The following is a 57,671-nucleotide window of genomic DNA, read 5'->3' as shown; positions in this document are numbered from 1 at the left end:
ACCGTCATAAGCTGGTTCTGGTACGTTGTAGTATTTGGCGTATTGAAACAAGGAAGTATCAGGGGTGCCTGAGCAAAATTGATAACTGCTTGGTGCTCGGTTTTCTAGTAGCTCACCATTTGGCATTACCATGGTAGGGCAAAGGTATGTCGGGATGATCTCTTGCTGGAGCATCGCATTTGTCCAGCCATCGCCATCGGTATCGTTCGTGCTGTTTCGTTTTTCTTCTGGATCCCAGCGCTGCGCAACGGCATCTTGTTCCAGGAAGGGAAGGATTGACACCCAGCCACTTTCGTAGGTCGAAGTGCTATCGGCGTCAATTGCATCTCTCATCGCGTAGGGAAAGTGGTTGTAGGTATCGTGGAAGTTATGTATTGCCAATCCAACTTGTTTGACTTGATTCGAGCAACTCATCCGGCGAGCCGCTTCGCGGGCCTGTTGGACGGCAGGGAGGAGCAGGGCGATCAAAATTCCGATGATGGCGATCACCACCAACAGTTCAACCAATGTAAATGCAGCGCGAGACGACGGAGTCGACATCGTAGATAGCCTTTGAAATAACCAAACCAGGGGGAACAACAAGGAGCGAACAATTCGCCTCCTTGTACGTCACGAGCGTGGCTGGCATCGCAAAGGCGGGTGCTGGCTGCGGCCTCAAGATGAAACTGAGTCTCAGTTGCATCTTGTTTTAGGTGAGTTCCGGCGGAGTGTCAAGAGATTCCCGGCAGAAAAACGGGAAGGAATGTCAGGACGTTCCTAGGAAGCTGTTTGTCAGCAGCCGGGTATTTCTATTCGGTTTAAGTGTGCCAGCTTTAGACTGGGCTTTTTGGTTGAGGCCTTGGCTTCTTGGTCGCTGCCGAATGAAATCCTGTAGCAATTTAGCGATTCATGCTGTCGATTTGGCAAAGAGTGCCATTTTGGCAGGGGGAGCTGGGATGGCGATAAGTAGCTAACGACATGAGGTTGTTGTCGCAACTTGTTGAAAGATCGTGATTTGCGAAATCGAGCGAAAAGAAGAATGTGAATTGGTACGTCTCTTGCATTTTGGTGAAGTGCCCTCGCAAGAAGGCACTTTAAATCAAACATCAAGCCAGTTCGTTTAACGAACAATTTGGCGAGTTTTTGTTTCAACTTCTGTAGGAATTGTTATGGAAAGGTTGATCAAAATGGTACGTCCACAAACACAATCCGAATCGAAGTCGCATCCCCTGACCAACTGGCACAGCGAGATGGACAACCTTTTCGAGTCGTTCTTCCGCCCGGTGCGGCAAAGTGCTTCCGGTGCTTGGCTGCCGGCGATGAACATCTCGGAATCGGAAAATGCCTATCAGATCGATTTAGAGCTTCCCGGTCTGAACGCCGAAGATGTCAATGTCGAACTTCATGACGGCAAGCTGACGATCTCTGGCGAACGTAAGGCGGAAGAACAATCGGAAGATCGTCGTTATCATCGCGTTGAGCATGTCTACGGCAAGTTTGAACGCGTGTTGAAGCTGGGGACTCCGGTCGACGAAGAGAACGTCACTGCCAGCTTTAAGAATGGTGTCTTGATGGTTTCGATTCCGAAGTCTGAACACGCCAAGCCACGCAAGATTGAAGTCACTCCTAGCTGACACCCCCGCATGTGTTTGCTCGTCTTTTTGGGCAGCGAACTTATGGGATGAGCAAGACGCCGAGCCGCGAAACCTCTACGTGGCCGGCGTTTTTGTTTTCTTGGCCAGTGTGTTTTGGGGTGTTGCCGAATTCACGCCATGCGGCACTCTTTTCCTGCCCATGTTGAGTATTGAGCTTCCAGGCACCATACTACCAAGTCCCTACCATTCCTTTCATGCCTGGCAAGATTGAAGCTTCTCATGGACCGACCACTCAACTGGAATAGTCGTAACCTGACCCAAGGCTGGCAACGCGGTGTCACTGCGTTTTACTACGGTTTGCACTTCCAAGAGGAAGATTTTCACAAGCCGCAAGTTGGGATTGGGGTGCCTTTGCTGGAAGGCAATCTCTGTAACGTGCATGCTTATCGGCTGGCTTCTTTAATTAAAGAAGGTCTGGCGAAGGAAGGGCTGATTGGCTTTCCTTTCGGCACCCCCGCTGTCAGCGATAACATTACCCAGGGGCAAGAAGGGGGCAATGCCAGCTTGCCATCGCGGAATATGATTGCCAACGCCGCCGAATGTGTAACCAGCGCGCACGGCTACGATTTTCTGATTGGCATGCACAACTGCGATAAGAATGGTCCTGGTTTTGCCATGGCTTTAGCGCGGCTGAACTATCCTGGGCTGATCATCAATGGCGGTAGCATTAAGCCAGGTTGTCATCGCGGGCAAGATACTTCGATCTTGGATGTGTACGATTCGCAAGCCGCAGCTAGTGTGGGGGCGATGACGCATGAAGAGGCGAATGAAATCTTGCGAACCGCTTGCCCAGGGCCAGGCGGATGTGGCATCGCTGCTTCCTTCAACACTTGGGGCATTGCCTTGGAAGCGATGGGGCTAACGCCTCCTTATTCTAGTTCCAATCCGGCGGACGATCCCTCGAAGATTGCGGAATGCCAAAACATCGGATCGATGGTCAAACGACTTCTCGCCGAGGATATCCGGCCGCGAGATATCGTGACGCGTGCTTCGATGATCAATGCAACGCGAGCCGTCGCGGCGATGGGGGGATCGACCAACGGAGTGCTGCATTTATTAGCGTTGGCACGGGAAGCGGAAGTCGATTTCCATTTACAAGATATCCAAACGATCTGTCGCGAAACGCCTGTGCTGTGCAGCTTTGCACCACGCGGGAAACGAACAATGTTCGATTTGTTCAAGTTGGGTGGCACCCCGATATTCCTGAAGTATCTGTTGCAGCAAGGGATGCTCCAAGGAGATTGCATCACGGTAACCGGCAAGACAATGGCCGAAAATCTGGCAGACGTGCCGGATGTTTCTTGGGATCAAGATTTGATCGTGCCGGTTGAGAAACCCTTCAAGCCGTATGCCGATATGCAGATTTGTTTCGGCAACCTGGCTCCCGGCGGAATTGTGTTTAAAGTGTCGAGTATGAAGGAGCCGACCTTCCGCGGAAAAGCGATCTGCTTCGACGACGCGCGAAAGATTGCCGAAGCGGTAGAGCGAGACGAGATCCAGCCTGGCACGGTAATTGTTTTGCGCTATCTGGGGCCGGTCGCTTCTGGCATGCCGGAGGTATTGGTCGCAACCGCCGCTCTGGCAGTGCCAAAGCTTGACGGCAAAGTGGCTTTCATTTCTGACACACGTGTCTCAGGCGTTTCGCACGGAGCGATCGGTGTGCATTGTGCACCGGAAGCTGCCGTTGGTGGACCGATTGCCTTGGTGGAAGACGGCGACGAAATCTCTTTCGACTTGGTCAACGGCAACTTGTCCTTACACGTCGACGACGCCATCTTGGCTGAACGCCGCCGTAAGTGGACCGCGCCTGAGATCCCGCGCACGAGAGGCTATCTGGCTGACTTCTCGGCTACCGTATCGCAAGCCAACCATGGCTGCGTTAGTCGAGCTTTTCTGCCGGTCGAGGATTAACAGCCTGTTGAATTTCTCAGATCGGTTACGTTGTTGAGATTGGGCCGATTGCGGCGTTGTGAATCCCTCGACATATCGAGTGGATATGCCTGCGGATTCACGCCTTGCACGCGCTCGCGACGCAGAAAATGAACAGGCTGATAACGGCCTGTGATTATCGCCATCATCAGAATAATCCGATGATGGCATCGCTGGTACCAGAAAAAATTTCGATCCCGCCGTAATTCAATTGCCGTTATTGCCCGCCTAAGGCGGAATGGTTTTCCATTCGTATTTGCCGCAATGTGGTGACCCGTGACCAATACCTATTTGTGCGGTAGGATCTGTCGACGCAACGACCAATTTTTGATCCTTAGAATGCGGTGCGACCATGGACCTTCGAGAAGCACTTGGTATCCGCCAACCAGGCGAAGTTGTTGATCCGAAGACGGAACGACAGCACCTAATCCGGTACATCAATCTGCAACTCATCGCAAACGAGTTGCCCCCGGCGTTGGATGACAGCGAAGTCGAGTTCGTTGGCTTGGCCCGGGGATTGTTGGCCAATTATCACGAAAAGACGCGGAAGTTGTACGACCGCCCCGCGCCGGTCGATCAGCGGATTGAAGCCTTTTTGGCCCGCTACTTCGGCGACTTAAAGCCCGAAACGCCTTTGGAACTTCCCCGGCAAAGCTTAACGCTGGAGCGGCATGGCGTTGCCCGTGAGCTTTCTCTGCCGGTCAACCGATCTTCGTTTACCTGCGAACTTGTCGAGTCGTACCGGGTGGCTAACGGTGTATTGCATAATCCCCGCAACGACCGCCGCACGACAAAGGGAACATTCCACGTAACCGAGGGTGGCTTGCCCATCGCAGGCGACAAGCGGGCCGTGCCGCGGGAAGTCTTCATGAAGATGTTCCAGATCGCGGTTAATCCGCCTCAGGAAGACACGCTGTTGCCTTTCACGGCTGATTGCGATCATCCCGCGTACAGCACGGTCTCGCTATTGCTGCGACCGATTGTGTGCCCTGAAGTGCCGGGAGTAACGCCAGAGAAGACGATGGAAGTCCGCTTCTTTGCGCCTGGTTTGTTGGTGAGCAATCTCGACTTTGTCGAATCGATATTTGGGAATGCCGGCGACCCCTACATCAGCGATAACAACGCCGCGCTCGATGTCGAACATTGGACCGGGCACACCGGCTGTGTGATCCTTGCGCCGCACTTGGGGACTTACACCAAGAAAGAACTGGGTCTGCCTCACTACGACGACGCCACCCCACGCCAACGTCAAGATTCGATGTGCTGGAAAGAGGACGGCGAACTTTACAACGATGGCCAAGCGTTCAAATTGACTTGCCGCGACGCTAGTGGCGTTGTGGTCACGCTGATTGCCGACAACTACTTTGGCTACTGCAAGAAGGAAGTCAAAACGCAGATTAGCTATGCGGCCAATTTGTACGGCGACACCGAAGAAGAGCACGCTGGCGGCTGTATCGCCTATACCAGTTGGAACCTGGGGGACGACTTCAAGGTCAACAGCCAGCGTTACAACGGACGTACAATTGATGACGTGAAGCGAGACTATGGCGACCTGATTGATTTCAAACCGGAGGGTTACGGGATCGACAAGTTGCATCCGGAAGTTTTCTACATTCCAGAAGACGCCCGGGCGACCATGCTCGACCAGTGCATCAAGTGGACACGCGATGGTAAAGAACATCGCTTGCCACTGCTTCCGAATCAGTATTACATTGCTCCGTCTGGCTATAAAATTCGGATGGAAAAACACCCTGCCGCACCAAGTTGGCGTTTGGTAGGCTCGACCGCTGAAGGGGTTTTCTGTCATAAGCCATGTACGGTGAGTGGCGGGGGAAAAAGCGAAATCAGCAAATCGCTGACCGACTACACCCTGTACGGCCCGATTTTTGTGTCCGATATCTACAAAGATATGGACATGGTCGAGGCGATTTTCGAGAAGGACTACTCGAATCGCTGGAAGGCAGATTCCAACAAGAAGCCTGATTATTCCGTCCGCCCGTCACGGCCAGTGCTTTCCCCAAATCGAACGTTGGGCAGTGTGATCAAACTGCTGACGCCGTCGATCGATTACACCGAGGAGTACAACGAGTGGCTGCGGGACATCCCGCATCACATCACATCGATCGTCTTTATTATCAAGCGGCTTATGCTGCCAGAATGGGGCGAAAATTGGCGTGATTACTTCGGTGTCGATATCGTCAACGGCGTGCCTGGGCACGAACTGAAGGTGTTGGATCGCCGCTTAGTGGGAACGTACTTGCGGGTTGGTTTCAACGAGGAAGGACGCTGGCGAACCTACAAGCTGCGGCAAGACTTCATGGCCTCGGACAAAGTACAGACCGAAGACGATATTAGTGCTTCGGTGATCGTTCCTAATAGTATGTTGGAAGACATTGAAGGTGGGCCTGGAGTTGCGTCCAAGTTCACCATCAACTGCGAGAATCGCTTGTTCCAGCGGCCAGACGATGCCATTCATCGCGGGTTTGATAGGAAGACAGAAAGCGATCTCGCCAAGTCGGATAACTTCATCTCGAACTTCGAGGCACTGACGCACGAGTACGTCGACGAGATGGCGCGCCGAGCGGTCGACTTCGATCGATTCACCGAGCCGATGGAAGACTTTCTGTTTAAGTTCCTGGCCAGCGACGAAAGCTATGTGGTCTCTTCCGCTAATCCTCGCCTGGTTAACGGGGTGCCGACGAAGAACCCTCGCTATTTGCAAACACGCCCTGATTTGGAAAATCCCTTGCCGAAGTATGTCGGCGAAATGGGGGCCCGTTTGTATCGCAAGTTGAAGCCAAGTCAACCGCTTTACCAGCCAGTCTCGGCGGTGTTGTGTGGGCGGCGGAACAATCCGCCAGACAAGGAAGCAGGTATTCGAGGCTTGGCCGTATATGGGCCGATTCATTACCAGGAACTGCCTGAGCTGTTCATGGACTTCATTGCCTCGTTAACCGGCAAGAGTCCGTCGACAACCGGTGCTGGTAGCGAAGGGGCACTGACCAAAGGGCCGTTCAACTGCTTACGACCCACAGCCGATTTGAATCAGGCTTTGGTTGGCTACATCATGACTGGCTTGGCTGGTTTCTCGACGGCTGCTGGCCACATTGGGCCGAACGTTCGTGTCGATCACGATATCAGTCTTCTCATTCCCGAAGTTTGGTGCCGCTTGACGTCGGAAGAACGTGATCCTGAATTCCTCATTCGGCAACGAATGTTGGAAAAGATAGCCGACTTCGAGCACGAAGGAGAAATGATCCCAGGCAGCCGCTTAGGTTACCGCATTACGAAGACCTTCGTGCGGATGTTCTTCGGCCGCGTGTTCGACTATCCGCTAAGTGTGTTTGACGAGTCGATCCTCAAGCCGGAAACGCAAGATATGGATGCCTACGTCGATGGGATCAAACATATCGCCGAGGTGCAGCAGCGCGTCGCGCAGCGGTACTTGGACGATGGTTCGATCGATGAGGCTTGCCCGCCGCTAAAGGCGTTGCTGTACATCATGGCCGAAGGTTCCTACGAAGGAAAAACGGTCCACGATTCCGACTTCAGAGAGATGTTCACTTGTGATTCACTGTTGAAGAGCGACTGGTACTTGGAACGTCTCACTACGAAGCAGCAGCGAGATATCGAACTGTGGCAGCGGCACATGAAATCGCTCGACGACTTCCTGGCCGAATCGACGCATGCCCACGACGAAACCAAGCAGGAAATCCGTCGCCGCAAAGAGTACGTACAGCGTCAATTGGCTCGTCTGAATAGCCCCGATTACTTGAAAGCCCACATGGGCGGCATCGGTCTTCAGCCGATGAAGTAATTGCCTTGGCTGTATGAGCTGAACTTGTGAATAGCAAATCAAGCGATACGAAAATCTCGTATCGCTTTTTTTGTCGCGAAGTGCGGGTTTCTTTCAGCAGCCTCGAAGGCTACTTCTTCTTGGGCCGAAAGGCTTCGATCCGGGCGGGATCGGTGGTGAGATAAGGGCCTTCCATCAAGTCGATACAGTAAGGGATCGCCGGGAAGACAGCGTCCAGGCATTCGGCAATTGCCTTCGGTTGCCCCGGCAGATTGACGATCAGCGAACTGCCACGCAGGCCGGCCGTTTGACGCGAAAGGATCGCGGTGGGAACTTTCTCTAGGCTGACCTTCCGCATTAGCTCGCCGAAACCTGGCATCATCCGATCGCAAACTTGCTCGGTCACGTCGGGCGTCAGGTCCCGCTTGGCGGGGCCGGTGCCGCCGGTGGTGATGATCAAGCAGCAGCCCACATCATCGGCCAAGCTGATCAAGGTCTGCGTCAGCATGTCCCTTTCGTCGGGAATGACTTTAGCGATGCCATTCCAGGGAGACGTCAGCACTTCTTCCAGATATTGCCGAATCGCTGGGCCGCCGCGATCTTCGTACTCGCCACGCGAGGCTCGATCCGAAACGGTGACGATGCCAATCTTGGCTATGCTTTCAGGCATGGGGTTCTCGCTCTAACAAGTCGCCGCTATGGGCTTACGAAACCATCGGTTCCGACCATTCCTCTTGCTCTTGGACACGGCTAGGCGTATCGATGCTAGCTTCTGCGAAGCTGTCTTCCGTTTCCCAGATAGCCACCTTCACACAGGTCACACCGGTTCCCTTAAGCAGCTTCGGGCAGACCGATTCCAGCAAGTAGGTGGCCATCCCTTCGGCGGTTGGGTTGGCCGGCAGGATGTACATCTTGCAGGGAACCACCTGTTTCAACGCATGAATGCCGTTCTCGTCTGCTTCGTTCAGCAGAAACGCATGGTCCCAGTGTTCGTCGATCCACCCTTTGAACAGGCGTTTCAGCTCGGCGAAATCGATCACACGCCCCACGTCGTCGACATGGTCGCCGGTGACGTGGAAGTCGGCCACGTAGTTATGGCCATGGAAAAACTCGCATTTCCCGCCATGTTTATGTAGTCGGTGCCCGGCGCAAAACTTGATGCGCCGCATGATATTTAGGCTCATATCTCTCTCCCTGGATAGGCATTCCAGGTTAATGATCCCCCACAAAGGGGCTGAATAGATCGGTCTATCGGTTATTCTCTGGGATTGTCCCGGGTGAGGCAAGGAGTTGCAGATTGGGCGACTCGTTCCCAGGGACTTCTGAGGTTCTCCGGAACCGCTGCAGGTCGACCGAGGGGCGCCAGGTTATTTTGCGTAATACCAAGCCTAGGAAAAGGATTATCCCCAGCAGGATGCCCCAAGTTGCCAGGGGGTGGGGGGGAAAAAACGGATTCCAGAACTGCCAAGACAAAAGATGGATTAAGCTGGCCGTCAAAATCGACAGTTCTAAGCCCCCAGCCATGTCGTGGCGGCCACGCGCTTTGAGTAAGGGGGAAATGATAATCGCCAGCAGCAAAGCTCCTGCTGCAATGGTGGCGGCTGCTTGCCAGCCAAAAAACAAGCCGACAGCGAACATCATGGTGGGGACGCCCCAGCGCCCCGAGGAACCATCTGCATCTGTGGACGGTACAAAACAACGCATTGCCAGGCCGAGCAGGGCTCCTTCTGCCATCCCGATCAGCAGGGTGAGGAAGACAGAGAATCGCTCAGGGTCGTCAAAGTTGCCGATCGATTCAAATCCGGAGCGAACCGGCAAGAGGGCTGGCCAAATCAGTGGACCGACAAACCCGACTCCAAACCCCAGCAGGGCCAAGGTGAGGGGCATGCGCTGCCGATCCCAGGCAATCAAGCTCCAGCACAGCAGCAGGCAAAACAAAAAGCAGTGGAAAAGATAGAGCCCGATCAGCCCGAATTGAAGTTCCAGCATGGCTCGGGAGTAGTTCAAATGAACGGCCACGACCCCTGGAAGATTGCCGCCACCGGTTAACAGCTCGAACTGCAAGAGCAGCAGGAAAATGCCTCCCATGATCGCTTCGACAATGGGGTACCGAGGCGAAATCGGCAAACGGCAAGTCCGACAACGGCCACCCAGCATCAGCCAGCCAAGGACCGGAATGTTGTCGTTCCATTTCAAATTGGTGCTGCACCAAGGGCAACGAGATGGTCGAGTAACCACGGTTTCGCCCCGGGGCATTCGCCAGATTACCACATTCAGAAAACTGCCGACCGTCGCTCCAAAGAAGAAAAACCAAGTGTACAGAAAGCCTGCGATCAGGACCGTTTGAATCCACTGGATTTGATCGAGTCGGTTTTGGCGGCTGGCAAAATCGTCGTCCGCGCTGGCCGTCCAAATTGCCTCGAAAGCAGGCCAAGCCAGCAAAGTCCCAAAGCCAAGGCAAAATGCTGCAACGATCGCGTAGCGAAGCCAGATGAGTCGCGAGCTTTTCCGAGGCATCAACGATTTCTTACTTGGGCATAGGGAACAGAAAGCCAAACCTGCCATTTTAGGTTGGATGAGACAAGCGAACAACGCGCCCCCGGCTGGCAATCGCCGCGATTTTGGGGCTGGTGATCGGCGGGCTGAGTTATCTGGATGGCACTGAGGTTGCCGAGCCCTTGACCCCGAAGCAACATACGGAAGTGATAATCTGGTCCATTGTGGTTGGTATGGTGGCGTTTGTGGTGACCGTGATGGGGGGACTAGCCGGGGCGCCTCATCAGGTTTTAACAAGCCGCACGCTGCTGTGGCTGCGATCTTCATCCGGCGGGGGGACAATCTTGGCGCTGCGCGTCTTGTTGGGGGCGATTGGCTTGGCGCTGACGGTGATTATTTTGCTTCGCTTTACGATGTGATGTCGTTAACCAGGTGTTCAGGGTGACTTTCTTCTAAATCGGTTCCCCGCAGCCTGCAAAAATGGACTAACCTACCTTGCTATAAAATGACGTAGCTTTCTACAATTCCGAAAGCACATGCCCGAGGCATACCAGACCTGAATTTTCCCCCAGGGTCTGCCCCGGTGCGGCTACTTGGATTGCTATCCTTCGATGGGCCATCCGTTCGATTTCGAGATCTTGCCGCAGCCGGACGATACGACCTGTGGGCCGACCAGCCTGCATGCCGTTTATCAATATTTTGGGTTGAATCTCGACCTGCACCATCTCATCTCGGAAGTTCCCAGCCTGGAACAGGGAGGCACCCTGGGTGTCATGCTGGGGATCGATGCTCTGAAACGGGGCTTTTCCGCCACGATCTTCACGTACAACCTCGAGGTCTTCGATCCGATCTGGTTCAGCCGCAGCTACGACCTGATCGAGCGGTTAGAGGCTCAGATGGCGGTCAAGGACTCGCCTCGCTTGCATCTGGCCAGCAAGGCCTACGTCGAGTTTTTGAGTCTGGGCGGCAAGATCAAAATGCGCGATTTGAACGCGATGCTGATCAGCCGTTACTTACATCAATCGATCCCGATACTCACAGGGCTTAGCTCTACGTATTTGTACAGCGGCCCGCGCGAACATGGCATAAAGAACACCCCAGACGATGTGCGGGGGCTGCCTCAGGGGCACTTTGTTGTCTTGTATGGCATGAATGAAAACCAGGATCGGGTCTACGTGGCCGATCCCTATCTGCCCAACCCACTGGGCGAAATGCACCACTACCCGGTCAGCTTCGATCGCCTTGTGTGTTCGATTCTGTTGGGCATCCTGACCTACGATTCGAACCTGCTGGTGATCGAGCCGAAAAAGGACGGTTCGCCGACAGGGGCAAGGAAGGGGGCATGATGGCCCGGCCTTCCTATCTGAATTGACCCCCCTTTCAAACACCCCCAAGACCACGCTCGAACCGCGTGTGGATTTGCATCATGGCCATTTTGATTGTGACCGACCAAACCGACCGCTGGCCCAGCGATGACCCGGCCGTAACGGTAGTCGATCCGAAAGCGTATATTACCCAGCCGCAGTACAGCGAGATGCGGGGGGCCAAGGTGTTTAACCTTTGCCAGACGTACCGTTATCAAAGCGTGGGGTATTATGTCTCGTTATTGGCAGAAGCCCGCGGGCATCGACCGGTACCAAGTGTCGGGGCAATGCAAGATTGGAAAACCCGCAGTATTATTCGCCTCATTACGGAAGACCTCGACGACCTAATTCAGAAGTCGCTGGCCCCGATCAAGTCGAACAAGTTCACGCTCAGTATCTACTTCGGTAAGAACATGGCCAAGCGGTACGATACGCTCGCCTGGCGGTTGTTCAACCTGTTTCAGGCTCCCTTGTTGCGGGCCAAGTTTATGCTGGAAAAAGATCGCTGGCAGTTAACCGGTGTCGGTGGTATTTCTGCAGCGGATGTCCCTGAGGCTCACTGGCCCTTTATCGTCGAAACCGCTTTAGAGCACTTCTCGAAGCGACGGAGCGTGGCCAAGGTTAAGAAAACCCGCTTCGACATGGCCATCCTGCGCAATCCAGACGACCCAGAGCCACCTTCCGACGAGGTCGCTTTGCAGAAGTTTGCCAAGGCCGCTGCCCAGCAAGGGGTGTCGACCGAATACATCTCGCGTGACGATTACGGTCGCTTAGCCGAGTTCGATGCGTTGTTTATTCGCGATACAACGGCCGTCAATCACTATACCTATCGCTTCGCCCGGCGGGCTGCTGCCGAAGGGCTGGTGGTAATCGACGATCCGACGTCCATTTTGCTGTGTACCAACAAGGTCTACCTGGCCGAACTGCTTGCTCGCCATAAGATACCGGTGCCTCGTACGGTGGTCGTGCATCGTGAAAACGCGGATCAAATGGCCGAGACTCTCGGTTTTCCCTGCGTGCTGAAGCGCCCAGACAGTGCCTTCTCGCGCGGAGTGGTGAAGGTGAAAGATCGGGAAGAGCTTGATCTAAAGTTGAAAGAGTTCTTCGCCGATTCGGAATTGATCATCGCCCAAGAGTTTCTGCCAACCGATTTCGACTGGCGGATCGGTGTTTTCGACCGGACACCGATCTACGCGTGCAAGTATTACATGGCTCGCGGGCACTGGCAGATCATTCGCCACGATCAACCGAATCGAGGTCGCTATGGCAAACTGGAAACACTGCCGGTCGAATTGGCGCCAAGAAAAGCGGTTCAGGTTGCCCTTAAGGCGGCCAACCTTATTGGCGACGGCTTGTACGGCGTGGACGTGAAGGAATCGGATGGAAAGTTCTATGTCATCGAAGTCAACGACAATCCTAATATCAACGCCGGTTGCGAGGATGCGGTTTTGAAAGAGGAACTGTATCGCCGCATGGTTTCGATTTTCGTGAAACGAATCGAGCAAAAGAAGGCCGGCGTCGAATAACCTGCTTGCCTCGACTTGACCCTCTACGTAATCCCAAAGAAAAGAAATTCCTGAGGCTGCGAACGGTATGTTAGCCGACCCTGTCCATCCCGAAAGCAAGAAGATTCCTTTGTTCGAAGCATTTGGCGTCGAACTGGAATACATGATCGTTCACGAGAACTCGCTCGACGTCGCTCCGATCGCCGATCAGCTTCTTCGTGATGAAGAGGGAAACCCGAGCGAGGAAATCGAACGGGACGACATCGCTTGGTCGAATGAACTGGCCTTGCATGTGGTTGAGTTGAAGACCAATGGCCCCGTAGCTCAGCTAACCGGCTTGGCCAATCGCTTTCAAGCGAACGTTGCCGACATCAACCAGCAGTTGGGAAAGATTGGTGCCCGGCTAATGCCCAGCGCGATGCACCCTTGGATGTCGCCTGACCAGGAGATGAAGTTGTGGCCACACGGTTACAACGAAGTGTACGAAGCGTTCAATGCGATTTTCGACTGTCGTGGCCATGGTTGGGCGAATCTGCAAAGTTGTCATCTGAATCTTCCCTTCGCCAACGATGACGAGTTCGGGCGATTGCACGCCGCGATTCGTGTATTGCTGCCGATTTTGCCAGCGCTAACCGCTAGTAGCCCGGTCAGCGAACGACAGATGACGCCAGAGCTCGATCACCGCCTAGAGACTTATCGACACAATGCCGATCGTATTCCTCAGGTCGCCGGCAATGTGATCCCGGAAGCGGTTTTCACCCAGGCCGATTACGAACAAAAAATCCTGCAGCCGATTTACGACGCCATGTCGCCGTTCGACCAGGCAGGCGTGTTGCGGCATGAATGGGCCAACAGTCGCGGTGCGATTGCTCGCTTTCAACGTAATACCATCGAAATTCGTGTCATGGATGTGCAGGAGCAGCCAGCCGCTGACTTGGCGATTTGCCAGCTTGTGGTTTCTGTCTTAGAGGCACTAACGGAAGAGCGTTGGGCGTCGTTTCGACAGCTCAAAAAGGCGGACACGCTACGGCTTCGCGACATCTTGCTCAATGTGGTCGATGATGCAGACGAAACCGTAATCGTAGACCCTGGTTACCTGGAACTGTTTGGCTGGACCAAGGGGACCTGTACAGCCGGTAAGCTGTGGCGTCATCTGGCCGAACAATTTCCCTTGCAAGAAAAGCCAACGGCTGCAGCGTTAGAAGTGATTCTTGACGAAGGCCCCTTGGCTCGACGCATCGTCACGGCTTTAAGTGGCAACCTCAGTGGAAAACTACTGCCCGTTTATCGAGAGCTTTGCGACTGTTTGCAAGCCGGGCGTTCGTTTAAGCCTAGCGAAGTGAAGTCATAGATCACCATGCAGCCACAGCGATCGGCAATACTTCTCACGTGTGAGCATGCCGGGAACCAAGTTCCCCAGCAATATGCGACATTGTTTGCTGGGCATGAAGCTCTGCTGGACTCCCATCGCGGTTGGGACCCGGGAACGTTGAGGATGGGAAACCATTTTGCTAGTAAGCTGCATGCCACACTCGTTTTTCGTGAGGTAACCCGATTGCTGGTCGATCTGAATCGCTCGGAATCGAACCGGGTGATTTTTTCCTCAATCGTTCGTGAACTGCCTTTAGAGCAGCGGGAAGAGATCTTACAGCTCCACTATCGGCCGTTTCGACGCGAGGTGCTGCAGTGGATTAACGACAAGGTGGCAAAGGGGACGTTTGTCCGGCACCTTTCGTTGCACTCTTTCACCCCGCAGCTTGGCAATCAGGTACGTCAAGCAGAGATTGGATTGTTGTACGATCCCGCGAGAAAGCATGAGCAGGAAATATGTCAGCGCTGGGGCAGCGAACTCAGAAAAGAGTTTCCTGGCTTTCGTGTTCGCATGAATTATCCCTATCGCGGAATATCAGACGGCCATACCTCGGCGATGCGCAAAGTGTTCTCCGCTGAGCAATATGCAGGGATCGAGTTAGAGGTGAACCAGCAGCTTTTCGCCAAACCCAGTGAAGAGGTTGGCCAAATGATCGCTGGTCTATGCCGTAGTTATCAGAAGACATTGGAGAACGATCATGCAGGTAACTGACCGATACGTCCTGCCAGCACGTTTTTTGAGATTCCTGCAAGAAATGGTATTCTAGTAAACGTAGAAACCAGGAACTCTTTTCATCTTTGGGAGATAGCGATCGTGCCGCAGATCATTCGGGAGAAAAGGTGATAGGCACTTCTCGACTTTCAATTCGTGGACGTCGTTTTTCGCTTCGCTTTCTACTAATCGGTACCGCGTTGATCGCCGCTGGGCTTGGAATATGGCGGGTCTTTTCGTACCGGCATCCGGCGCATCAGTTTCTTTCTTACCAAAAGGCACCCTACACCTCGGGCCGGCAAATGAAAGTTGGCCCGAACACAATCGCGATTCGTAGCGTTGCTCGTAATCGGTACGACGGCAAGATCCACATACTTACCGGTGATGGTCTGAGCCAACAAGTGCCTGGCGTACCGCAGTTGAAAGATTGTGCCAAGTGGCTCGACGTTGTGCAGCTAGAGATCACGCCAGGCCCCGACTTGGCCGAGCTTATTCAAGTGCGAATCTTCGACCATCAAACCCGCTCGTTACTGTCGGAACTTGATCCCGCTTATGGTTGGCGAGTCGTTGAACCAAACCTCATTCAAATTTATGGCCTCGGCAAGGAGATCCCCCCTAAGCTTGATGTCTGGCTGCGGCTCAATAGTCATGCCGATGATACGGTCTATTCGTTGGCTCCTGTGGTAGGGGCCAACGTGAAGATCCCTGGCGGCACAATTACCGTGGAGGAGGTCCAAGATCGGTTCGCCGGGTGGAGTAGTGGCAAAGGGTTTTATCCCTCTCAGCCAGATAGCGGTCCTGATTCTGCCGTGATTTTGAACTGGAAAGGAAATTGGCTAGAGGAAACTAGGTATCAGTTTGTTACCGTTTCCAACGTTGGCGAAAGAGAGTATCGAGATCGGTTTATGAGGTTGAACTGGGATAGTAACTCGGTTGGACCCATTCGCTCGCCGTTTCCGCTCGGCGAGATCGACCACTTCGAGCTACGACCGTTCGGTGGACGGCATCGATTTTTTTTCGATGGGCTCGAAGTTCCGCCTGCTACGGGACGGAAGTTTGATCCTCCACCCACCGCAATCATCCCGGTCGATGGTACCCAGCAGCAAGGCTTCCTGACGCAGTTCGAGCCGCTACGTGTTCGTTACCGGGTAGAAAAAGGAACCAATGTTCACGGCAGCGGGGTTTACAATACGCTTGCTTGGATCAAGCAGTCCGGGCCCCATAAGAACGTCGATACAGAGTTTACCTTGTTGTTTACGGTACACGGGATCGCCGAGTTGCCGCTGGACATTCGTCTGCAGGATGCCAGTAGTGGCCAGTGGCTAGGGAAGAACGCACAGACCTCCGGCAATTACATGTCCCACGGATCAAATCGCAAAGCGACTGCCCAAGTGTTTCGGATGCCGCTAGAGGATGTAAAAGCGATTGAAGTGACGGCCCGAATGCCCTAGAAAGGGAGCGTTCACAATCGTTCTTCCAGGAACTTTACCATGACTGGCAATGCTTCCACGCAACCTCGCAGTCGAAAGTTCTCTCTGCGACTACTCATGGGAGTGATTGCTCTCTGCGCGGTGGTGCTGGGCGTGTGGCGGGCCTTCTTTATTCCGCATCCGGCTCACCAGTTTTCGGAGTATCAGAGGGCTCCGTATACGACTGCCTATCAATACCAGGCCGGTCCCAACACGATCACCATTCGCAGCATCGCCCGCAATCGGTACGACGGAACGGTCCACCTGATTTCAACCGGTGGGCTTAGTTCGCAGATACCAGACGCTGACCAATTGACCAAGTGTGCTGCGTGGCTGGATGTGGTTCAAATTGAGCTTACGCCAGGGCCGAAGCAGGTCGAGATTATCGAATCCCGCGTTTTCGATCATGAGTCACGCACTTTGCTCAGTGAGATAGACCGCGCCTACGGCTGGCGCGTTACCGATTCGAACGTGCTGCAGGTCTACGGAATGGGGAAAGAAGTTCCGGAGAAGCTCGATGTCTGGCTACGGCTGTATAGCTATGCCGACGATACGATCTACACAATCGGCGTCACGCCAGGTGACGAGGTTGAAATCCCGGGAGGTACGCTCCATGTGGCCGAGGTGAAAGAAGGGTACTCAGGCTGGAGCAAAGAACAAGGCTTTTTCCCGACCTCTTCCGGCGGAGGTTCCGGCTCGGCGGTTCTCTTCGATTGGCAAGGGGATTGGCGAGGTAAACCTTTGATATGTACAGCCGTTACCGACTTAGGAGAAAGGGATCAAGGAGGCGAACAACTGCTGAAACCAGAATGGAACGGACATTTGATCGGCCCAGCGACGTCTCGCTGCTCGTTGGAACTCATCGACCACTTGGAGATACGACAGGCTGGCAAGGATCTGAGGTTTTTCTTCGATGGCGTGAAAGTGCCTCCACCGGTCGGACGCACGTTCGATCCGCCACCATTCCTAGCAATCATCAAGACCGATCAAGGAGAGACGGCTGGGGTTTTACACGAATTGGCGCCGCTACTGGTTCACTACCGTGTCGAGAGCGAAGCGAACATTGATCGGATGAACGCTTACAGCTCGCAGCAATTCACTAGCTTTTCGATTCCGACATATGACCCACTCAGGAGGCTTGGACTGCAGTTGAGAATGTGGGGATTGAGTGAACTGCCACTTGCTTTGCGAGTTAAAGATGCACAGACACAGAACTGGAAATCCGTCGCTGACAAGGATGTCGGCACTTATAAATTAACGGGATCGCACGGCTTTATCTCGTTGATAAGGGTCGCCCACACTCTGGCCGAAATCGATGCTATCGAAGTGACCGTTAATGCCCCTTGATGCTGGGCGTAGGGAATAATAGCGACTGTATTACAAGGCTTCTTCTAGGGTTCTTTCCAGGTCTGTTTTTAGCGAACGCATGTAGGCTCGCCACTGGCCGTCGAGGGCTTGTTTGTCGCTACCGAAGACTTTGTCGAATACCTTCTGAAGCTCCTCTGGTTTGGCATGGCTGGCTTTGGGAAGCTTGCCGAGTTCTCGGTAGTACAGAACTAGCTTGTCGAAGTGTTTCTCCATCAGAAAATGAGTCAGGGCCCACGATTGGCCATAAGCGTGTAGCGTGGTGAAGTTGTTGGCCGAGCGGGTAAAGATTTGATCGGAAACGATGAAGTCGATGTTGGAGTATTTTCGAATCGGGGCGAGTTCTCGGTACCAGTTCAAGCGTTCGGCATTGACCGCACCGATGCCACTCCAAGCGGCTTGCTTGGGCGACTCAAAATAAGTGGCGAGTCCCTCCGCGACCCAAACGGGAATGGGAGAATCGGCTGGCATTAAACCGGTGTTGGCTGCCAGTTGATGCGTAGCTTCGTGGCTAACCACCTCGATATCGAGATTCTCTCGCTTCACCTCAATCAACAGGTTTAAGGTATCAGCGAAGCGTATGATATCGGCCAAGCCAGAAATCTTACGACGTACGATCTCGTCCCGCTCGTGTTGAATTTCTCGGTTTAACGCATTGAGAAGCTCGAACGACTGGTCGGTTCCTTGATCGTAGAAAACGGCCACGTTGTGAATGCGGTGGTAGAAACCAGCGGCGGAGGCCAAGTCGGGCCCCAGTAGATTAACGAATTGCAGGTACTCGCTATGCTCGGCGAACAAAACGACCATCAGCAGTTTGTCTGGCACCTCAAGTTCGACCCCTTCCAGGCAAAACTTCATTAGGAAGCTCGCATACACCGTTTCGAGAAGTTCTAACCGTTCCTCGGCACGCGTCTTCCTTGTGCGGCTATCTTTCTTATCGGAGGTATCGTGCAGCAAAAGGAAGTGTTTGCTCCGCATGAACTTCATATCGGCGCGGTTCTTGGTGAAGTCACGCATGATTTTTTCTTGAGCCGGATCGATGGGAACCGGCTTTTCGATTGCCCGTTTGAGTTCGACCAGCTTTTTGATTCGGTCGTCGTTCGGATCAATTTCCCAAGCCGCTTTACAGGCCTGGTAGAAGAGATCGAGCTTACCAATCTTCAACGCGTTGCGTGCCGCATCGAGGCAGCCGTTCAGGTCGCCATCGGACTTGGCCTTGCTAAGTTTGTTGACAGCCAACGACTCGACGGAAGGGACCTTATAAATCTTCACGTCCGAGGCACTCATATAGAGATTGCCGAACGTGGGATGCCGAAACGTTACCGTCGCGCCTGGGTTAACCTTCGCTCTGCCTTGCAGAATAAAGACCAGCGTTGTGCCAGGGACTTGATAAAGGACAAGATCAGCGTAGCTTTGCGAGACGCAAGCCAAGGCAAGAATCAAACCCAGGAGAGTACGTGCAATCATGACAACCTGTCGGAGCAACGAGTAGCGACGGGTGGATGTAAACCACCCGGATTATGCCTGGGTTTAGCTTAAATACCAAGCAATTCCTATGGTTATTGACGCAAACGTTGACTAGGGCATTCCGAATAATGCCGATTCTGGGGATAAAACGGGGAAATTAGCAGGGCTTCGGGGTGAGAATGTGCAAGATAGGTGGGCCAGTGAATTTGCTACAGGTAGACTTCTCTGGATATAAATTTACCGAGAAATCGAAATGGTTCGCTAGTCTGCCTACGAAGCGAGCGGATTAGGTGCTAAGAAAAATTAACAGCCCAGCGACGCTGGCTTCCCCTGCCGAGACTTGCTTGAATCACCAGAAAAGCAATGGCATAGTAGAACACGGTTTGCTTCTTCCTACCTTCGCGAAAGCTTCTGACATGCGACGTGGCCTCCTCAGTGTGGTGATCTTTTTCGGGATGAGTTGCTCGCTCTTCGCGGCTGATCGGCCGAATTTTGTTTGGATCATGTCCGAAGACAACTCGGTCCACTTTATGAAGCACTTCGACCCTACCGGGGCACCAACTCCCAGTATCGAAGCGTTGGCTGCAGAAGGAGTGACCTTCGAGAACGCGTTTTCTAATGCCCCGGTTTGTAGTGTTGCGCGAACAACATTAATCACTTCGTGCTATGCCCCACGCATCGGAACGCTGTTTCATCGCAAGAGCTTCATTGTGCCGATGCCGCCAGGAGTGAAGATGTTCCCGGCTTATTTGCACAATGCTGGTTACTATACCAGTAACAACTCGAAAGAAGATTACAACGCAATCGAGTCGAAGGACGTTTGGGATAATTCTTCGCGCAAGGCAAGTTGGCGGAATCGGCAGGAAGGGCAACCGTTCTTTCATGTGCAAACGATTACCACCACGCACGAAAGCTCGCTGCACTTCCCGGAAAGTGATGTTCAAAACAAGCCGACTAAAACCGATCCGCAAACGGTCTTTGTGCCGCCGCATCACCCTCAAACAGAAACATTCCGCTACACCTATGCTCGCTATCACGATCGAATTCAGGAACTCGACAAGCAAGTAGGGCAATTGGTCGACGAACTGAAGAAAGATGGCCTGCTGGAGACGACGTTCATCTTTTACTTTGGCGATCATGGTGGTGTCTTGCCACGTAGTAAAGGGTACGCCTACGATACCGGATTACATGTGCCGCTGGTGATTCGTATTCCCGAGAAGTTTCGTGAGCAGGTGTCCGAGAAGCCAGGGAGCCGCTCGAAGGCGTTTGTGAGCTTTGTCGATTTCGGCCCTACCGTTTTAAATTTGGCTGGCGTAAAGGGAGCGAGAAAAATTGATGGGCATGCGTGCATGGGAATGGGCCCGCAACATTTGATGGAAACGGATGAGTCGTTCGGATACGCCGACCGCTTTGACGAGAAGTACGATATGGTCCGTACGCTGCGGAAGGGAAAGTATCGCTATGTACGAAACCTACAACCGTTTAATTTCGATGGTTTGATGAACAACTATCGCTACAAAATGGCGGCCTATCGCGAGTGGCGACAGTTGTACGACGAATCAAAATTGAACGAGATACAGCGTGTGTTCTTCGAGCCACGACCGGCGGAGATGCTTTTTGATGTCGAAGCCGATCCCTATGAAACGATCAACCTGGCCGGCGACGTGGCGCATTCCGACGTGCTTGTCGAAATGCGAGGCCGTTTAGACCAGTACTTGACTAGCATGCCCGATTTGGGGTTCTTTCCTGAGAGTTATCTGGCTGAGAAAGCCGCTGACAACCCGGTTGCTTTTGGGCAAAGTCACAAGCGAGAAATTGCCAAGCTTGTAGAGGTTGCCAATTTGGAACGTTATCCTTACGTCGAGGTGGAATCGCAATTGAAAGAGGCCTTGGCCTCGGACGATCCCTGGCAGCGTTATTGGGGGCTGATTGCATGCACCTCGCATGGCAAAGCTGCGTTGCCATTGGCAAAAAAGATTGAAGCGATCGCCTCAGCCGATCCGGAGAACCTGAACCGGGTGAGAGCTGCCGAATTCTTGGCGATGGCGGTAGGAGTGAATCCGGTGCCAGTGATTAAAAAAGCTCTGGCCGACGCCCAAACGGCGATCGAAGCCAATCTAATTTTAAACACGGTTGTCTTGCTGCAAGATAGCAAGCCAGGCTATACCTTCGATATCAAGCCGCAGGACGTCCAGCACGTCTCTGGGGACCGGGGCGAATTGAATCGCCGGATAGAGTATCTGACAGGCAAATAACCCTTCGCGACCACTGGCAGCTCAAGGTTGTGTGTCCGAGCTGATTGCTGCGAAGCAGGGTTAATCCGATTGATGCCTGCACGCTTTATCTAATTCGGGTCAGGCCGTTTGAATGCGAATTTCGGGCTTCCTTGGGCTGCTCTTGCTCGATTGGTGACGTGTTCGTATTTAGTGAAGCCAGATTGCCTCGCGAGATTTTTCGTTTCCAAACGAGACGCTGTCTCCTGGCTGGGCTTGCTTGGTTTGAATCCGTGAGCCCTGGGGAATTGCATTGCCAGGAGGAACAAGCTGTCCGATGGAAGGAAGGGGCGCAGCAGGTTTAGCGGCGGCTGGGTTAGCTGTAGGAACAATCGGGTCTGACGGTTGATCTGCCGGCCCTGGCCGGGAAGAAACGGTACGTAGCGGGTTGTCCAGCAGGGGCAAGCTACCGGTAGGCATCATCGGAGCCGCATCGACTTCCGCCGGTGAGGGCAGTTCTGGCATGGTCTTGGAAGGTGGGACGATTGGCTCGGCATGGGGTTTGGCAACGAGCGTTTCCGTCACTTTCTCAGGCTGCCCAATCACGGCTTCGTTGATGATGTAATCGCTGTGAGCTCGTCGCTTGAGCAGGTCTCGCGTTAACGCATCGTTGTAAGCTTTCTGTGGCCAAGGCCCTTCCGCCATGGTGATTTGATAGAATTCGAGCAGCGAACCCTTTTCGTAATGAACGTTCTTAATGGCCAGGGCATAGTCGATGCGAGCTTGATTAAACAACGTGCTTGAATCGATTACCCGCCGTTGAGCTTCCAGCAGCAAGTCGATCGGAGCTTTGCCGGCATCGTAGGCGGCTCGTACGGTTGCTTCCTGGGCGAAAGCCGCTTCACGCCGGTTAAAGAGCAGTTCCATCACCTCGTACGCCCGTTTGATTTCGGCGTAGGCATTCGAGAGCCCATACATGACTTGCTTTTCCTCTTCTTCGAGGATCGCTTTCGAGCGGGCAACGGTTAGTTCGCTGCTGCGTACGGCGGCATGAGCACGACGGAAGCCGATCGGCATGTTGAATTCGACACCTAATTGGTATTCGCCAAAGTCGTTACCGGTCAAGCTTTGTACTGCCCCTTGTTGACCGGGAATGCCATTGTTGTCCCAGTATTGCGGACCGAAACCACGTTGGCGGTAACGTGCGATCACGTCGAGATTGGGCTTTAGGAAGTTGCGATTGGCCAGCAGTTCTAGTTCGTTCTGCTTAATCACCCATTTCTGACGGCGAAGCTCTGGACGCCGGGCAAGGGCTTCCGAAGCAATATCGGGCCAATCGAAATTCACCTTGGCAACAGGGGCCTCTGTCGATGGACGAATCAACCGACCGTTGGTTTGCGTCAGCCCGATGATAAAACGCAACCGTCGTTCGGCTACGCGGACGCCCCCTGGGTTGTTGAAGGTGCCACCCAGAGAACCGTTGTTGTTTTGGGTACGTTGAACAAGCCGACCGTTAAGCGCGTTAACGACGTCCGTCTGAAAGCGGAAGTATTGTTCGCGTGCCTGGGCTTCTGTATCCGCCGATTTTTTGTTGGCTTCGACGTTGGCGTAGGCGTTCTTCCAAACTTCCAACACATGGTTTCTAGCGTTGATTTTGACATCTAAATCGCGGTAAGCGAAGTACAAGTCCCAGTAGGCATTCTCGACGTCGCTAACCAGGTTTCGTAGCGAGATTTCAAAGTCGGCCAAGCTGATGTCGGTTCGGGTGCGAGCAATCAACACGCCGTTGGCGAAACCTGGCTCGCCGTTGGGGCCGGCGATGCGGTTGTAGAGAACGCCGGCGCCTTGCAGCAACGGCTGACGCAATTCCGCATCAACGTAGGTATCCCAGCCGGCGCTGAAGATGCGCTGCGGGTTGTTGTTGTAGTCGTACTGCGTAACGCTTCGCAAAGTCATCAAACCACCGGTGGCATTCCGTTTGGAGAGGTTGACTTCGTAGTTGTGCAAGTCTTGCTGGAAGTAGCCGTTGTTACCGACGGTGAAGTTGTTAACCCGGTGATCATTCTTTTCGAAATAGGCATTCGCACCAAAGGTGGCGTCAAACGCGCTCAGCGCCGCTTCCTCACCGAAGCGACCATCGGTGTAAACGATTGCGGGATCGTAAATGGTGGAATAAGCAAATGGTGTTCGCAGCACGCCACCAAGGTTTTTCATCACTTCGGAGTTCTGCAGGGTGAGGCGAATCGCCTCTTCCAGGGACATATCCCAGTAGCCTGATTCTGGGTTGATGTTATCTGCGGTGATGTTATCGGGAGATTCCGGGATTGCGAGATAATCTTCGTCTTCGCAGAGATTAGGAACCGGATCTTCAATGGTAAGACCACGCCCAGCGTATTCGGCAATCAGGCTTTCATTGTAGGCTGGAGGATCAGGGCAGTCGTCGTATTTCCAGCATTTCAACGAACAGCCGCTCAGGCCCGTCGAGAGGCATGTGGTAAGAACCACAATCCATTTCGTATAGCGACGGAGCATCGCTAGTTCCTTCCTGGGTCGTACCATTCGCGCAGAAAGCTCTGGCGAATTCCAATGTGCCGCGGGTCACTTGTGGGGAACACGGGTGCTATCTGGCCACCTGCCTTTGGCCCGATCTGATCAATGCACCATGCTTCTGGGTAAGGCTCCCCCAGAGATCTTTTTCGGCAGGCGCAATTCGTAAACTCAATAAAACCACTAGTTTCTGAATATCTGGCACGACTGCTATCAAAGGAGAAATCGCTAGCCGTAGCGATCTGGGCCAGATCTCTTCGCTAACCGGAAAAGTCGGCTGATGGCGATAGCATCGCGATGGGGCGGCTGTGCATGTCTTAGGACAACGCTACTACTTAGAATGGACTTTCGTAAAACGCTCTTAGGCGGGGAGGGCATCCGTGTAGAGGGAAGCGGTCAGCTTGCCATCGAACCGATCCATCTATGACGATTCTTCCAACGGCAGCGTCTGGCTACCGTTTTTTTAGGGACCTTTTGCTCGGATCGATTCGTCAAAATTGGGGGCCAGGGGGACTGTGTTTATAGTGAAACGACACCTATCTGCGCGGCCTTTGTGGTACGTCCCACAGGAAACTGTTTGCCGCCGTAGCTGCATTTCTCGATAATTTACGCTTGAGAATGCCTCGATCGGTATCGTCGCATACGCACTAACCTAGCGGAACATGGATTCATCGTTGCAACATTCCGACGCACCACGCACTGCGGACGAGGCCAGACGCCAGATCGAGTCGTTACTCGACGAGCTGGCCGATCTCTCGGAGATGCCGCTCGCGCCGGAAGAATTCTATCCGCAACTGCTCGATCGCCTGACCTTCGCCACATCGGCCCTAGGGGCTGCCGTATGGGAGAGTGGTCCTAGTGGACATTTGATGCTGTCGCAGCGAACCGATCTCGCCGCCATCTATCCCACCCCAGTGGCGGCCGAGGCGATCGCGGAGGATGCTGCACAATTGATGGGCATGTTAGCTCAGGGAGAGCCTGATCGGCGGCCAGGAAGCGGAGTAACGGTTCTGGACTACGAGCTGAACGGCGTTCCTTTGCGAGCCGCAGGCCAGTTCTGGGGGATGCTGGTCCTTTATCAGCCTTTGAATTTACCTAAATCGATCCTCCAATCGGATGAACGAATTGCCAGAGCGTTCGCAGAGGTCGCACAGCACTTCCAGCAGCAAACGTTACTCCGCGATTTTCAGCAGCACCGCCACGACTGGAAGCGGCAACTCGATTTTGCTGAACGAGTTCATGCCGACCTTTCCTTCCCCAAAACAACGTATCGCATCGCAAACGAAGCACGAAACTGCTTGGACGTCGACCGTGTGACGGTTCTTTCCTGGCAGGGAGTACACTGCCATGTCGAAGCCGTCTCAGGCGTCGACAAACCGAATCATCGTTCGAACATCGTGGGCAAGCTGCAGCGATTATCCGAAGCGGTAGTGCGGGCCAGGCAAACATTGCTCTACACCGGCGAAACCGAGAATTTGCCTCCTCAGGTTGAAGCCGCATTAATCGATTACCTGGACGAAACCCCTTCCAAAATCATTGCCATTGTGCCGCTGCGGGAGTGCTTAGCGAACGAAAACGACGAGGGCACCAAGCCCCAGCCGCCAGAACCGCTGGGGGCTTTGGTGCTAGAGAGCATCGAGCAGCTCGACGGGCACCAGTTGTTACGCAGGGCAGAACCGATCGTGCGTCATGCCACCACGGCTTTAGCGAACGCGCAGTCCTATCGACATTTGCCGTTTGCCTTTCTGTTGGCACCTTTGGGCAAAGTACTGGCCAACGTGGGTTGGTATCGTTTGTCGAGCACAATGAAAGTGGTGATTCCGCTGGCCTTGATCGTCACGGCCATGTTTCTTATTCCGACGGACTTTTTCATCGAGGTCCATGGACAACTGGTTCCTGCTGTGCAGCGGAATGTGTTTGCTCCTTCCGATGGTTATGTCGATGAGGTGCTCGTCCAGCATGGCCAGCATGTGGCTGCCGGCGAGACGTTGATTCAACTTCAATCGAATGAGTTTACCCTGCAAAAGGCGGAGATTGTGGGACAACTCCAAACGGCTCAAGCAGAACTCGATGCGATTGTGGTAAAGCGTTCGCAAGGTATGCGTCGTGATCCTCGTGCCGATAGTCGTGGTGCCGAATCGTATGACGATCTCTCGGCGGATGAACAACGATTAAATACGATGATCGAGAGCCTGACGCTGCAGCGCAACCTGCTGCAGAAACGAGAAGACGCGTTGACACTCAAGAGCCCCATCGCGGGACAAGTGCTCGACTGGGAAGTCGACGAGATCTTAACCATGCGGCCAGTTGCTCGTGGCGAACTGCTGATGAAAGTGGCCGATGTTGACGGGCCATGGACGTTGCGATTAGAGCTGCCTGATAAGCGGACCTACCATGTTCTCGCTGCGCAAGAGGCCTCCGCAGAACCGCTACCTGTTCGCTTTCAATTGGTGAATGAGCCAGGCAAGTCTTATACCGGCCAACTAACCAATACGGCAGCGATTGTCGATTTGGATGAAGACACCGACGAGCCGTTCGTGCCGCTGGAAGCGACATTCAACAAAGCAGAAATACCGCATATGCGCCACGGCTTGAGTGTGGTCGGTCGCATCGAATGCGGGCGGAGGTCGCTGGCTTACGTTTGGACTTATCAACTAGTGGAAACCGTTCGTCGTTACTGCTTCTGGTAACGAATCGCAGGCGGGTTACGAATAAAACGAGATAGATTCATGTTGTTTACACGAACGCTGGTGACCGCTTGGGCATGCCTGTTGATTGGGGGAGGGATTGCACCAGCCGTTTTCGCAGAAGAAATTGTCGTCTCGGCGACGCTCTTGAAGATCATTGAAATGGTTGAGGTGCCTGCTCAGCAAGCAGGTACGCTACAGGCGGTTCATCCTGAAGCAGGCGTTATCGTCGACCAAGGAGAGGTGATTGCCAAGATCGACGACGACGAGAAGCGACTGGAAGTCGAGCAAGCCAAGGTCGAGCACGCGATCGCCAAACGAGAAGCCGAAAACGACGTGAACATCCGCTTTGCAGCAAAAAGCTTGGAAGTGGCCGAAGCGGAGTTGGGGCGTTCCGAGGACGCACTGGCAATTGCCGTGAAAAGCGTATCGCAAACGGAAATGGATCGCTTGCGGTTGGTTGTCGAGAAAAGCCGCTTAGAGATTGAACAATCGCAAGAGAAGACAGCGATCGCTAAGCTCACCGCCCAGTTGCGAGAAACCCAGTTGCAATTGGTCGAAACCCAGCTTGGCAAGCATGTGATCAAGTCGCCGATCCAGGGCATGGTAGTGGCCGTGTTCCGCCGCGCTGGCGAATGGGTCGAACCAAGCGATTCGGTCGTGAAGATAGTGCGGATCGATCGCTTGCGAGCAGAAGGATTTGTCCGTACTGAAGAAGCGCTGATTGGGCTGATCGGTTCGCCGGCGCAGGTCACCGTCGAGATTCCTAACCGCGAAACGATTTCGGTGGAAGGCAAGGTTACGTTTGTCGACCCGGAAGTCGATCCGCACAACGGTCAGGTTCGCGTCTGGGTCGATATCGACAACCAAGACCTCAAATTGCGTCCAGGATTACGAGCCGCAATGACGATTCATTCGGGCAGCTAATACCGCCAGAAACACAACCGTGTCGACTTCCAGCGTTCAAGACGAGACCATCCTCCGCAGTGTCGTACGTGTGCGTCCTGATTTGGTCTATGCGCGACGTATTGAAGAGGGCGAGGAAATATGGGTCGTTAAAGATCCAATCACGCTTCGCTACTTTCACTTCGGTCCGGCGGAAGTCTTCATCATGCGGCTTGTCGATGGACGCCATGGCTTGAGTGCGATCAAGAAGCAATACGACACACAATTTGCCCCACAGCGAATCTCGCAGCAAGAGATTGTGGCGTTTTGTCATCGCCTGCATCAGCGAGGGCTATTAATCAGTTCTGCAGAAAATCAGGCTGATACCTTGCTCCGGCGAAGGCAAAATCAGCAATGGATGAAGTGGGCCAGTTTGCCGCTGCATGTGCTGGCCATCCGGTTGCCCGGCATTGATCCAGAACGTTTCCTGACGGCAACGCAGGGGGCGGTTCGTTGGCTCTTCCACCGGACCACCATTGCTATCGTGCTGTCTCTGGCACTGCTCGTGCTGCTGCTTGGTTTATTGAATTTGGAAACGATCACCACCAGATTGCCCGATCAGTCGCAATTTTTTCGCGGCGAGAATTTGGTGATCTTGCTGGTCACCATGGTGCTCGTCAAGGTGCTGCACGAGTTGGGACATGCCTATTGCTGCAAGACGCTGGGAGGCGAATGCCATCAACTTGGCGTCCTGCTGATGGTGTTTGCGCCAGCGATGTACTGCGAAGTCTCTGATGCCTGGCTCTTTCCTAAACGCTGGCAGCGGATCCTGGTTTCGGCTGCGGGAATGTATGTGGAAGTGATTTTAGCAATGCTGGCCTTTGGGCTTTGGTTTTTCGCCCGGCCAGGGGCGGTCAGCGATTGGTTGCTTAATATTGTCTTTGTCTGTGGCGTGAGTACGTTGCTGGTCAACGCGAACCCCTTGTTGCGTTACGACGGTTACTACATTCTTGCTGACGTATTGAACCTGCCAAATCTGAGTAGCCGCGCAAGTGAAGCGTTGTGGATACCGATTCGCAACTGGTTTCAGCGACGCCCACGAACTGTCGTGCGCGAGCCAAAGCTCGTTATCCTGCGGATCTATGCCGTTCTGGCAATCGTCTATCGCACGCTGGTGTTCGCTTTGATTTTGTGGTTTCTGTACCTGGCATGCCGGACGAACGATATTATTCCGGTGTGGCATGTTGTGGTTACGTTATTTTTAGTCGGCATTTTGCTCAGGCCGGCGATGATGGCATTTCATTGGCTGCGGCAACCCAGGCGGAAGGGACAAGCCATGCTCAAACGTCGCGTTCTCTTTGCTACCGGGCTGCTGCTTTTGATGGGGGCCGGGCTGGCGTTGATTCCCATTCCCACAAGAATTCACGTGCCGGTGATTGCCGAGATCAAGTCGGACTATCGCGTCTACGTGCAGATCGACGGAACGGTGCTCGAAACTCTATCACCAGATACGCAAGTTTATCCAGGAGATGTCTTGGCTACGCTCGTCAACGAGGACTTGACCGCCGACCTGCTAAAAACGGCGGGTGAGATCAAGTTGCAGCGACAGCATCTGGCCAGCTTGAAGTTGCGGGCAAGTAACCGAGCCGAGGTGGCAGCTCAGATTCCAACGGCTGAGTCGGCCTTGCAAGACCTGTTAGATCGCGAGACGGTGTTGAAAAGAAAGGCCGATCAACTCCTCATTCGTTCTCCGGAAGAAGGTGTCGTGATCTCTGCACCACGCAAGTTCGCTGAGGGGGATTCAGCACGGTTTTTACCAACGTGGTCTGGCGATCCATTGGATCGCGCGAATCGAGGTTGCTTCCTACAGCGGGGAGATCTGCTGTGCTTGATCGGTGATAAAAAGTCGTTGCAGGCTCGTTTGTTTGTCAGCCAGGATCAAATTGAATTGATTCGCCCAGGCGACCAGGTTTCTATTTTGTTCGATGGAATGGCCACGCATGCGATTCGCGGAACGGTGCAAGAGGTTTCAACGGATCAAACCGCTGAGGTTCCTCGTAATTTGTCACGCAACCTGACGCTCCGCGTGCAGCGTCAGAACGACGGTTCGTTGGCTCTGGCGGATGGCGCGTTCTCGGTAACCGTCGACCTGTCTGAGCACGATAAAACGACACTCTTGCCGGGAACGACGGGTCGGGCTGTGGTCGTGGGGCGTTCGCAAACTGTCTGGCAGATTGTGGCCCGCTTCCTGCAGCTGAACTTTCGCTTCTTCTCGTAAGCCGCAGCGGCGAAAACAACAACGAGCGATTTAAGGAAACGCCGCACCAATACCGCTGTAGACGGCACCGGTGTAGATGATCCCGCGCCAGCTGAACGGCAGGCCATGCCGATCGTGTGGGTTGCAATCGCCAGGGCGGAAGTGCCCCAGCGTATAGACCCGTTCGCACGGAGGATTTACCCCCATCTTGTAAGGCAACGCCAACGTGTTGGCAAAGAAATGGGCAGCCGAGTAGACCGGCTGCAGGTGCCTATGCTTGTTGCCGTAGCGCTCGAGATTGACTTCTTCAAAGTACAGCGGCTGGTGATAGAAGGCCGGGGCTTCCCAAGCTGCAATCATGGGATACCAATCGTGGTGATAGCCGTAGGCGTAGTTTTCGATTGGTTCCTGCGAGAAGATCTTCGCCGCGATGTTTTCCGGAGGCGTGATTTTCTCGCCGTTGACGACGTAGTCGAATGTGCGACCGATACCAAACTCGTCTGGCAGACGGCCATCGTACAAAAGTATGCGATCGGTGGGAGTGAGTCTCTTAAAGAAATCCTCGTTCTGTGACGAAAGCTTGCCACGATCGTTTAGAACAGTTGCCGGGCTTAACGGCTTCATCACAGGGACAATATCCGACGGACTGCTGGGCTGAACAACGGCTTGAATGCGCACTTGCGACTTGGGAGCATTCTCGTCTGCAACAAGCGGGTGAACGAGAACGACCGAAAGCAGTAGCGTGACGACTCGCCCTAACGTTCGAATGCCAATTTTCTGAATATGCGTAACGCCGGGCATTGAGACGGATCCCTTTCCAGATTGGGCACCTTGGTGTCGGCACCCCAAACGAGCCGTTCCGCGCGGATACGGCATCCTTGGTTATTTCGACCACCGGCAAACTTCCCCCGCACCTATAAGGGGAGAAGCAAAAGGGCTTTCCCAATTTGCCCAATCTGATATGGAAACGACTTAAATGGGATTACCTCTGAAGGGTGGGTGAAGTTCCGGTGCTGGCCCTTTGAAGTCCGCCAAAAGCGTGGTTTAGGCGAGATAAAATCGAATTCAGAGGAAGTTCATTGACATGCTACCAGAGCGTGACTTGAATGAATTTCTGTCTCCTTAATCGTTAGTATGGGGGATTTGCCAAATATTGGGCAACTTCTGAATTGGGAATCGGCAAATGTATTCCCGAATACCCCATTGGGGCTGGAGTTCCACTTGCCCCTAAGTCGAGCTGCGAAACATGAAATCTAAGAGCTTCTGGAACCGATTCTTCAGGCCACCTGCCGAGAAGAAGGGGCGTGCCCAGGCAGCTTTCCAAGAGCAGTTTGAAACGAAGTTGCAATTTCGCGAGTTGGAACCACGCGTCGTGTTGGCGGCGGATGCGGTTTACGATTCGGGAACGCAGACTTTGACGATCACGGTGGAAGATGGAGACTCGATCGAGATCGGTCGTGCTGGGGGGAACGACTTTCTTTATGTCGATGGCCTGACAAGTAGTTCCGGCGACGGGGCCTTCGCAGCCGGCAAGCTGACGCTCGACACCGCGACTCTTACCTCAATCACGATAACGGACACCAATACCAATAACTCCCTTGATCCTTCGATGGTCACCTTCTTGGCCACATTGTCCAACGGAACGGACCTTGATCTAAGCTCCAGCTTTACCACCCTCGATAATGTCGATGCGGTCTCGGTCGAGATGGGAGCGGAGGTACGCGTTGGTTCACTCAACCTGCTGTCGACGGGCGTCAATACGGACGATACCTCAATAAGTATCGATGGTCAGGTGATCGGCGATGTGAATGTCGACGCCACGAACACGACCGGCAAGACACTAACGGTGACAAGCACCGCCAATGGAAGCATCACCGGGACGAACTTCACGATCAACCGTGACGCAACTGCTGGCGTCGTCGCTATTGATTTAGAGCTCGGCACGCACGACCTCGATACGCTTTCGCAAAGTGTGACGAGTGACAATGTCAGCATCGCCTTGACCGATACGGACGATATTGCGTTGGGAAATATCGTCGCTTCCGAGATTACGGTCGTTGCAGACGGGGCAATTCAGGACACGGCTGCCACGCACATCGAGGTCTCTGGGGCTGCCTCGTTTACTGGGACTGAGATCACGCTCAATCAGTCTGTCGCTGGGCACGACTTTGCTCAACTGACGCTGGTAACTTCGGTGGCAGATGCGAAGATCTCGGAAACGAACGGATTTGCCTTCGACGGCGCCAGTTCGATTGCTGGTGACTTGGAAGTCGAGACCGGAGGCTTCGTCACCCAGGCCGGCGGAACCCTCTCGGTCAGCGGCGAAACCACGATCACGGTCGCGGATGGCGCCAATGTGAAGCTTGACCAAGCCAATGATTTTAGCGGGCAAGTTGCCGTCACGGGAAAAACGGGACACGCGGCAGCAGTAACCCTTAACGACATCAGCGGCAACCTAACGCTCGGCCAGATTCGGGCTAAAGTTCTCACTGCCACCTCGGCTGGTGCCATCTCGCAAGGCAGCGGAGAACTCGACATCACGCAAACCGCCAACTTCGTGGCTGGCGGGGCCATTGCGCTGGAAACAGGGACGAACCAGTTTGGAGGCTCGGTAAACGCCAATTCGGCTGGATTCGCTACTTCGTTAGCCGATATCGATGCGATCGAACTGGGAAACATTACCTCTGGTTCGCTTAAAGTAAATGCCGGTGGAGCGATCACCCAAACGGCACTTACGGCTATAAAAACCGGCACCGCCGATCTAGCCGCCACGGGAAGTGATATCACCCTAGCGAATGCCTCGAACAACTTTACGGGCTCAGTCGATGTCACCGGTGCCGAGGTTTCTCTAACCGATGCCAATGCGATTGAACTCGGTGAAATCTCGGCCAGCAAGTTGACTATTAAGGCAGGCGGAGCGATCCCCCAAACGGCTGGAGAAAAGGTGGTCGTCGCTGGAGAAACGACGCTCACTACAACCAGTGCGATCTCTTTGGTAAACGCGGACAATAACTTCAGTGGCCCTGTTGCGGCGACCGGTACCGACGTTTCGCTGAAGGACACAGATGCGATCGTGCTAGGCGATATCGACTCTAATTCCCTTGCCGTGAATGCCGGCGGAGCGATCACTCAAACGGCACTTGCGGCCACTAATACCGGCAAGGCCGAATTTACGGCCACGGGAAGTAATATCACCCTGGCCAACGCCGCGAACGACTTCAGCGGCTCGGTTGATGTCATCGCTGCCGAGGTTTCGCTAACCGATACCAACGCGATTGAACTCGGAGAAATCTCGGCTAATAAGTTGACGGTAGAGTCAGGTGGGGCGATCACCCAGACGGCTGGAGAAAAGGTGGTCGTCGCTGGAGAAACGGCTCTTAGCACGTCCGGTTATGCGATTGCATTGACCAACGCCGCCAATGACTTCGGTGGTTCGGTCGATGTCGCCGGTACCGAGGTTTCGCTGACCGATGCCAATGCGATTGAACTCGGTGAAATCTCAGCCAGCAAGTTGACGGTAGAGGCAGGCGGGGCGATCACCCAGACGGCTGGAGAAAAGGTGGTCGTCGCAGGAGAAACGGCGCTTAGCACATCCGGTTTTGCGATTACATTGACCAACGCCGGCAATGACTTCGGTGGTTCGGTCGATGTGGCTGGAGCCGAGGTCTTGCTGACCGATACCAACGCGATTGAACTCGGCGAGATTTCGTCCAGCAAGTTGACGGTGGAAGCAGGCGGGGCGATCACCCAGACAGCCGGGGAAAAGGTGGTTGTCGCTGGTGAAACGACGCTCACTACGACCAGTGCGATCTCTTTGGTAAACACGGACAATAACTTCGGTGGCCCTGTTGCGGCGACCGGTACCGACGTTTCCCTGAGGGATACAGATGCGATCGTGCTAGGGAATATCGACTCTACTTCCCTTGCCGTGAATGCCGGCGGAGCGATCACTCAAACGGCACTTGCGGCCATCAATACCGGTGCGGTCGAATTTACGGCCACGGGAAGTAATATCACCCTGGCCAACGCCGGCAATGACTTCAGCGGCTCGGTCGATGTCACCGGTGCTGAGGTGTCGCTGACGGATACCAACGCGATTGAACTCGGCGAGATTTCGTCCAGCAAGTTGACGGTGGAAGCAGGCGGGGCGATTACCCAGACGGCTGGAGAAAAGGTGGTCGTCACAGGAGAAACGGCGCTTAGCACATCCAGTTTTGCGATTACATTGACCAACGCTGCCAATGACTTCAGCGGCTCGGTTGATGTCGCTGGCAGTGATGTTGCGCTGGTTGATGCAAATGCAATTGAGCTTGGGCGGATCACGTCCAACAAGCTAACGGTTGACGCCGGTGGAGCGATTGCGCAAACCGCTGGCGAAAAGGTGGTTGTGGTTGGGGATACGTCCCTCTCGGCCACTGGTTTTGGGGTGTCGTTACTGAACGCTGAGAATGACTTTGGCGGTTCAGTCGATGCGGAGGGCAGCGAGGTTGCCCTTCGCGATGTGAATGCGATCGAACTAGGAGAGATTGCCGCCAACAAGCTAACCGTCGATGCCGGCGCAGCGATTACGCAAACCGCAGGTGAGAAGATTGTTGTTGCCGGATCGGGGACGACTTCGTTAACAACAACGGCTTCGATCAAACTCGACAATATCACCAATGATTTTACCGGCCCAGTGACAGCCAGTGGAACAAATATCTCGATCGTAGACGCGAATGCAATCGTGCTCGGAAATGTCTCCGCCGATTCTCTGGCGGTCGTGGCATTGCTAGGTAACATCACCCAGGCCACCGGCACAGCGTTGGACATCGCCGGGACAACGCTCGCGAAGGTCTCGGATACCTACGATGTGGTGCTATTCAATGCGGGGAACGATTTTGGCGGAACCGTTTCGGTAGCCGGCAACCTGCCAGCGGATTCGCCCAACCTGGTTTCAATCCGAGACACGAATCAGCTAACGCTAGGGGATATTCGAGCTGCCAACCTCCAGCTTGAGACCGGTGGCGACATCGCACAAGAGGTCGCCTCCACAATATTGGCGGGCGGCACGACGATCACCGTCGCCGCTGGCAAAAATGTAAGTCTCTTCAACAAAGGTAACGACTTCTCCGGAGCGGTCTCTGTAGCCAGCTTAGGCATGGGGACTCAGGCAGGGGAGTTTAGAATACGGGATGCCAACACGCTCGAACTTGGTAGTGTCGTGGCCCAATCGCTGGAAGTGGAGGCATTCGGTAGTGTGACTCAAGCGGCCGCTACCACACTCAACATAACTGCAGAAACAGCCGTCCGAGTGGGTAGCCTGGCAGATGTGACGCTTTTCAACAGCGGGAATGAGTTCCAGGGGGCGGTCTCGGTTACTGGGATCGATCCTCTCGATGTCCCAGGTAAAGTGAAAATTCAGGATGCCAGCGAGTTGATTCTCGGGAACGTCGAGGCGAACTCTCTGGAAGTCATGGCCGCAGGCAACGTCACCCAGTCCTCATCTGCCACGCTTGATATCGACACGACAACCACGGTGGTGACTGCGGCTGGTGCTCAAGTTGTCTTGTTCAACGCCGGAAATGATTTTCGCGGAGCGGTTTCTGTTGTTGGTACAATGGCGACGGATCGACTGAGTGATGTGCAGATCCGTGACGATGTGTCTCAGTTAGGTCTCTCCCTGACCTTAGGAGACATCCGCACAGATGCGTTGACAATCCGTGCCGAAGGCTCTGTGCAGCAGCTGCTTGCAGCGAAGTTATTGGTGAGCGATACGACTGATATCTCCGTAGCCAACGGGGCGGATGTCGTGTTGTTCAACAATGGGAACGACTTCGGCGGAGTCGTATCAGTGGAAGGAATCGATACCGTGGCTGATACGCCAGGGCAGGTTTCTATCCGTGATGATATTGCCGACGGGCAGAACGTCTCGTTGTTGCTGGGAAACATCAAAGCAACTTCGCTCGATATCATAGCCGCCGGAACGATAACGCAGCCAACCGACGGCAGCACGAACATTGTGGTCACCACTGGTTCCACCGATTTGCAGCTTACCGCCCAAGGCGATATTGATCTGCGTTACGGCGATAACGATATCTTTACTGATACCGGGTTGGGAAAGGATTTCACGGTGACGTTGGGCCTAGTGCCTGAAAACCTGCAGAACTTCTACCTGCGAAACGTCAATGCTGCGGCAATCATTCCTACAGGCGATCTACCGACGGCGTTGGCCGGTGGCACCATGGGGAACGTCACATTGGACTTCCCTAATAGCATGGCCGTCGATCTGCCTAAAATTGATATCAATGAAAACCTGGTGGTGAACCTCGCTGGCGCTCTAACGCAAAGTGGGGATATCACCGTCGGGCAGAACGCTTTATTCACGGCGGGGGCGATTACGCTCGCCGCGACCAACGATCTGATCGTGACGAATCAGGCCAGCTTTGTCGCAGATAAAGGAGACATCGAGGTTGGAGTCGTCAGCACTGCCAACGATGCCTATGCTCGCGGTACGAACTCGGGGCAACAGACCGCTTTCGGAACGGTTACTTTCTGGGCTGCCGATTATGCCGTAACGATCGCGGAAGGTAGCCCTGCCGGAGACAGCGCACCGGGAATGAACCTGGCCGGGGACAACCTTGGCAAGTCGGTTGTGCTCCGTTCGGCTAAAGGAATCGAAACCGATGCGTTGTCGACGTTGACGGTCACTGACCTGGCTAGTTTTTATGCCCAGTCGGGCGATTTGCGATTGGGGAACGGAATCAATGAAGTTGTCGACTTGCGACTCTTGTATGCGGAAGCGAGCGGCAACATCAGCATTCACGAACAGGCCGATACGAACGGTTTGGCCATTGTAGATGGAACGCAAACTAGCGGAACCTTGGCGTTGAAGACTGGTGGCCCACTCGTTCAGGTCAATGACTTCCGCACCGGGGTAGTGCTGAACAACCACATTACGGCTAGTCAGGCTTTGTTGCATTCCGGTGGAGGCATTTTACTCACGTCGCTCGATGTGAACGTGCTGGCGGGTTCGGCTGACGGTACGCCCTTGTTTGTCACGCCAGGAATGGCTTTCGATGTAACCACGGCTGGTCTGAACGGCAGTGATGGTTTTGGCGGACTGCTGACAACCGACTCAATCGATGCCGATCTTCCCGACGAGAATTCGGATACATTTGCCGTAGGGGCACGAGCCGATTCCTTTGTCGCTGGGGCAGGGGAGAACTACTCGTTTATTGCCATCAACGATGGTGACCTCACGATTGCCAAAGTTGTCGACACTTTGGGAGACATCGGGGCCATCAACGGTTTGGAAACCAACGGAGCCGCTGCCGGGCATGCTTTCGTACGAACCACCAATGGTGGCGATCTCACGTTTGGTGCGGCTGGTTCGTCGTCGGTTGTGGTCGATTTGACCAACTCAGGGGTGATCACCGCGCTGGCCTCGGGCGAGTTATCGATCACCGACGGTTCCAGCCTGCATTCTAGTAAAGGGGCAGGCGGAGTGGGGGACCTGTTTGCGGTCGTATCAAAGATTGTGGCGTTCGACGACATGAATCTGCCACCCCCAAACACGCAGTTTGAAATCGACGATCCTGCTTCGTGGGGGCCAGCGTATGTTCGAATCGCCGGAACGGTGGATACGTACTTATTGAATACTTCGACCGGAGTTGATACGCAGGCGGTCTTTGTCTTGACGCAATTAGGGGAAACGGGCGAAATGGATTTCGTACTGGTGACCGATTGGCGTCAGGCCTCCGATCCGGCGGCACCTGCCGTGCTTGGCTTCGAGAGTGTGGTGGTTCTGGAAGTCGCCGGCAATATCGATACGCCGACCAACATTGTCTTCGTCTACCCGTGGCAATTTGCGACCGCACACGCCTCGGTTGAGATACAGGTGAACGCTTACAATAGCCCGCAGATTAACCTTTTCCAGAATGTCGATGCGACGTCGCCGACCAATTTGAATGTCGTGAACGATAGTTTCGCGATGTTCTTTAAGACGCCGATCGATAGCGTACCAATGACAGAGGCTTTTGTCGCTCCAACGCTTCCTCTGGTTGCTCCTGCACCGATCGAGGCCGCAGCGGCGATTGTGACGAACTCGATCGTTGAGACCTCGGATGACTCCCGCGCGTCGACTTCGATAGAAGGAGTCACGGTGGTGGAAGTGAATCCCAACGACCTTGATATGACCATTGGTGAAGAGATCAAGCTCGATGGCGAGTTCATGACGTTGGATGCGGTGAAGGAGTTGATCCAACGAGACGAACGGTTCCAACCAGGCTTGTATCGCATTGTGATTGTCTATCCCGGTATCGATCAGCCGCAGATTTCTTATTACGAAAAGCAGATTCGCGCAACGCCGGCTGATATTTTCGGACTGTACGACAACTCCACGCAGCCACAGGCAGAAGAACTTGCCCTGGCCGATACGCGTGCAAGTTCGCTCTCGCCTGAAGATGTCTGGCAGCAGGAATACGACAAGTGGTTTCCCCAGGTGTACGTCGAACGAGGGAACGCAGGAGAAGGGCAATCGGAAGAAGGAGAAGCCGACCGAGTTCGAGCGGGTGTCCCCTCGGACGAGGATATCATGCTCGAACGGGTATCGATGGTTGAGCTTGATGAAATCGAACGGTTGACCGATCGTTTGCGTGCTAAACAGACGGGCGTTCGCGAGAGCCTGGGAAGTGCGTTATTAGGAGGAACGCTCTTGATGGCTGCTGCCGTTCGACAGCGGGAAGCTGAAAAACAAACTCCACCGCAAGAGTCTGCCGAGGAAGTGCCAGAAAATGTCGAGCTAAATGCCAATGCGCTCGATCGGCTTCGCCGCCGGACGCGGCAATGGCTATGATCGTAATCTAGGTTAAAGGAGCGTTATGCAAGCCAACTCGTTTGGGGACAGGCTCATAACGCGTTATCATCCGACCTGGAAGATGCCGGTTTTCAGGGAAAAGCTATCGAATCGCCGTAATCCATCGTGACACGTCCACCCGTGCCACGAATCGGGGAAGTTTCTTCATGTCGACTTTCAAATGCCCTCAATGCCATGCTGAGCTGCCTGACTTTCAGCGATTGGCAGGTTTTTGCCCCAATTGCGATGCAAGATGGGAAGGTGCTGCGGTTGAGGAGGATGGTAGCGATAATTCCCCGGTACTCGATTTCAGCGAGTCAGATCAGCTTCCCGCGCAAACGGATCCCTCGTCTGAAAAACAAGATCAACGCTACGATGGTTTCACCCTCGAGCTTCCCGACGACAAGCAGCCATCTTCGGACGAGATCAACCAAACCATCGATCTGCCCAATGCGGCTGAGGTGGGCCAAGAGCTGCTCGCAAAGGTCGACGAAAAAGATTTTGGGCAAACGATCGAGTTTGCTATCGAGGATACGTCCGCCACGATCGCAGCGGATGAATTGAACACCAAGGGACCCACCCCAGCGGATCGCCCAGAAGAAAACGATATTGATGGGCAAGCCACCATCGAACTGCCGCCAAGTGGTAGTGCAAATGATGCGATGCAGACGCTCGATCTTGATGTCGAGGAAGGGTACGCGGAAGATTTTGGCCAAACGATTGATATCGATGAAAGCAAACGTCCGCTAAGCCAAGAAGATCTGCATGTCACCATTGGTTCCAAGCCACTCTCCCCCAGCGATGTGAAACGGTACTGGGGGGCCGGTGATGGCTCGCCCATGGAAACGATGCGCACGGCGACCGTCAGCAAAGCCAAGCAAATGGGGGTCGACCTCTGTCGCCGAATTCTCTCTGATCAAGAGGAAGGCTCCGACTATGCAATCATCAGCCAGATTGGCAAAGGAGGCATGGGGGTTGTCTACGCTGCCAACCAGAAATCACTTCATCGCCGGGTCGCGGTTAAAACATTAAAACGAGACATCGGACAACGGGAAAATGATCGCGTTAAGTTCCTCAGCGAAGCGGTTATTACCGGGCATCTAGACCATCCGAATATCGTACCGATTCACGAACTTGGTCAAACCGAAGACGGCACGCTGTTCTATTCGATGAAGTGTGTCACCGGCACCGAGTGGCATAAGGTGATTCGCAACAAGACGGAAGCGGAGAATCTAGAGATCATTCTCAAAGTGGCCGACGCGATCGCGTTCGCACATTCGAGAAATGTCATTCACCGCGACTTGAAGCCAGAGAACGTCATGCTCGGCGAGTATGGGGAAGTCCTGGTAATGGACTGGGGACTGGCGGTTGATCTTAGCCGCAACGAAGAGTTCACTATGGGGGGAACTCCGGCCTACATGGCTCCGGAAATGGCCAAGGGGCCACTCGAACGAATCGGCAAATGCAGCGATATTTACCTCCTAGGGGCCATGCTGTACGAGATCGTCACTGGCTTCCCGCCGCACGCAGCTTCGACGGTGACGGAGTGCCTTGTTGCTGCCGCTCAGAATGTGATCGTACGTTCCGATAGCACCAGCCGTCTCAAGAATATAGCCTTAACGGCGATGGCGACTTCTCCGAAACTGCGATTTGCTTCGGTGGCGTTGCTACAGGAAGAAATACGCAAGTATCAATCGACGGCCCAAAGTATCGAGCTTACCAATAACGCTCTGAAAGAACTTGAAACTGCCAAGGAAACGGAAAACTACGAGCTGTTTTCCCGAGCCATGTTCGGTTTCGAGGACGCGTTGAAATTATGGAGCGAGAACGATGCCGCTGATCACGGAGTTCGCGAAGCTCGCTTGGAATATGCTAAGTGCGCGCTGAAGAAAGCGGACTACGACCTTGGTTTGCAATTGGTTGGCTCTTCTGATCCGGATGAAGAACCGATTTATACAGCCTTGGTGAGGGCCAAAGCCGATGCGGAACGGACTGCTCGTAATGCGAAAATGGCTCGCTGGATTGCCGTGGCGTCGTTGATGTTTGCCTTGGTGGGGGCTGGTGTCGGGCTCTTTCTGATCAATGCTCAGCGAGAACGGGCCGTTGCCGCCGAGGCGTTGGCCAAGGGGGAAAGAGACCGTGCCAACGACGAAGCTCAAAGAGCGAACGACGAAGCACAACGTGCCAACGATGAAGCTGGCAAAGCTCGTATCGCCGAAACGGAAGCACGACGCCAGGAAGGAATTGCCCTTAAGAATTTGAAAACGGCGAATGAACTAGCCGAAGAGCTCAAGGTGGAACAGGCCAAGCTGGAAGATGCCCTGGTCGACGTGCGGCTGCAGAAGAAGTTAGCCGATTTCGCCGGCATGTTTTCAGAAGTGGGCTTAGCGCAATCTAAGGTTGAAGCGAATGACATTGCTGCAGCGCTCAACCTGTTGGAAAAAGTTCCGCCTGAGTATCGTAGCTGGGAATGGAAGCATTTGGCTTATCTTTGTCACCCTAATATTCCCCATATGAGTTTCGACCGGATGGCGACCGCAGTCGACATTTCCCCTAATGGGCAATGGACGGCGATTGGAACCAACGGTGATGGGGTTTACTTGGTATCGGCAAAGCAGCCTATTGCCGAGGCCAAGCCGGTGCATCTGGCTGTTCCAGATTGCCGGATCAACGTGTTGCGTTTTTCACCAGATGGGAAAGAGCTTTGGATTGGCACCGATCATTCTCGCAAACACTTGCTCGTCTGGAATTTGAAAGACCCGCCAACCTTGGTCGACGTGCCCAAGCTCGATAAATATTTTCCGTACAACGAGGTCCGTTCCGTCGAGTTCGCTCCGGACGCTCGCGGTGATGTATACGTCGCCGTTGGTGGTTTTATTTATCGTGTGAACGCGAAGTCGAAGGTCGCCGAGACCGCTTTAACGGCCATGACCATGTTTGACGTGGCGGTATCGCCCAACGGAAAAGAGTATGTGCAATCGCAGGAATACGATGGTCGCTACACCGTTCGTCGACGAACAGCGGATGACCAACACGACGTAATTGCAGAACTACAACTCGACGAACCAGCCGAACATTGCCAATATCTCAGCGACGATCAGGTTGTGTTGGCAATGGCCGATGGAAGTCTGCTGCTGTGGGATGGAGACTCGGAAGGAAAAGAGTCGGCGGTATCGCTGCCTTCGCAGGTAAATCAGTTGCGGTTTGATCAATCACGAAACCTACTGGCCATCTCACTGGTCGATGGTTCGATTATGCTGCTTAAGCTTGATTCCGAAAGTGGAAAGTTGATGCCTTTCAAGACGCTGCGTGGGCATCGTGGAAGCGTTTTTGATTGTGCTTTTCATCCCTCGCAGCCAGAAGTCGTTTCTGCTTCGGAAGATCATACTGCGCGGTTCTGGAACTATAAAACCTATCGAGATGAACTTGATGTCGAATTGCCAGCGAGCGTGCTTTGGGCTGGCTTCTCGCACGATGGAACCAAGTTCATAACCGGAGACCGTTCAGGCGCTGCCAAAATCTGGAGTACCGATTCGCAAGCTAGTCAGCCGCTGCACAACTTGCACGTAGGAGATTGGGACCGTCAGAACTTTGCCGAACAGGCCATGACCATTCCTGTTGGGGCTGGCGATTTTCTGTTGACGGCGGACCCTAGTGCTGGGGTTGATGTTTGGGATATCGAGAAACAAAACATCGTCTGGCATCACGATACCCAAGGTGGTTCCCGCCGCATTGTCGCTATTACAGGCACCGATCAGTTCATCTATGTCGACGCCGAGCCGACCGACAACGGCAAGCAAACTACCATGCTCCGTTCGGCCTCGACCAGTGGAGAGCCTGGTTTCAATGTCGCCTGCAAGATCGGTGCAACTCAGATCGTATCTCTCGCCGTTTCGCCAGGTGGTAAGTACTTGGCGATTCTGACACCTGTGTGGGTGCAAGTGCATCAAATGCCGAGTCCAAACGCCAAGCAACTGCCAGACAAACCGGTATGGCAGATGAACGCCGCGAACTTGAAGCAAATTGCGTTTCAATCGGACAGCGTGCTTATGATTGGCAACCCTGCGGCAAAACCGCTGGGGACTTTATCGATGGTTGACTTCTTGAAGGATCAGCGAGTCTTCGAGTTTCCCGGCCAGGAAGCAGGAATCCCGTTTCTGCTGTTCTCGGTGTCACCAGATTCAACCCATGCGGCTGTCGTTTATCATCAGCTCGATGAAGCAACCGGGCGTGGCCCGTCGCAGTTGTGCTTGTTTGATTTAAAAAAACGGAAGCTACTTCGGAGTGTTGCTTGCGATAGCCGAGTGACCTCTCCTTCGATCTCCGACGATAATCAGGTGATCTACTTTTTGTTGGCGCGATCGGATGAGGGGACCGATGTTGGACGCTGGGATGTGTCGCAAGATAACTATCAAGTTTGGAACCACGCGCGAGTCGGCGATGCCGGTTCTCGCTTGGGAATGCGTCATGTTGCTCGGGTTGAATCGCTGCCAAATGATAAGCAGCACATTCAAGTGACGTACTACAATCGGGACGTCGAATATTGGGATGCACAAACGGGCCAAAGCTCGATTCGCTTGGCGACTTCCAGACCGGTGGTCTTCGCCGATTTTTTAACAGGGGACCAGCAAGTCGTCACCGTTCATCTTGATGGGCTCGTGCGTATTTGGGATGCCACATCCGGTGACTTAATCAAAGTATTCGATGTTGGCTATCAAGCGATTCAAGGTGTTGCTTTGCATGACGACCTTTTAGCGGTCGGAGGAAGCAGTGAAGAAGTTGCCGTGATCGACCTGGCCAAACAAGAAGTCTTGCCAGCTTGGAAAAGCCGCGAAGGGGTAATTGATGCTTTGGCTTGGGTGCCTGACGAAGGCAAATTGAAATTGTTGGTCGCCAGCAGCTTCATGCAGAAGCAAGACGAACTTGGGGAGCAATTGTTGGGCTCGCTACGAATGTATGATCCTACTTCGGGAGAACCACTCAGCGAACCGTTTGCGACACACCCAGGCAAGTTTTTGAGTTTGGCGGTGTCCAGCGATGGGACACGGATGGCGGCCACCAGTACGGATAAGCTGATTCGACTGTGGGTGGATGCTCGTTGGGAGAAAATCGCCATGACTGCCCCCCGAGAATTGGCCGGGCACTCGGCAGATGTGAGCGGTGCCGCGTTTACTGGCGATGGCAAACGTCTTGTGACAGGCAGTGCCGACGGCGCACTAACTGTCTGGTTTGTCGAATATATGGACGTAGCCGCCGACATGGACGATCAGGATACGGCCTCTTCCTTAGTAGTGCAGGAATTTGTCCCCTTGAAAGGGCATCGCAAGGCGATCTCGTCTATTGTCTTCTCACCCGACGACCGTATGCTGTTAACGTCCTCTCTCGATCGTCAGGCAATTTTGTGGTTCTCCACACAACTGCCAGCAGAGCAGAAGCCAGAGGTCGAGAACGATGTGCCTACCGGCTCACAATAGCGTAAAATGCATCCATTGATAGCGATGTGTTAGATAGTTACTTACCCGATTTCCGCAATTTTCCTAATTTAGAGGGCAAATTTCAAGAAATCCTGCAACTCAAATTCCCTCTTGTTGGATAATTAGATAAGGGGATATTGAAGGCCTGGGTAAGTGGTCTTCTTTGCTCATGGAGACACTCTCTTGCGTCTTGCGCTTCAAATCTATTCGGCAAATTATGGTAACCGGCGCGTCTGGTTAGATGGTAGCCAAGTCGTGCGCATTGGTCGCACGACAAAGTCCGAGCTAACGGTTCCCGATGATCCCCATCTATCAGGCTTGCATTTCTCGATCTCGCGTGAAGGCGATCAGGTCGTCCTGAAAGATTTGCAAAGCCGCAACGGGACATTCGTCAATGGTGCCAAAGTTGGGGCAGCTATCCAATTGCATGATGGCGATGTGATTGTGGCTGGGAAAACGCAGTTTCAAGTCGTCATGCTTAGCGACTCACTGGGTGAGACTTCCCCTGCGATCGGACCGCCTCAATTGGCTGGGCAGTCGAATCTTCCGCCTGGTCGTCCCGGGGATGTGTTTCCCTTAGAGTACGACCGGACCGAGTCGATAGCGCCCGAGAACAATCCGTTTTATCAAGCAAAGCAAAAGAAAGAAGCCGAGCCGGAAGGCGTGCAAAATTATCCCCGCCTGAGCAGCCAGACTTTCAAGATTGTTCGCCGTAACGCTGGGCTGGGAAGTGATTATGTCGATAATCGCCCGCAAGAAGACAGCCTGAACTCGCCTCCGGTAGACGAGTTGAAGGATGGCATGATGAACATGCCGAGTGCTTCGCGGGCACAAGCTTTGCCCCAACGGTCGCTCTCGGCCGCTGAGATCGCCCAAGGCTTGCAGATGCGTTACGAAACCAGGCTGGCTCCTTCGGGCATGACCTACTTCTGCCCTCGTAACGAAGTTAAGCCTCCGACCGACGTGGCGGATTTCATTGGCCAGAATCGATTCTTGTACGCGATTGCCAATTACGGTCGTTTGCAGCCGCAGCAGCAACCAGGCTTCTATCAGCAAGCCATGGCCGCTGGCGCGGTCCAGATCTCAAGCACGCAGCTTTTGATTGCTAAGCAAGACAGCAGTGCCTTCCACGAAATCTTACGGCAAGCGTGGGGCCAAGACGCGATCATCTGTATGGCGAGCCGACTTGATAAGGTGGAGTTTGCAAGTCTCACTTATCGGCTGACTAACGAATTGGCTAGTCCCGCCGAGTTGCTGAATCATTTGTATTCTGACGGCCAATACACCAACTACGGTTTCTTAGATGGGATTTCGGCTATCTTGTTGGAAATCGAACGCGGTGCCCGTTGGGTGATATTTAAGAACGATCAAGAGATTCGCACGTGGCGAACGCTAGGCTTGCCATGCCCGCCAGAGTTGGTTGGCTAGAGCAAGCGATTACCGAGTGAAAAAGAACAAGGGATCGAAAGCTGCTCCTTCGATCCCTTGTCTCGTTATTAACTTGAAAGTTTGCTCGCTGGCGACTAATTCACCAGCAAGGCCGCCTGGGAAAGTCGCTTCAAGACTTCGTCAACCGCGCGTCCCATCACCATGTCGATGGTCAGGCTGTCGGGCTTTTCACCCTTTTGCTGAATGACCAGCTTCCCTTCATCGACCAAACGTTTAAGCTCGACGACAAGTTGTTCTCTGGTCCGGGTGCCGTCAATATAGGGAGTCAAGTGCTTGGTTAGGTCGTCGACCGTCACGGTTTCGTGCCGGGCATTGGTCAGACGATTAACGCTCTTGGCTTGCATTTGTGCCACAGCCGAAGTCTTGGGTTTGTCGGACGGCTTGCCCACAAACATAGACGGGTTGTATTGCAGTTCCACAATGCCGCTAACCGTCATGTGAATGAGATTCGTCGCTAAGGAACGCTTCAAGGCCTCGATCTTTGAGGCATCCGAGATCGTGTCTTGGATCAGCGTGTCCATGGCATGTTGAAATAGATTCTCAAACGAGATCGCCTCTGGGTACGATTCTCGCAATCGCCGCACCGTGGCGATCACCAGTGGATCTTGAGTGGTCATCGATTGCTTGCTGATGGCATTGACGAATGTCGTCGGAGCGTTGACATCGGTCTGAGAGGCTTTCCCGTCTTCTACCTTCTCTTCCATGCTGCTGGCGATGTAGGCGCCTTCGAGCGATTCCAAGCTAAGGGCGCGGGAGATCGGCGCAGACTTATGGCACAGCAGTGTTTGGCGGAACATGCGGTTGCGAACGAAGTCGGCATATTGTTCCCGCTGAACGATATCTGGGGCAACTCGTTCCAAGGTTTGGGCGATTTCCTTGGGGAAGTTTCCGATCCACATCGAAGCCAATTGCGATTCGCCCAGGTACTGCAAGTCGTGCTGCTTTGCTCGCTCGACGAACTCGTGGAAGTAGATGGGCGTGTTGTCTTTTTCGAGATGCTCGTGGAACAAGTAGTTGTCGGATTGACGACGCAGTAGTTCCAATTCACTGTTGAGCAGCATGCCGTACGCGCCCCGATCGGAGGAGACACTTTTGGCGAGAAATTCGATCAGCGCCCGCGATTGTTGGATGCGTCGTGGCGGATCGTTAAAGTTCCGCACATGATAGTTCATCATGTCGCGGATCATCCCTCGTAAGTGCCACCCGGGATAGGTGTTGTAGCTGATGTAGGCAATGCCGTGTTCGGTTAAGTTGTTGTGGCAAATTTTGAACACTGCTTCTTGGACATCGTGCGGAATCCAAGAGAAGACGCCATGAACGATAATGTAATCGAACTTGCCGAACGACTCGTCAATGTCCGTGCAGTCCATGTGCTTCAGTTCGATATTTCGCAGGCCTAGTGCCTCGATATTCTTTTGGCCTGATTCGATCTGCTTCTTGGAAAGATCAACTCCCAGGAACTCGCTGCCCGGCAACGCCTCGGCCATTGGAATCAGGTTGCCCCCAGCAGCGCAGCCGATTTCCAGTACGCGACACTTCTCGATCGGAGTAGGCTTCAGCCCGAACAAATGCCCCACCGACGCCAAACGCTCGGGGTGAGACTGACGAAAGGGGTGGCTCGGGTAGGGAACGACATCGTAGCTGTACTCTTCTTCGGCTAGTGTTGCTTGTTGCGGGTTTTCGGCAGTGCTCATGAGCTCTTTCACGAAAGGGGGCAAGAAGAATCGAAGACCTGACGGGGGGGCAAATGCCCGGCTCTCTATAAGGATTTATTCTTTCCTCAAGCAAGGCAAGTGTCGTGACCAAACTTGCGAAACTCGGCTAAATCCTCCGGTTTTCCGGGCAATTTTTGACGATTGCATTCATCAGGACAGTTAAGACAAACAACGCGATCTAGGTAATCGTTATTTAAACAACGATTGTAGCGGTTGCCCGATGACACCACCTTGCTGACCGATAAGGCGCGTTTGTTTGGCGGCCTGTGGGAGACTGGCTTTGCTAGATAGCCAAACTCAATATCTCGTCTTTGAGAGTTCTGAGCCGAGGCAAATTGCCGGAGACGTGAGAGGACTTCGGCCTGCGTGGACTCTTCTTCTCTGCCCCCGCTTGCTGAAGCGGAAACGTCCAGCAGCGGAGGGAGAAGGAAGACCATGGAAATCACGAGTGGAGCATTGATAGATCAAAGGCGTTTTGCCTTCTCGTTCTGACCTGTGCCCATTCGTGGTTTCCCCATAAAAGCCTACTGGCCCAAGACGTAAGCGAACATCAGCGGGGCCACGATCGAGGCGTCGGAGTTGATCATGTACTTGGGGCTGTCTTTGCCGAGTTTGTACCAGGTGATCTTCTCGTTAGGTACGGCACCGCTGTACGAGCCGAACGATGTGGTCGAGTCAGAGATCTGGCAGAAGTAGCTCCACAAGTTGGAATCACGTTTTTCCAAGTCTTGCAAGATCAGCGGCACGGCGCAAATCGCGAAGTCACCGGCAATCCCACCACCAATCTGGTAGAAGCCGATTCCCTTCTTTTCGTGCTCTAAGTACCACGTGACAAGGTCTTGCATCATCCGTGTGCCAGGATGGATCACGTTGTGTGTGGAAAGCGTGCCATCGAACACGCGAGCTGCAAAGATATTGCCCAGGGTCGAGTCTTCCCAGCCTGGCGTGAAGACGGGAATTCCCTTTTCATAGGCGGCCAGTACCCAGCTATGCTCTGGCGGAATTTGGTAGTGCTCTTGGAGCTTGCCATCTTTCAGCAGGCGGAAGAAGTAGTCGGTCGGGAAGTGCTGCTCTCCCTTTTCGTCGGCTTCCTTCCAGTATTCCAGCAGGTTGTGCTCGAAGTGGCGGATTACCGTTTCCGGAATGCACGTATCGGTAACCCGGTTAAACCCGCCTTCGCGCAGTTGGAATTCGTCTTCCGGCGAAAGATCGCGGTAGTTGGGGCACATCTCGTAATCGTCGTGGGCTACGAGATTAAAGAAATCTTCTTCAAAGTTTGCCGCTGTGCAGCTGATTGCGTGGACCTTGTCTTGCCGAATCATCTCGGCCAGCGAAATGCCCAATTCGGCGGTGCTCATTGCCCCGGCGATCGACATGAACATCTTGCCGCCACCTTCGACCAACGATTTGTAGGTCTTGGCTGCGTCCAGCATCTCGCGAGCGTTGAAATGGCGGTAATGCTTCTCCATAAACGCGCTGATGCTCATGGCCAGTTCTCCTGCGGAAAGTTCGGGGCGACGCCCAGGGCAAAATTAAAAGGTGCAAGGCGCGAAATTATAACAATGCGGCAAGCTGAGCGAAATCGGGCAGGAAGTCGCTTAGGGGATGCCATGGGGACTTTACGAAGAGAAAAAGCAGGGCCTCCGACATGCTGACGAGGAGCCTAGGAGCGACCTGACGATTGCTTCTGAGAGGCATCTTGACTGGTTTGCTGCGATTTGCCGCGTAGAATAGGGCAGTTTTAAATTACCCTCTGAGGCACCAATTCTTATGGCTTACGTTGCCGCCACGCTTTTGATGTTTGCCAACATGGCTGCCTGGGTGACGACGTTGTTCACCTTGCCTGGCAATTGGATTTTGCTGGGTTTTACTATCCTTTATGCCTATTTTCTACCTGCCGATTATTACCCCCGCGTTAGCTGGAAGGTCGTGATTGCGGCAGCGGTGATTGCCTTGCTAGGGGAGCTTATCGAATTCCTGGCCGGCGCGGCTGGAGCAGCCAAGCAAGGAGGAAGCAAGCTGGGGATTTTTCTCTCGTTGGTGGGTGCTTTTGTGGGAAGCCTGGGCGGGGCGATCTTGCTTAGCTTCATCCCTTTTATCGGCACAATGATCGGTGCCCTGCTAGGAGGCGCACTAGGGGCGTTTGGCGGGGCTTGGGCGGGAGAACACAATACCCAGAAGACGTCCGAAGAACGCTTTGCGATCGGTAAAGGAGCCTTTATTGGCCGTATTCTGGGGACAGTCGGAAAGTTGGCGATGGGGGTGATCATGTTAGTGGTGATCACGCTCGATTCTTTTCTCGATATGAACGGCGCCCCCCTGGCAAAGCCACTGCCTCATGGAGAAGTCTCTCGAAGTGATGGGCAACAATAGCTGCAGACGTTCTAGCCCCTTGGTCACGGATTGCCGGTAAGCGGCGAGGGGGATTGAATCACCACGGTGGAAGGTCTCGTCCTACCCAACGGCTGGTTGTATTGGTCGCTTTGAATTTGCCCAAAGTAGTTACCAAAACCGTCGCCTTTTAGCCGCACATCGGAATGCCACGTTTTGCCGGTGGCGGTAATGGTCCAACTGAAGCTCACCAGATAGGTATCTTCGGTGGGCGAATAACGCACGTCTTCCACTTTGGTCGTCACTGTGGAAGGATTGTTCGTGTTTTGGGCAAACTGTTGAGCAACCCTTTCCACCGAGATCGGCATGGCCTGCCCGTTGGCTGGCGAGGATAAGAGATGCGATTTGATTTCACGGATCTCTTGGAACATCATGACGTTGGTCAAAATCAAAGCAGCGATCGCGATCCATAGAATAACGCTACTTAAGGAAAAACGAATCGCCGCTGGTGGGGAATCTTCAAGCTCGGGATTCGTCACGATGATGCTACTCGTTCGACTTCGAAATGGTCTTAGGTAGAAAGCTGGCTATTATCGTAGTCGTGGCTAAGGGCTGCAACCAGAAAGCGTTTTCTTAATCTTGTGGCGAGGTCGCGGTCGCAGCTTGGCTGGGAAGGCCGATGTGTTGTACTGGAGGGTAAAGCCACGGTATGAACCAACGCGTAAACCACGGCATAACGAGCCAGGCCAAGGTGATCACGACGAAAACGTTGACTAAAGCACGCACGAACAGATCTGGCAAGTTCGGCAGCAGAGGCGGAAGTGCCGTCGACCATAGCCAGGAACTGGGGAACACGGCCAACCAAGTGATGATGGCCATCTTCCATTTAGGAGGCGGATTGGAATTGGGAGTACGGAAGAAAGCCTCAAGTCCGTGCAGTTTTCGGCGAACTCCTTTATCGACCACCAGCGGTTTGGTTCGTTCGTAGAATTCTCGAAACCGCTCTGACTGGTAAAACGCGTCACAGGCTTCTTGGCTTTCAAACGATCGCAAGATACCAAACTCGCACCCGTACGTTCCAGGAACAGGAGCCAGAAGCAGTACGCCGGTGGTGCCAGGCTCGTGTAGTGAAGTGCGTGCGAACTCGCGCAAGGCAGCCTCGTATTCGGCTTCCTTGCCGGGCTTGGCCTGATGCGTGATCGCAACGTGAACTCGATCAGGGGGAGAGGCTTTCATGACACGCTTGTTGTTTTGGGCTAGAAGTATCTTTCTCGTTATCCACGAGGGTAGCAAAGCACTTTATCATTCACGCTCCGTTCCCAAGAGGCAACGCCTGGTAATGTTTAGGGGGCGAACCATTACGTTTGTGTTAGTTCGGGGCGAACCGTGCGAAGCGAGTTTGTTAAGGAAGCAGCCTCGTAATCGCTACTTTGTGGTGGGTGAGTGCCCGTGCTCTGGAATGGGAAGAGTTCCTCGATTACCGGATCGTTTTCACGCTAGTTGGGCTGTATTGCGTTGATAGCCATTGACGAATCATGAAGATTGGCAGAAATTCATGAGAAAGCTTCTGAGTCGCTTTCCGAGAGAGCCAAGCCTGGGCTGGCAAGCGGCTTTCATTTGAGATGATCGTTCAAGGTCGCCCCGCTAAACAAGTCGTATTCCAGGGATTCCACATCCCAGGAAATCGAATCGGCCAGCGTGCTCGTCGCGCTGGCCGATTTTGCATTCTGCTTGCATCCACGACGGTTACTGGAAGGGATCTTCGTCCTGCGCATCGACCGAGTTGTTTGTGCGATCGATCTGCGGTGGTGGTTTCAACGCACCAGCGATCAACCCGCGCGTGGTTACCTGGGTCGTGCCTAGGCCACGACGGTAATCCTTGTGGATAATACGGCTGGGGATGTCGGCGTACTTAAAGAACGAAACATTCGGTATCTGCGATTCGCTGACCTTCGACTGGGCCGTTTCTCCCTCACGCAGAGTCATAAACATCGGCGAACCACTTTGCCGCCGGCTTGACCAGATGAGGTCATTTCCTTTCATGACCTTGAGCGTGTAGATATTGGGGACGTACGACACCGTTACTTCTCTTGAGCCGCGCGAAAGGAAGGAACTGTTGTAATAGGTTGTCGATTGGGTTTCCCCTTTTGTCGCATCGGCATAGATGATTAACGTGGGGTTCTCGGCGTCGAGAGTCCACTGGTTGGCTTCGATCTTGGCGAGCATGGCGTAATAAACATCGCGGTTGAGTTGATCCCCACAGCGAACTTCCAAGCGAACTCGCTCGCCTGGTTTGGTAATTTCTAGATCTTCGCGATTGACCGTATCGAACACATCGGCAACTTTTGGGCCAGGCAGTTTGACATTGCCAACGGCCAGCCCTTCGTTGCGGTTGTTGTCGCGAACCGAGGCCCCGTACACCAGGTGGTCGTTTACAATATGAACCAGCGGACGCTCTTCGTCGCCATGCTTGGTGGTGTATTCAAACTGATAGCTCCAGATAACGATGCGCTGGGTGAGGCTAAACAGGAGAAGTTCGCGGTAGCTTTTGACCATGATCTTGTCGTCCCCGAGCCAAAACATCGATTTGACCGAGACCCGTCCAATATCGTCCGCATGGAAATAAGTCGGCTCGGCGTTGGCATTGGTTAAGTCCCAAACCGCAAGCTGATGGTTGTCGAGGACGGCAGCCTTTTTACCGTCTTCGCTCAGCGCAACTGCTTTGGATCCTTTCGGGGCCGGAAGTGCCGTTAAGATGATGCCCGACATGGGATCAAACACGCGGACTTGATCTTGTTCTGGTAGAAAGGCGTACTTCTTCGTTCCACTAAACGCAGGCAAAGAGTCGCGGAAGGACTCTTGCTTGAGACGGTACGCCACGCTTTTTTGATCGACATTCCAGCCGACGTACTCTCCCTTGTCCCATCGCTGCAAGACAATCCGGCCGTCAATAATCTGGGCCCATGGATCGACGCTGGTTCCTTCTAGCGGATGGGCTTCCCAGCGGACAATTGGTGTAGCCATTTCGTCCGTTGGCAAGACCTCCCAGATCGCTAAAGCAATCTTCTTTTTGCTACCCAGCGTTTCGCCATCGATGTAGCTGTACGTCAACAGGCGGTGCGATGGAGGGTGGTAGTCCAGTACGTATTCTTCTGGTGGAAGTTTCTGCTGAGCGGCAATCTTGTTATCGGCAATGGAAACCCAGATTAAACGCGTTGTTGCTTCCCCTTTGCGAGGATGCCGTTCCGCCGACGCTAGAACCAACGAATCAGGGCCACCCACGGGAATGATCACGCCGAACTCTTCGCCATCGCTAAAATCACCCAGCCGGCCAAACGCGGCACCTCCTTCTTTCAGCTTCATGTAAGAAGGCAGCGGGTCCGGCAAGATGGCGATACGGTCATCGCTTGAGATTGCCGGCTGGAACTCGTTATCGGTGGTGCTTCGTCCGAATCGGGTAATTGGCAGATTAACCGGTGTGGGGGCAGCAGCACCTCCCATGAAGCGGCGGATGCGATCGATATACCGCTGATCACCGTCGCTCAGCTTCGAGATGGGAACCTCAAGCTCGGCCATGTCTGGCTTGCGAATCTTGAGCGTGTCGCCATAAATGCCTAGCGGGGCAGCCATCACTTGAAAGGAACCCGAGGCATCGGTCCAGTTACGAGCTGGAGCGATCGCGTCTTCTTCGTAAGGGAAGCGAACGATGTTCTCATCGAATATTTCGGTCTTAAGACGGCCGCCGTCCTGGTATTGGATTTTGAGTTGTCCGCTTTTTCGGCTGATATCAAGGACGGTACCGGTGTACCATTTTTTCCAGAACTTCTTGTATATCTGAACCGTGTCGCCACGTTTAAAACGGCCAGCGTTGGCCGTCAGAGGAATCGCCAAGAGAAGGGCCAGCGAAAGCAGTAAGCCAATTTGAATACGTTGCTTGAAATTCATCTCGTTTACCATGCCACAGGCGCATTGGAAGGGAAAAGCAGATAAGGATAAGTGCGGATTGCAGTGCGTGATTCACCACGACATTCGCTAGGGAGTCCAAAATATTGGAGAATGGAACGACCCATCGAAGGAATTTTATTATGGCAAGCACGCAGGCGAGTGTCAGGCCAAATTTCCCAGAATTGCGTGATGAGCCGTAGGTTTTGCTGCCAATGAAAAAAGACCTGCCATTAGCAGGTCTTTTTTTGATTTATCGTTCGCTGAACAAGCAAGCAGCTCAACTAGGTAGGCATTTGGCTACTCAAGCCACCAGCGGCGGGCACATAGCACAGCTTGGTATAGTCGGCCACCATGCGGTGAGCACTGAATCGCCAAGCCAACGTGCCAATGCTGTACATCATTCGCTTGATCCAACCTTGCGGCAGGCCGTCGACGTCGCGGTCGTAGTACAGAGGAATGACTTCGTTGGCCAGAACCTTGTACAGGTCTTCTGCGTCACGGGCGTCTTGCTTGGCTGTGTCGGTATGAGTACGACCGGTGCCAATGGCAAACCCATTTCGTCCGTCGTACGCTTCTGCCCACCAACCGTCGAGGATCGAGCAGTTCAAGCCACCGTTGAGAACAACCTTTTGACCTGAGGTGCCAGAGGCTTCCAGCGGCTGACGCGGGTTGTTCAACCAAACGTCAACACCTTGAATCATGTGACGGCAGACGTTGATGTCGTAGTCTTCGATGAAAACGATGCGATCACGGAACTGTGGGTCGTGACGCAGGTTTTGGATTTTCTTAATCTTGGCCTTGCCGGGCTCGTCTTTCGGGTGAGCCTTGCCGCTGAAGATGAACTGAACTGGCCGCAGTGGATCACTCATCATTTCCACAAGACGATCGACATCGGTCAGCAGCAAATCAGCACGTTTGTACGTGGCGAAACGTCGCGCGAACCCAATGGTGAGGATATTGGGATCGAGCACGGTTCGTGCGCGTTCCACTGCATCATCGTTTTCACCTCGACGACGACACTGACGCGAAATACGGCGGCGGACGAACTGCAGCAGCAGATTCTTCAGCGTTGCGTGGGTTTCCCACAGTTCGCCTGGGTCGACGTTGTGAATCGATTGCCAGACTTCCGATTCGCCCATCCGCTGATACCAGCCGCTGGGGAAGTGGCGATCATAAAGTTGCAGCATCTGCCAGGCGATCCACGACGGGATATGCACACCGTTGGTGATATGCCCGATCGGAATTTCTTCCTCGACACGCCACGGCCAGAGGTGAGCCCACATGCTGCGCGAGACGTGCCCATGCAGTTGGCTCACGGCATTCGCCCGGCGGGAAGCTTTGAGGCCGAGAACGGTCATGCAGAACGTTTCGCCCTGATTGTTCGTATCAACACGTCCCAACCCCATGAGTTGTTCGTGCGAGATGCCGATCGACTCGCGCAGAAAACCGAGGTGTTCTTCGATCAAGCCGGCGTCGAAACGGTCGTGACCAGCGGGAACCGGCGTGTGGGTGGTGAAGACGGTGCGTTTGGCAACTTCTCGTAAGGCATCGTCAAAGCTCATGCCATCTTCGTGCATGTGCTCGCGAACCGCTTCGATCGTAGCGAACGCGCTGTGACCTTCGTTCAGGTGGTACACGCCTGGGTGAATGCCCAAAGCCTTTAACGCTTTGATACCACCAACGCCGAGCACCATTTCTTGGCGAATACGGGTTCGCTCGTCGCCACCGTACAAACGGCTGGTCAATTCACGATCTTCCGGGCTGTTGCCGTCGACATCGCAGTCGAGCAGGAACAGCGGCACGCGACCGACGTTCATCTGCCAGACCTTGGCCCAGAGCTTGCCACCCTTAAGGTCGATTTGAATGGTGATTGGTTTGCCGGAAGGATCGACGGCATGCTTCATGGGAAGGTTCTCGACTTTGGTGTCGAGGTACTCTTCCATCTGGTAGCCTTCTTCGTTCAGGTGCTGCTTGAAGTAGCCCTGATCGTAGAACAGACCGATTGCCACCAGCGGCACGCCCAGCCCACTGGCGCTCTTGATATGGTCGCCCGAGAGAACGCCGAGACCGCCAGAGTAGATCTGAATCGACTCGTGAATGCCGAATTCAGCCGAGAAGTAAGCCACCGGCTTCGATCCCAGCACACCAGCGTGGGTATCGGCCCAAGTGGTGGAACTGGCCATGTATTCTTTAAGGCGGCGATACGCGTGGTTGATGCGGCTGTAGAGCACCATTTCCGCCACACGTGTTTCTAGCCGTTCCGGTGTGAATTCACGGAGCAACGCGATCGGATTGTGATCCAACTGACGCCAGCGAATGGGGTCGAGGTCGCGGAACAAGTTGAAGACATCTGGCTGCCACGTCCACCACAAGTTATTGGCCAGAGACATGCACTTCTCGTACAACTTATCGGCCGATAGCTCGACGGGTGCTTTCACTGGTTCTTCGTCAGTTCGTGTCATTTCAGCCTGGCTCATCAGCAGTCACCTATGAAATTGAACATTCAAGCCTTTCGGAGTCGATGCACACTGGCAATGTAGCGAGTTGGCTACTAACTGGCGACCCCGGAAGCGTTTGCTAACCATGGTTTGTTCAGGATTATGGTTGCAAGCAGTGGCGAGCTATCAAGAGTTATCCTGCATTCCTTTCGCAGCTTGCCAACTTGCCGTAACTTAATGATCGAATGAAACCGTGTCGAAAGTTGAGTCCCTTCGTGGAAGATACGGTACGCAAACAACGGGTTGCTATTTTATGAGCATGCGGAATGATGGATTGTGAAGAAAGCGTTAGCCTGCTCAGGCGAACGCAAACCGGGTGCCAACATCCAACGCACGTACTCATTTCAGCGTGCTCGCGAGGTGCATAATGTCGAATAACGAAATCATCACGCCCGATTCACCTAACCTTGGGGCGCTTTGTACGCAGCTAAGTGAAATGTCTGGTTCCTTGCAGTCCGCTGCAGATTGGCCTGGGCAGCAGCTACAAAAATGTGCAGATCATGCGGTCTTCCGCTGGTTCATCGCCCAAGAGCAGGGCGGCTTTGGGTGGTCGGGGGATGATGTGGTGCGGGGATACATCGAGCTTTCCGCCGCTTGCCTCACGACTACGTTTGTGATCACGCAGCGCACGGGAGCTTGTCGCCGTATCGCATCGAGTGAGAACGAAGACCTCAAAGCCAAGCTGCTGCCAGACTTGCTTGCGGGAAAAACTTTTGCCACGGTGGGCATTTCGCACCTAACGACGAGCCGCCAGCACTTGAAGAAGCCCGTGCTCCTAGCTACTGAGGCAGATGGTGGCTATCTATTGGATGGGTATAGCCCGTGGGTTACCGGAGCCAAGGCTGCCGATACGCTGGTAATTGGGGCAAGTATGGAAGATGGGAGACAACTGTTGTTGGCGATACCGACCACCGTCAGCGGACTTGAAGCTGGAGAGCCTGCGGAACTTGTGGGACTTTCTGCCAGCCAGACCGGCCCTGTTAATTTTCAACAAGTATTTTGTCCCGCAGAGTGGGTGCTTGATGGACCGCGTGAAGATGTGATGAAACGGGGCAGCGGTGCGAACACCGGAGGTTTGGAAACCTCGACTCTGGCGGTGGGGCTATCGACGGCCGCGTATCGCTTTCTCGTCGAGCAGCGTGAGAAGCGATCGGAGTTTGCTCAGCCAACCGAACGTTTTGAAGCGGAACTGGACAGTTTGAAGAACGACCTGATCGCGGCCGCCGCTGGAACGCCCTCGTGCGATCCGATGCAAATTCGTACGCGGGCGAACAGTTTAGTCCTGCGAATCACCCAGGCTGCACTCAGCTCTGCGAAAGGGGCAGGCTACTTGCAATCGCATCCTGTCGGCCGCTGGTGCCGCGAAGCCCTATTCTTCTTAGTCTGGAGTTGCCCGGCCAACGTCCTGTCTGCGAACCTGTGCGAACTTGCTAAAATCGAGTGAAAGCCTAGGAGGGAGGTAGCCACAGAGCTCGCCGCTAGAAGAGCAAATGCGTGGTTGCCTCACATCTTTGTTTACCCGCAAGACACAGCTCCCTCTTCCCCTTGATTCCCCAAAATCGAAGCGTCATTCATGGAAAAAGTTGAGATTACCTGGCACGATCACCACGTTTCCCGTAAGGATCGAGAAACGCTGAATGGGCATGCCGGCGGCGTGGTTTGGTTTACCGGTTTGAGTGGTAGTGGCAAAAGCACCGTTGCCAATGCGGTCGACAAGAAGTTGCATGAT

33 protein-coding genes (2 of these 33 only partly in view) are annotated in these 57,671 nt (G+C 53.9%); 20 read left to right on the top strand and 13 right to left on the bottom strand.

The annotated features are described in order from the left end of the window. On the bottom strand, positions 1–492 hold the 5' portion of the coding sequence (locus tag DTL42_RS12990; protein WP_234824193.1) for a DUF1559 domain-containing protein. It extends 378 nt beyond the left edge of the window; 492 of the gene's 870 nt are visible here — the first part of the coding sequence; its start codon is at positions 490–492; the stop codon falls past the left edge of the window. A gap of 674 nt (positions 493–1,166) precedes the next feature. On the opposite strand from DTL42_RS12990, the gene DTL42_RS12985 reads away from it, so the two are divergent. From DTL42_RS12985 to DTL42_RS12975, 3 genes are all read left to right on the top strand, one after another. After that, a complete protein-coding gene (locus DTL42_RS12985) occupies positions 1,167–1,613 on the top strand; it encodes an Hsp20/alpha crystallin family protein (protein WP_158545358.1) in 447 nt (148 codons plus the stop codon). A gap of 240 nt (positions 1,614–1,853) precedes the next feature. After that, a complete protein-coding gene (locus DTL42_RS12980) occupies positions 1,854–3,545 on the top strand; it encodes a dihydroxy-acid dehydratase (RefSeq protein ID WP_114369145.1) in 1,692 nt (563 codons plus the stop codon). Between the two features lie 370 nt (positions 3,546–3,915). Then, complete coding sequence (locus DTL42_RS12975; RefSeq protein WP_114369144.1) at positions 3,916–7,380, top strand: hypothetical protein; 3,465 nt, start codon at positions 3,916–3,918, stop codon at positions 7,378–7,380. A 109-nt stretch (positions 7,381–7,489) separates the two neighbouring features. Here the strand turns inward: DTL42_RS12975 and mog are convergent, their stop codons facing one another. From mog to DTL42_RS26940, 3 genes are all read right to left on the bottom strand, one after another. Beyond that, positions 7,490–8,029, bottom strand: coding sequence for a molybdopterin adenylyltransferase (gene mog / locus DTL42_RS12970; RefSeq protein ID WP_114369143.1), 540 nt, complete (start codon positions 8,027–8,029; stop codon positions 7,490–7,492). Between the two features lie 34 nt (positions 8,030–8,063). Beyond that, a complete protein-coding gene (locus DTL42_RS12965) occupies positions 8,064–8,543 on the bottom strand; it encodes a 6-pyruvoyl trahydropterin synthase family protein (protein ID WP_114369142.1) in 480 nt (159 codons plus the stop codon). Positions 8,544–8,607: 64 nt separating this feature from the next. Next, on the bottom strand, positions 8,608–9,876 hold the full coding sequence (locus DTL42_RS26940) for a prepilin peptidase (RefSeq protein ID WP_114369141.1): 1,269 nt from the start codon (positions 9,874–9,876) through the stop codon (positions 8,608–8,610). Positions 9,877–10,061: 185 nt separating this feature from the next. Between DTL42_RS26940 and DTL42_RS12955 the strand changes: the two genes are divergently transcribed. The 7 genes from DTL42_RS12955 (at position 10,062) to DTL42_RS12925 (ending at position 17,623) form a co-directional block, all read left to right on the top strand. Next, positions 10,062–10,274, top strand: a complete 213-nt coding sequence (locus DTL42_RS12955) for a hypothetical protein (protein ID WP_147274263.1) — start codon at positions 10,062–10,064, stop codon at positions 10,272–10,274. Between the two features lie 192 nt (positions 10,275–10,466). Next, positions 10,467–11,201 (top strand): hypothetical protein, encoded by a 735-nt coding sequence (locus DTL42_RS12950; RefSeq protein ID WP_114369139.1) that lies wholly within the window; start codon positions 10,467–10,469, stop codon positions 11,199–11,201. Positions 11,202–11,281: 80 nt separating this feature from the next. Then, a complete protein-coding gene (locus DTL42_RS12945) occupies positions 11,282–12,745 on the top strand; it encodes a RimK family protein (protein ID WP_114369138.1) in 1,464 nt (487 codons plus the stop codon). 67 nt (positions 12,746–12,812) lie between these two features. Further along, positions 12,813–14,075: a carboxylate-amine ligase gene (locus DTL42_RS12940; protein WP_114369137.1), complete on the top strand. Its 1,263-nt coding sequence runs from the start codon at positions 12,813–12,815 to the stop codon at positions 14,073–14,075. 6 nt (positions 14,076–14,081) lie between these two features. Then, on the top strand, positions 14,082–14,807 hold the full coding sequence (locus DTL42_RS12935) for an N-formylglutamate amidohydrolase (protein WP_114369136.1): 726 nt from the start codon (positions 14,082–14,084) through the stop codon (positions 14,805–14,807). A gap of 128 nt (positions 14,808–14,935) precedes the next feature. Beyond that, positions 14,936–16,258: a hypothetical protein gene (locus DTL42_RS12930; protein ID WP_147274262.1), complete on the top strand. Its 1,323-nt coding sequence runs from the start codon at positions 14,936–14,938 to the stop codon at positions 16,256–16,258. A 39-nt stretch (positions 16,259–16,297) separates the two neighbouring features. Beyond that, a complete protein-coding gene (locus tag DTL42_RS12925; protein ID WP_114369134.1) occupies positions 16,298–17,623 on the top strand; it encodes a hypothetical protein in 1,326 nt (441 codons plus the stop codon). A gap of 30 nt (positions 17,624–17,653) precedes the next feature. Here the strand turns inward: DTL42_RS12925 and DTL42_RS12920 are convergent, their stop codons facing one another. Then, positions 17,654–19,108 carry a DUF1570 domain-containing protein gene (locus tag DTL42_RS12920; protein WP_114369133.1) on the bottom strand — a complete coding sequence of 485 codons (1,455 nt, stop codon included), beginning with the start codon at positions 19,106–19,108 and terminating at the stop codon, positions 17,654–17,656. A gap of 416 nt (positions 19,109–19,524) precedes the next feature. Here DTL42_RS12920 and DTL42_RS12915 point away from each other — a divergent pair, with 416 nt between their 5' ends. Continuing rightward, positions 19,525–21,363, top strand: coding sequence for a sulfatase family protein (locus DTL42_RS12915; RefSeq protein ID WP_114369132.1), 1,839 nt, complete (start codon positions 19,525–19,527; stop codon positions 21,361–21,363). 168 nt (positions 21,364–21,531) lie between these two features. Here the strand turns inward: DTL42_RS12915 and DTL42_RS12910 are convergent, their stop codons facing one another. Beyond that, on the bottom strand, positions 21,532–23,853 hold the full coding sequence (locus DTL42_RS12910; RefSeq protein ID WP_158545357.1) for a TolC family protein: 2,322 nt from the start codon (positions 23,851–23,853) through the stop codon (positions 21,532–21,534). A gap of 689 nt (positions 23,854–24,542) precedes the next feature. Here DTL42_RS12910 and DTL42_RS12905 point away from each other — a divergent pair. From DTL42_RS12905 to DTL42_RS12895, 3 genes are read left to right on the top strand one after another with little or no spacing between them, the layout of a single operon-like run. Continuing rightward, the gene (locus tag DTL42_RS12905) at positions 24,543–26,558 is read left to right on the top strand and encodes an efflux RND transporter periplasmic adaptor subunit (protein ID WP_158545356.1); all 2,016 of its coding nucleotides are present in this window, start codon (positions 24,543–24,545) and stop codon (positions 26,556–26,558) included. Positions 26,559–26,597: 39 nt separating this feature from the next. Continuing rightward, complete coding sequence (locus DTL42_RS12900; RefSeq protein ID WP_114369129.1) at positions 26,598–27,482, top strand: efflux RND transporter periplasmic adaptor subunit; 885 nt, start codon at positions 26,598–26,600, stop codon at positions 27,480–27,482. 19 nt (positions 27,483–27,501) lie between these two features. Continuing rightward, positions 27,502–29,718, top strand: coding sequence for an HlyD family efflux transporter periplasmic adaptor subunit (locus DTL42_RS12895; RefSeq protein ID WP_114369128.1), 2,217 nt, complete (start codon positions 27,502–27,504; stop codon positions 29,716–29,718). Between the two features lie 30 nt (positions 29,719–29,748). On the opposite strand, the gene DTL42_RS12890 is transcribed toward DTL42_RS12895, so the two are convergent. Further along, the gene (locus DTL42_RS12890; RefSeq protein WP_114369127.1) at positions 29,749–30,498 is read right to left on the bottom strand and encodes a hypothetical protein; all 750 of its coding nucleotides are present in this window, start codon (positions 30,496–30,498) and stop codon (positions 29,749–29,751) included. A 445-nt stretch (positions 30,499–30,943) separates the two neighbouring features. On the opposite strand from DTL42_RS12890, the gene DTL42_RS12885 reads away from it, so the two are divergent. From DTL42_RS12885 to DTL42_RS12875, 3 genes are all read left to right on the top strand, one after another. After that, a complete protein-coding gene (locus DTL42_RS12885; RefSeq protein WP_114369126.1) occupies positions 30,944–38,530 on the top strand; it encodes a hypothetical protein in 7,587 nt (2,528 codons plus the stop codon). A gap of 167 nt (positions 38,531–38,697) precedes the next feature. Then, positions 38,698–44,004 carry a protein kinase domain-containing protein gene (locus DTL42_RS12880; protein WP_114369125.1) on the top strand — a complete coding sequence of 1,769 codons (5,307 nt, stop codon included), beginning with the start codon at positions 38,698–38,700 and terminating at the stop codon, positions 44,002–44,004. 183 nt (positions 44,005–44,187) lie between these two features. Continuing rightward, positions 44,188–45,432 carry an FHA domain-containing protein gene (locus DTL42_RS12875; protein WP_158545355.1) on the top strand — a complete coding sequence of 415 codons (1,245 nt, stop codon included), beginning with the start codon at positions 44,188–44,190 and terminating at the stop codon, positions 45,430–45,432. A 95-nt stretch (positions 45,433–45,527) separates the two neighbouring features. Here DTL42_RS12875 and DTL42_RS12870 read toward each other — a convergent pair whose 3' ends face one another. After that, a complete protein-coding gene (locus tag DTL42_RS12870) occupies positions 45,528–47,147 on the bottom strand; it encodes a methyltransferase regulatory domain-containing protein (RefSeq protein ID WP_114369123.1) in 1,620 nt (539 codons plus the stop codon). Between the two features lie 545 nt (positions 47,148–47,692). Then, complete coding sequence (locus DTL42_RS12865; protein WP_114369122.1) at positions 47,693–48,655, bottom strand: deoxyhypusine synthase family protein; 963 nt, start codon at positions 48,653–48,655, stop codon at positions 47,693–47,695. A gap of 283 nt (positions 48,656–48,938) precedes the next feature. Here DTL42_RS12865 and DTL42_RS12860 point away from each other — a divergent pair, with 283 nt between their 5' ends. Further along, the gene (locus DTL42_RS12860) at positions 48,939–49,541 is read left to right on the top strand and encodes a DUF456 domain-containing protein (RefSeq protein ID WP_114369121.1); all 603 of its coding nucleotides are present in this window, start codon (positions 48,939–48,941) and stop codon (positions 49,539–49,541) included. A 23-nt stretch (positions 49,542–49,564) separates the two neighbouring features. Here DTL42_RS12860 and DTL42_RS12855 read toward each other — a convergent pair whose 3' ends face one another. The 4 genes from DTL42_RS12855 to glgP form a co-directional block, all read right to left on the bottom strand. Continuing rightward, positions 49,565–50,038 carry a hypothetical protein gene (locus DTL42_RS12855; RefSeq protein WP_114369120.1) on the bottom strand — a complete coding sequence of 158 codons (474 nt, stop codon included), beginning with the start codon at positions 50,036–50,038 and terminating at the stop codon, positions 49,565–49,567. A gap of 94 nt (positions 50,039–50,132) precedes the next feature. Beyond that, positions 50,133–50,735, bottom strand: a complete 603-nt coding sequence (locus DTL42_RS12850; RefSeq protein ID WP_114369119.1) for an antibiotic biosynthesis monooxygenase — start codon at positions 50,733–50,735, stop codon at positions 50,133–50,135. 510 nt (positions 50,736–51,245) lie between these two features. Next, complete coding sequence (locus DTL42_RS12845) at positions 51,246–53,444, bottom strand: SHD1 domain-containing protein (protein WP_158545354.1); 2,199 nt, start codon at positions 53,442–53,444, stop codon at positions 51,246–51,248. Positions 53,445–53,725: 281 nt separating this feature from the next. Beyond that, positions 53,726–55,906, bottom strand: a complete 2,181-nt coding sequence (gene glgP, locus DTL42_RS12840; RefSeq protein WP_234824192.1) for an alpha-glucan family phosphorylase — start codon at positions 55,904–55,906, stop codon at positions 53,726–53,728. A 403-nt stretch (positions 55,907–56,309) separates the two neighbouring features. Between glgP and DTL42_RS12835 the strand changes: the two genes are divergently transcribed. Together DTL42_RS12835 and cysC are read left to right on the top strand one after the other, a co-directional pair. Continuing rightward, positions 56,310–57,386 carry an acyl-CoA dehydrogenase family protein gene (locus tag DTL42_RS12835; protein WP_114369116.1) on the top strand — a complete coding sequence of 359 codons (1,077 nt, stop codon included), beginning with the start codon at positions 56,310–56,312 and terminating at the stop codon, positions 57,384–57,386. Positions 57,387–57,515: 129 nt separating this feature from the next. Continuing rightward, on the top strand, positions 57,516–57,671 hold the 5' end (the start) of the coding sequence (cysC, locus tag DTL42_RS12830; RefSeq protein ID WP_114369115.1) for an adenylyl-sulfate kinase. The gene runs 513 nt beyond the window's last position; only the first 156 of its 669 coding nucleotides appear in the window; the start codon lies at positions 57,516–57,518; the stop codon falls past the right edge of the window.

The sequence above is a fragment of the Bremerella cremea genome (assembly GCF_003335505.1).
In the GTDB taxonomy this organism is placed as follows: domain Bacteria; phylum Planctomycetota; class Planctomycetia; order Pirellulales; family Pirellulaceae; genus Bremerella; species Bremerella cremea_A.
The sequence above is the reverse complement of the archived record's forward strand: the minus strand, read 5'-3'. Positions and strand labels throughout refer to the sequence as shown.

What these genes read in the sequence shown, in the direction of transcription:
- DTL42_RS12985 (WP_158545358.1), top strand. Translation starts at nt 1,167, where the DNA reads ATGGTACGTCCACAAACACAATCCGAATCGAAGTCGCATCCCCTGACC.
- DTL42_RS12980 (WP_114369145.1), top strand. Translation starts at nt 1,854, where the DNA reads ATGGACCGACCACTCAACTGGAATAGTCGTAACCTGACCCAAGGCTGG.
- DTL42_RS12975 (WP_114369144.1), top strand. Translation starts at nt 3,916, where the DNA reads ATGGACCTTCGAGAAGCACTTGGTATCCGCCAACCAGGCGAAGTTGTT.
- mog (WP_114369143.1), bottom strand. Translation starts at nt 8,029, where the DNA reads ATGCCTGAAAGCATAGCCAAGATTGGCATCGTCACCGTTTCGGATCGA.
- DTL42_RS12965 (WP_114369142.1), bottom strand. Translation starts at nt 8,543, where the DNA reads ATGAGCCTAAATATCATGCGGCGCATCAAGTTTTGCGCCGGGCACCGA.
- DTL42_RS26940 (WP_114369141.1), bottom strand. Translation starts at nt 9,876, where the DNA reads ATGCCTCGGAAAAGCTCGCGACTCATCTGGCTTCGCTACGCGATCGTT.
- DTL42_RS12950 (WP_114369139.1), top strand. Translation starts at nt 10,467, where the DNA reads ATGGGCCATCCGTTCGATTTCGAGATCTTGCCGCAGCCGGACGATACG.
- DTL42_RS12945 (WP_114369138.1), top strand. Translation starts at nt 11,282, where the DNA reads ATGGCCATTTTGATTGTGACCGACCAAACCGACCGCTGGCCCAGCGAT.
- DTL42_RS12940 (WP_114369137.1), top strand. Translation starts at nt 12,813, where the DNA reads ATGTTAGCCGACCCTGTCCATCCCGAAAGCAAGAAGATTCCTTTGTTC.
- DTL42_RS12935 (WP_114369136.1), top strand. Translation starts at nt 14,082, where the DNA reads ATGCAGCCACAGCGATCGGCAATACTTCTCACGTGTGAGCATGCCGGG.
- DTL42_RS12925 (WP_114369134.1), top strand. Translation starts at nt 16,298, where the DNA reads ATGACTGGCAATGCTTCCACGCAACCTCGCAGTCGAAAGTTCTCTCTG.
- DTL42_RS12920 (WP_114369133.1), bottom strand. Translation starts at nt 19,108, where the DNA reads ATGATTGCACGTACTCTCCTGGGTTTGATTCTTGCCTTGGCTTGCGTC.
- DTL42_RS12915 (WP_114369132.1), top strand. Translation starts at nt 19,525, where the DNA reads ATGCGACGTGGCCTCCTCAGTGTGGTGATCTTTTTCGGGATGAGTTGC.
- DTL42_RS12910 (WP_158545357.1), bottom strand. Translation starts at nt 23,853, where the DNA reads ATGCTCCGTCGCTATACGAAATGGATTGTGGTTCTTACCACATGCCTC.
- DTL42_RS12900 (WP_114369129.1), top strand. Translation starts at nt 26,598, where the DNA reads ATGTTGTTTACACGAACGCTGGTGACCGCTTGGGCATGCCTGTTGATT.
- DTL42_RS12890 (WP_114369127.1), bottom strand. Translation starts at nt 30,498, where the DNA reads ATGCCCGGCGTTACGCATATTCAGAAAATTGGCATTCGAACGTTAGGG.
- DTL42_RS12885 (WP_114369126.1), top strand. Translation starts at nt 30,944, where the DNA reads ATGAAATCTAAGAGCTTCTGGAACCGATTCTTCAGGCCACCTGCCGAG.
- DTL42_RS12880 (WP_114369125.1), top strand. Translation starts at nt 38,698, where the DNA reads ATGTCGACTTTCAAATGCCCTCAATGCCATGCTGAGCTGCCTGACTTT.
- DTL42_RS12870 (WP_114369123.1), bottom strand. Translation starts at nt 47,147, where the DNA reads ATGAGCACTGCCGAAAACCCGCAACAAGCAACACTAGCCGAAGAAGAG.
- DTL42_RS12865 (WP_114369122.1), bottom strand. Translation starts at nt 48,655, where the DNA reads ATGAGCATCAGCGCGTTTATGGAGAAGCATTACCGCCATTTCAACGCT.
- DTL42_RS12860 (WP_114369121.1), top strand. Translation starts at nt 48,939, where the DNA reads ATGGCTTACGTTGCCGCCACGCTTTTGATGTTTGCCAACATGGCTGCC.
- DTL42_RS12850 (WP_114369119.1), bottom strand. Translation starts at nt 50,735, where the DNA reads ATGAAAGCCTCTCCCCCTGATCGAGTTCACGTTGCGATCACGCATCAG.
- DTL42_RS12845 (WP_158545354.1), bottom strand. Translation starts at nt 53,444, where the DNA reads ATGAATTTCAAGCAACGTATTCAAATTGGCTTACTGCTTTCGCTGGCC.
- glgP (WP_234824192.1), bottom strand. Translation starts at nt 55,906, where the DNA reads ATGACACGAACTGACGAAGAACCAGTGAAAGCACCCGTCGAGCTATCG.
- DTL42_RS12835 (WP_114369116.1), top strand. Translation starts at nt 56,310, where the DNA reads ATGTCGAATAACGAAATCATCACGCCCGATTCACCTAACCTTGGGGCG.